Annotated in this window: 55 protein-coding genes (1 of these 55 running past the window's edge); 33 read left to right on the forward strand and 22 right to left on the reverse strand. The window is 33.3% G+C overall.

Annotation, left to right across the window (positions count from 1 at the left end):
• Positions 1-1,080 precede the first annotated feature (1,080 nt).
• From ACN5J3_RS10200 to ACN5J3_RS10260, 13 genes are all read right to left on the reverse strand, one after another.
• The gene (locus ACN5J3_RS10200; protein ID WP_418511675.1) at positions 1,081-4,251 is read right to left on the reverse strand and encodes a M1 family aminopeptidase; all 3,171 of its coding nucleotides are present in this window, start codon (positions 4,249-4,251) and stop codon (positions 1,081-1,083) included.
• Entirely contained in the window at positions 4,248-5,120 is an 873-nt protein-coding gene (locus tag ACN5J3_RS10205; protein WP_418511676.1) for an ABC transporter ATP-binding protein, read from the reverse strand. The genes ACN5J3_RS10200 and ACN5J3_RS10205 overlap by 4 nt, the downstream gene beginning before the upstream one ends.
• A gap of 21 nt (positions 5,121-5,141) precedes the next feature.
• Positions 5,142-5,345: a helix-turn-helix domain-containing protein gene (locus tag ACN5J3_RS10210; protein WP_418509985.1), complete on the reverse strand. Its 204-nt coding sequence runs from the start codon at positions 5,343-5,345 to the stop codon at positions 5,142-5,144.
• 3 nt (positions 5,346-5,348) lie between these two features.
• Entirely contained in the window at positions 5,349-5,858 is a 510-nt protein-coding gene (locus tag ACN5J3_RS10215; RefSeq protein ID WP_418511677.1) for a DUF2975 domain-containing protein, read from the reverse strand.
• Between the two features lie 111 nt (positions 5,859-5,969).
• Positions 5,970-6,488, reverse strand: coding sequence for an N-acetyltransferase family protein (locus tag ACN5J3_RS10220; RefSeq protein WP_418511678.1), 519 nt, complete (start codon positions 6,486-6,488; stop codon positions 5,970-5,972).
• A 9-nt stretch (positions 6,489-6,497) separates the two neighbouring features.
• Positions 6,498-6,827: a DMT family transporter gene (locus tag ACN5J3_RS10225; RefSeq protein WP_417291686.1), complete on the reverse strand. Its 330-nt coding sequence runs from the start codon at positions 6,825-6,827 to the stop codon at positions 6,498-6,500.
• A 72-nt stretch (positions 6,828-6,899) separates the two neighbouring features.
• Positions 6,900-7,463 (reverse strand): Crp/Fnr family transcriptional regulator, encoded by a 564-nt coding sequence (locus ACN5J3_RS10230; protein WP_418511679.1) that lies wholly within the window; start codon positions 7,461-7,463, stop codon positions 6,900-6,902.
• 242 nt (positions 7,464-7,705) lie between these two features.
• On the reverse strand, positions 7,706-8,827 hold the full coding sequence (locus tag ACN5J3_RS10235; RefSeq protein WP_418511680.1) for a T9SS type A sorting domain-containing protein: 1,122 nt from the start codon (positions 8,825-8,827) through the stop codon (positions 7,706-7,708).
• A 228-nt stretch (positions 8,828-9,055) separates the two neighbouring features.
• Positions 9,056-9,571, reverse strand: coding sequence for a hypothetical protein (locus ACN5J3_RS10240; RefSeq protein WP_418511681.1), 516 nt, complete (start codon positions 9,569-9,571; stop codon positions 9,056-9,058).
• 97 nt (positions 9,572-9,668) lie between these two features.
• The gene (locus tag ACN5J3_RS10245; RefSeq protein ID WP_417291690.1) at positions 9,669-10,187 is read right to left on the reverse strand and encodes a hypothetical protein; all 519 of its coding nucleotides are present in this window, start codon (positions 10,185-10,187) and stop codon (positions 9,669-9,671) included.
• A gap of 188 nt (positions 10,188-10,375) precedes the next feature.
• Positions 10,376-11,170 (reverse strand): cation transporter, encoded by a 795-nt coding sequence (locus tag ACN5J3_RS10250; RefSeq protein WP_418511682.1) that lies wholly within the window; start codon positions 11,168-11,170, stop codon positions 10,376-10,378.
• 1,373 nt (positions 11,171-12,543) lie between these two features.
• Positions 12,544-13,206 carry a T9SS type A sorting domain-containing protein gene (locus ACN5J3_RS10255; protein WP_418511683.1) on the reverse strand — a complete coding sequence of 221 codons (663 nt, stop codon included), beginning with the start codon at positions 13,204-13,206 and terminating at the stop codon, positions 12,544-12,546.
• Between the two features lie 199 nt (positions 13,207-13,405).
• Entirely contained in the window at positions 13,406-14,044 is a 639-nt protein-coding gene (locus ACN5J3_RS10260; protein WP_418511684.1) for an outer membrane beta-barrel protein, read from the reverse strand.
• Between the two features lie 213 nt (positions 14,045-14,257).
• Here ACN5J3_RS10260 and ACN5J3_RS10265 point away from each other — a divergent pair, with 213 nt between their 5' ends.
• The 3 genes from ACN5J3_RS10265 to ACN5J3_RS10275 are packed head-to-tail and all read left to right on the forward strand — an operon-like array spanning position 14,258 to position 17,644.
• Positions 14,258-15,625: an alanine/glycine:cation symporter family protein gene (locus ACN5J3_RS10265; protein ID WP_418511685.1), complete on the forward strand. Its 1,368-nt coding sequence runs from the start codon at positions 14,258-14,260 to the stop codon at positions 15,623-15,625.
• Positions 15,626-15,675: 50 nt separating this feature from the next.
• Entirely contained in the window at positions 15,676-15,930 is a 255-nt protein-coding gene (locus ACN5J3_RS10270) for a DUF4212 domain-containing protein (RefSeq protein WP_417291176.1), read from the forward strand.
• Positions 15,920-17,644 carry a sodium:solute symporter family protein gene (locus tag ACN5J3_RS10275; protein WP_131507386.1) on the forward strand — a complete coding sequence of 575 codons (1,725 nt, stop codon included), beginning with the start codon at positions 15,920-15,922 and terminating at the stop codon, positions 17,642-17,644. The genes ACN5J3_RS10270 and ACN5J3_RS10275 overlap by 11 nt, the downstream gene beginning before the upstream one ends.
• A 2-nt stretch (positions 17,645-17,646) precedes the next feature.
• Here the strand turns inward: ACN5J3_RS10275 and ACN5J3_RS10280 are convergent, their stop codons facing one another.
• Entirely contained in the window at positions 17,647-18,564 is a 918-nt protein-coding gene (locus ACN5J3_RS10280) for an AraC family transcriptional regulator (RefSeq protein WP_129760709.1), read from the reverse strand.
• A gap of 228 nt (positions 18,565-18,792) precedes the next feature.
• Here ACN5J3_RS10280 and ACN5J3_RS10285 point away from each other — a divergent pair, with 228 nt between their 5' ends.
• The 6 genes from ACN5J3_RS10285 to ACN5J3_RS10310 all read left to right on the forward strand — a co-directional run bounded on the left by ACN5J3_RS10285 (position 18,793) and on the right by ACN5J3_RS10310 (position 25,708).
• Entirely contained in the window at positions 18,793-20,292 is a 1,500-nt protein-coding gene (locus ACN5J3_RS10285; protein WP_418511686.1) for an aldehyde dehydrogenase family protein, read from the forward strand.
• 69 nt (positions 20,293-20,361) lie between these two features.
• Positions 20,362-20,727 carry a DUF779 domain-containing protein gene (locus ACN5J3_RS10290; RefSeq protein ID WP_418511687.1) on the forward strand — a complete coding sequence of 122 codons (366 nt, stop codon included), beginning with the start codon at positions 20,362-20,364 and terminating at the stop codon, positions 20,725-20,727.
• Positions 20,728-20,729: 2 nt separating this feature from the next.
• Entirely contained in the window at positions 20,730-22,637 is a 1,908-nt protein-coding gene (gene acs / locus ACN5J3_RS10295; RefSeq protein ID WP_418511688.1) for an acetate--CoA ligase, read from the forward strand.
• A gap of 54 nt (positions 22,638-22,691) precedes the next feature.
• Positions 22,692-24,410, forward strand: coding sequence for a serine hydrolase (locus ACN5J3_RS10300; protein ID WP_418511689.1), 1,719 nt, complete (start codon positions 22,692-22,694; stop codon positions 24,408-24,410).
• A 30-nt stretch (positions 24,411-24,440) separates the two neighbouring features.
• Positions 24,441-25,049 (forward strand): Crp/Fnr family transcriptional regulator, encoded by a 609-nt coding sequence (locus tag ACN5J3_RS10305; RefSeq protein ID WP_418511690.1) that lies wholly within the window; start codon positions 24,441-24,443, stop codon positions 25,047-25,049.
• 98 nt (positions 25,050-25,147) lie between these two features.
• Entirely contained in the window at positions 25,148-25,708 is a 561-nt protein-coding gene (locus ACN5J3_RS10310) for a YceI family protein (RefSeq protein WP_418511691.1), read from the forward strand.
• A 45-nt stretch (positions 25,709-25,753) separates the two neighbouring features.
• Here the strand turns inward: ACN5J3_RS10310 and ACN5J3_RS10315 are convergent, their stop codons facing one another.
• A complete protein-coding gene (locus tag ACN5J3_RS10315) occupies positions 25,754-27,106 on the reverse strand; it encodes a DEAD/DEAH box helicase (RefSeq protein ID WP_418511692.1) in 1,353 nt (450 codons plus the stop codon).
• A gap of 39 nt (positions 27,107-27,145) precedes the next feature.
• Complete coding sequence (locus tag ACN5J3_RS10320; RefSeq protein ID WP_418511693.1) at positions 27,146-28,033, reverse strand: aldose 1-epimerase family protein; 888 nt, start codon at positions 28,031-28,033, stop codon at positions 27,146-27,148.
• Between the two features lie 79 nt (positions 28,034-28,112).
• On the opposite strand from ACN5J3_RS10320, the gene pabB reads away from it, so the two are divergent.
• The 8 genes from pabB to ACN5J3_RS10360 all read left to right on the forward strand — a co-directional run bounded on the left by pabB (position 28,113) and on the right by ACN5J3_RS10360 (position 39,011).
• Positions 28,113-29,411 (forward strand): aminodeoxychorismate synthase component I, encoded by a 1,299-nt coding sequence (gene pabB / locus ACN5J3_RS10325; protein WP_418511694.1) that lies wholly within the window; start codon positions 28,113-28,115, stop codon positions 29,409-29,411.
• A gap of 14 nt (positions 29,412-29,425) precedes the next feature.
• On the forward strand, positions 29,426-30,733 hold the full coding sequence (tilS, locus tag ACN5J3_RS10330) for a tRNA lysidine(34) synthetase TilS (protein WP_418511695.1): 1,308 nt from the start codon (positions 29,426-29,428) through the stop codon (positions 30,731-30,733).
• Complete coding sequence (locus ACN5J3_RS10335; protein WP_418511696.1) at positions 30,730-32,730, forward strand: protein-disulfide reductase DsbD family protein; 2,001 nt, start codon at positions 30,730-30,732, stop codon at positions 32,728-32,730. Before tilS ends, ACN5J3_RS10335 begins: the two co-directional genes overlap by 4 nt.
• An 82-nt stretch (positions 32,731-32,812) precedes the next feature.
• Entirely contained in the window at positions 32,813-34,432 is a 1,620-nt protein-coding gene (gene ade / locus ACN5J3_RS10340; protein WP_418511697.1) for an adenine deaminase, read from the forward strand.
• Position 34,433: 1 nt separating this feature from the next.
• Positions 34,434-35,393, forward strand: a complete 960-nt coding sequence (locus ACN5J3_RS10345; protein WP_418511698.1) for a YheT family hydrolase — start codon at positions 34,434-34,436, stop codon at positions 35,391-35,393.
• A gap of 39 nt (positions 35,394-35,432) precedes the next feature.
• Complete coding sequence (locus ACN5J3_RS10350; protein WP_418511699.1) at positions 35,433-36,971, forward strand: YifB family Mg chelatase-like AAA ATPase; 1,539 nt, start codon at positions 35,433-35,435, stop codon at positions 36,969-36,971.
• A 49-nt stretch (positions 36,972-37,020) separates the two neighbouring features.
• The gene (locus tag ACN5J3_RS10355) at positions 37,021-37,515 is read left to right on the forward strand and encodes a hypothetical protein (protein WP_418510062.1); all 495 of its coding nucleotides are present in this window, start codon (positions 37,021-37,023) and stop codon (positions 37,513-37,515) included.
• A gap of 683 nt (positions 37,516-38,198) precedes the next feature.
• On the forward strand, positions 38,199-39,011 hold the full coding sequence (locus tag ACN5J3_RS10360) for a sensor histidine kinase (protein WP_418511701.1): 813 nt from the start codon (positions 38,199-38,201) through the stop codon (positions 39,009-39,011).
• 2 nt (positions 39,012-39,013) lie between these two features.
• On the opposite strand, the gene ACN5J3_RS10365 is transcribed toward ACN5J3_RS10360, so the two are convergent.
• Both ACN5J3_RS10365 and panB read right to left on the reverse strand, forming a co-directional pair.
• The gene (locus ACN5J3_RS10365) at positions 39,014-39,706 is read right to left on the reverse strand and encodes an RluA family pseudouridine synthase (protein WP_418511702.1); all 693 of its coding nucleotides are present in this window, start codon (positions 39,704-39,706) and stop codon (positions 39,014-39,016) included.
• A 79-nt stretch (positions 39,707-39,785) separates the two neighbouring features.
• A complete protein-coding gene (panB, locus tag ACN5J3_RS10370) occupies positions 39,786-40,604 on the reverse strand; it encodes a 3-methyl-2-oxobutanoate hydroxymethyltransferase (protein ID WP_344730915.1) in 819 nt (272 codons plus the stop codon).
• 123 nt (positions 40,605-40,727) lie between these two features.
• Here panB and ACN5J3_RS10375 point away from each other — a divergent pair, with 123 nt between their 5' ends.
• Complete coding sequence (locus ACN5J3_RS10375) at positions 40,728-41,192, forward strand: nuclear transport factor 2 family protein (RefSeq protein WP_418511703.1); 465 nt, start codon at positions 40,728-40,730, stop codon at positions 41,190-41,192.
• A 2-nt stretch (positions 41,193-41,194) separates the two neighbouring features.
• Here the strand turns inward: ACN5J3_RS10375 and ACN5J3_RS10380 are convergent, their stop codons facing one another.
• Both ACN5J3_RS10380 and ACN5J3_RS10385 read right to left on the reverse strand, forming a co-directional pair.
• On the reverse strand, positions 41,195-42,619 hold the full coding sequence (locus tag ACN5J3_RS10380) for an L-serine ammonia-lyase (RefSeq protein WP_418511704.1): 1,425 nt from the start codon (positions 42,617-42,619) through the stop codon (positions 41,195-41,197).
• A 98-nt stretch (positions 42,620-42,717) separates the two neighbouring features.
• Complete coding sequence (locus ACN5J3_RS10385; RefSeq protein WP_418511705.1) at positions 42,718-43,236, reverse strand: collagen-like protein; 519 nt, start codon at positions 43,234-43,236, stop codon at positions 42,718-42,720.
• 200 nt (positions 43,237-43,436) lie between these two features.
• On the opposite strand from ACN5J3_RS10385, the gene dnaK reads away from it, so the two are divergent.
• The 13 genes from dnaK to ACN5J3_RS10450 all read left to right on the forward strand — a co-directional run bounded on the left by dnaK (position 43,437) and on the right by ACN5J3_RS10450 (position 55,596).
• Positions 43,437-45,344, forward strand: a complete 1,908-nt coding sequence (gene dnaK, locus ACN5J3_RS10390; RefSeq protein WP_129760260.1) for a molecular chaperone DnaK — start codon at positions 43,437-43,439, stop codon at positions 45,342-45,344.
• Between the two features lie 68 nt (positions 45,345-45,412).
• Positions 45,413-46,408 carry an LLM class flavin-dependent oxidoreductase gene (locus tag ACN5J3_RS10395; protein ID WP_418511706.1) on the forward strand — a complete coding sequence of 332 codons (996 nt, stop codon included), beginning with the start codon at positions 45,413-45,415 and terminating at the stop codon, positions 46,406-46,408.
• A gap of 124 nt (positions 46,409-46,532) precedes the next feature.
• Entirely contained in the window at positions 46,533-47,759 is a 1,227-nt protein-coding gene (locus ACN5J3_RS10400) for a class I SAM-dependent rRNA methyltransferase (RefSeq protein ID WP_418511708.1), read from the forward strand.
• A 209-nt stretch (positions 47,760-47,968) separates the two neighbouring features.
• Positions 47,969-48,445 carry an Hsp20/alpha crystallin family protein gene (locus ACN5J3_RS10405; RefSeq protein ID WP_418511710.1) on the forward strand — a complete coding sequence of 159 codons (477 nt, stop codon included), beginning with the start codon at positions 47,969-47,971 and terminating at the stop codon, positions 48,443-48,445.
• Between the two features lie 102 nt (positions 48,446-48,547).
• Complete coding sequence (locus ACN5J3_RS10410; RefSeq protein WP_417291152.1) at positions 48,548-49,030, forward strand: hypothetical protein; 483 nt, start codon at positions 48,548-48,550, stop codon at positions 49,028-49,030.
• Between the two features lie 110 nt (positions 49,031-49,140).
• Positions 49,141-50,085 (forward strand): NAD(P)H-dependent flavin oxidoreductase, encoded by a 945-nt coding sequence (locus ACN5J3_RS10415; RefSeq protein ID WP_418511711.1) that lies wholly within the window; start codon positions 49,141-49,143, stop codon positions 50,083-50,085.
• A gap of 5 nt (positions 50,086-50,090) precedes the next feature.
• Positions 50,091-50,720 carry a YiiX/YebB-like N1pC/P60 family cysteine hydrolase gene (locus ACN5J3_RS10420; RefSeq protein WP_418511712.1) on the forward strand — a complete coding sequence of 210 codons (630 nt, stop codon included), beginning with the start codon at positions 50,091-50,093 and terminating at the stop codon, positions 50,718-50,720.
• Positions 50,721-50,746: 26 nt separating this feature from the next.
• Positions 50,747-51,202: a GNAT family N-acetyltransferase gene (locus ACN5J3_RS10425; RefSeq protein WP_262733388.1), complete on the forward strand. Its 456-nt coding sequence runs from the start codon at positions 50,747-50,749 to the stop codon at positions 51,200-51,202.
• Between the two features lie 279 nt (positions 51,203-51,481).
• A complete protein-coding gene (locus ACN5J3_RS10430; protein WP_418511713.1) occupies positions 51,482-52,372 on the forward strand; it encodes a pirin family protein in 891 nt (296 codons plus the stop codon).
• Positions 52,373-52,501: 129 nt separating this feature from the next.
• A complete protein-coding gene (locus tag ACN5J3_RS10435; RefSeq protein ID WP_418511714.1) occupies positions 52,502-53,368 on the forward strand; it encodes a helix-turn-helix domain-containing protein in 867 nt (288 codons plus the stop codon).
• A gap of 89 nt (positions 53,369-53,457) precedes the next feature.
• Positions 53,458-54,477 carry an alpha/beta hydrolase family protein gene (locus ACN5J3_RS10440; protein ID WP_131506570.1) on the forward strand — a complete coding sequence of 340 codons (1,020 nt, stop codon included), beginning with the start codon at positions 53,458-53,460 and terminating at the stop codon, positions 54,475-54,477.
• A gap of 201 nt (positions 54,478-54,678) precedes the next feature.
• Entirely contained in the window at positions 54,679-55,101 is a 423-nt protein-coding gene (locus ACN5J3_RS10445; protein ID WP_418511715.1) for an META domain-containing protein, read from the forward strand.
• A 15-nt stretch (positions 55,102-55,116) separates the two neighbouring features.
• Positions 55,117-55,596, forward strand: coding sequence for a hypothetical protein (locus ACN5J3_RS10450; RefSeq protein ID WP_418511716.1), 480 nt, complete (start codon positions 55,117-55,119; stop codon positions 55,594-55,596).
• A 5-nt stretch (positions 55,597-55,601) separates the two neighbouring features.
• Here ACN5J3_RS10450 and ACN5J3_RS10455 read toward each other — a convergent pair whose 3' ends face one another.
• Positions 55,602-56,177, reverse strand: a complete 576-nt coding sequence (locus ACN5J3_RS10455) for a GNAT family N-acetyltransferase (protein ID WP_418511717.1) — start codon at positions 56,175-56,177, stop codon at positions 55,602-55,604.
• On the reverse strand, positions 56,174-56,809 hold the full coding sequence (locus ACN5J3_RS10460) for an alpha/beta hydrolase (protein WP_418511718.1): 636 nt from the start codon (positions 56,807-56,809) through the stop codon (positions 56,174-56,176). The genes ACN5J3_RS10455 and ACN5J3_RS10460 overlap by 4 nt, the downstream gene beginning before the upstream one ends.
• A gap of 89 nt (positions 56,810-56,898) precedes the next feature.
• On the opposite strand from ACN5J3_RS10460, the gene ACN5J3_RS10465 reads away from it, so the two are divergent.
• Complete coding sequence (locus ACN5J3_RS10465; protein WP_418511719.1) at positions 56,899-57,336, forward strand: SRPBCC domain-containing protein; 438 nt, start codon at positions 56,899-56,901, stop codon at positions 57,334-57,336.
• Between the two features lie 12 nt (positions 57,337-57,348).
• A protein-coding gene (locus ACN5J3_RS10470; RefSeq protein ID WP_418511720.1) for a PaaI family thioesterase crosses the window boundary here: on the forward strand, positions 57,349-57,671 show its 5' portion. Its footprint extends 106 nt past the window's final position; the window shows 323 of its 429 coding nt (coding positions 1-323); it begins with the start codon at positions 57,349-57,351; its stop codon lies off the right edge, out of view.

Here is a 57,671-nt window from a genome sequence, read left to right on the forward strand (position 1 = left end):
AGCATAACACACAAAAGCTTCGAAATTCAGGGTGCCGAGCGATAAAAAATGATTCAATAAATCATTTTAGCGAAGGACCCAGCCTGCAAGCTGGCTCACCCGCGAAGTTTTGGTTGTGGTTCGCTGAATAGCGAAATGCCTACCGACAGTAAAAGGACTTTTTGATTCGTTTTTGGTCCCTCAAAAATGAACAGACAAACAAACACCAAACACAGCCTATGCATAACTCAATACTCAATACTCACAACTCACTACTAACTCCCCACAACAAACCCAATTCCTGCACAGCAGGAAAGCCACTGTCGTAAGCATAACACACAAAAGCTTCGAGATTCAGGGTGCCGAGCAATAAAAAATGATTCAATATATCATTTTAGCGAAGGAGCCAGCCTACAAGCTGGCGTACCCGCGAAGTTTTGGGTGTGGTTCGCTGAAAAGCGAAATGCCTACCGACAGTAAAAGGACTTTTTGGTTCGTTTTTGGTCCCTCAAAAATGAATAGATAAATAAACACCAAACACAGCCTATGCATAACTCATTACTCACTGCTCAATACTAAATGCTAACTCCCCACAACAAACCCAATTCCTGCACAGCAGGAACAAAACGACCTACTAGTTCTTACCAAAAAAAAATAGACCAAAAAGCATCCGTTAAAAAGCTTCTGCCTGTCCGAATTCAGCGTAGCTGAAAAGATCAGAAGGTTTACGCTGCGTTGGTCAATTTAGGAAAGAACTAGTCAGTCTAGCGTTTTTTTGTTTCTTTTTTGGGCAATGCAAAAAAGAATAAAAATCACCACCTATCATACAAAACATACAGCACAAAGCATTAATCAATCAACCTCTCACTACTAACAACTCAATACACATATACAGTTATTGACCATGTTCTTTTAGTTATTGACCATGTTCTTTCAGTTATTGACCATGTTCTTTTAGTTATTGGCCATGTTCTTTTAGTTATTGACCATGTTCTTTTAGTTATTGACCATGTTCTTTTAGTTATTGACCATGTTCCTAGAGTTATTGACCATGCATTATCAATTGTCCATTAGCAATCCTCTAGTATCAACTGTTAGTTATCAATATGCAAACATAACTTTAATTTTGTCCTTAAGTTTATCATCGCTGACCTTCAAAATCGTTTCTAGTAAATCAGTTGAAGTAGGCTTTGCATTAGGATACGCGTGTTGATCTAAAAATATACGTAAAGCCATGTTCAATCGTTCTTCGCCCAGTAACTCACTCAACTCAACAAAAACAATAGCACCTTTAGAATAGGAAATAAACGCATTGTTTTTTGTAGCTTTCAATAACGATAAGTCATCAGTAAACCCCTTTTCAGCTTCATATATTTGTTTATGTATGGCCACACGTTCTAGCATTTTTGCCTTGCCGTACATGTTTTTATATAGCATCATTTCGGTATACATAGCCAAGCTTTCAGTCAGCATGGCATAACCTTCACGGTAATCAGGATCAATCTGGTTGGTTCCCCACCAAAAATGCGCTACTTCATGCCCAGCCAATTCATTAATAACATCTTGATTATGGTTGCCCGCTAGGTTGGCATGAAACGTCATATGTTCTGTCATAAATATAACACCAGGATAAGCGGTGCCTGCAAAACCTTGTGTAAACGATGACACTTCGGCAAATTGAATAGACGAAAACGGATAAGGTCCAAAATATTTAGTACAATAATCTAATGACAGCTTTGTGTTCTCAATAAGGTGATCTACATTGTTTTCATGCAAAGGATGATATAAAACCTCAATAGAAACATCCTTATGTTGTGCTTTTTTAACCTCATAAGCAGCTGATGAAACCGCAAATCTAAAAGGAATGGCGTCTGCTTTATACTTATAGTAATTTCTATTAGCGTCTTGCCACTGCGATTTTAACGCGCCCGTGCCAACAGCAATTTGATTATTATCGGTTGAAATTTGCATGTCCAAAGAAATAAAGTCGTCTATATGAGTCTTTACTGCATCAAATGGTTTCATAGCTGTGGCTTTGCCCAAAGCATGTTGTTTTCTAATAGTCTTGTCTGAAATTTCCTGACTAGCATCATACCCAAATTGAGGATAATAACGACTTATTCGCATAAAAGAGCCATCTTTTACAATCGCATTAAAAGGATTATGACCATTTACAGCCTCCCATTTGTAAGCCAAATGAAAGGTGAGTTTTGCCGAGTCTTGGGCTTGTAATGCCTGTTTTAATGGTATTTCTGAAATAGCCTTGTCTAGCGTTATGGTATCATTTTTATAGCTAAATAAAAGCGCTTGTATCTCAAAGTCTTCAGGCACGCTTATTAGTATAGAATCTATAGCGTGTTCGTGCTGGTTTACCAACCAATATGTGCCTTTTATCTGGTAAGCTTGGTCTTCAGGAAACAAATCTATTTCTGTATTAACCTTTTTTATGGTTGGCTGCGGAAGGTTTTGGTATGCTCTATAATGCTTTTCGTAAGCAACGCGCGCTAATATGTCAGCGTCTTTATCTTTGGAAACATAACCATCTAAAAACGAATAGCCGCTCACCATACCTATACATATGCAACTAACCATAGCAATAATCAAGCGGTGTCTTTTGGCTTTAGTTTTTATCAAACCGTATAAAGCACATACAAGTCCTACAAGAGCAAACCCAAAAATCAGTCTGTAAATAAACGGCATTACATAAGCACCGTAACCTATAAAATCGCTATAAGCACCTTTGTAACCAGATAAAAAACGAAACAACGGATTCGTAATCATGTTTTTTGAAATAGGCGTCACAAATAATAAGAACAACAAGATAGATATACCCAGTGCCACCGATTTACTCTTACTTATGTTATTAATAAAAAGAAGTAGTAACGCAAAGAGTGTAAGTGGCAACGTATTAAATACAAACACACCAAAATATGCTTGCCAATCAATAAAAGGATATTTAAATATGAGCTGAAAGATAATCGCTTCCAAGAGCATTAAACCCGTAAGAAACATGATTAAAAGCACCATGCTTATAGCGTGTCCTAATAGGCGCTCTTTGGCATAATAAGTCGTATTTTGAATGATTGAAAATCCACTAGCATTGGCACGCCAAAACACATCGTTTGTAAAATAAACCACAACAAGTGCACCTATAAAATAAAATGTTTCGTTAATGGTTTTAGCCAGTAAACCAGAGCTAGCATACTGTTGCGGCAACCTAATGCCCATATCTATATCGCCATACATTTCTACACCTACATAAAATAACAGTAAAGCAGAAACCGAAATAAGCGGAATACTTTTAAACAAATAAATAAAATCGATTTTCACAAAAGAGCGCAGCGCATGTTGTTTTGTTTTTGAAGTAAACAACGTATTTACTTTCGCAAACGGAACATCTAGTAGCTTGGTTTTTTTAGGCGTTCTTTCAGCCTGTTTTTTTGTTGACTTTTGTTTGAAAACTGGCAGAAATGAGAACGCATTTATGCCTAATTTCATAATGAATAAAGACAGTAGCACAACACCTAAACGGTTTATAAATAGTATGTTACTAAACGATACGATGTTGTGATTTCTTTCAAAAACACTAAAGTCCTTGGCATCATAAAAATAAGCCGACAATCCAAAAATATCAGTTATAGCAGATACTTTTTGAGCAAATAAAGACTGCGGTAACGATTGTGCCATAAACGGCGCGTTTGAAAACATGAGCACAATCATATAGGTGATGTACAACATCAATCCTGCAATAGCGACCAATAGTTTATTCTGAAATTTTTTAGCAAAGAAAAACAGGATGCTGCATACCAATAAGCTATTTACCACGCCAAAAATCAAATAAGGATATACATAATGCCACAGATGAAAATCTGCAAGCATTTCAGAATCTGTTTGCACATGCAACCCAATAACATACCCAAGCATTACAATAAAAAAACTGAATGCAGTAAGTAAAAAGAAGGATAAAAAGCGTGCTAATGCAAAGTCGCGTTTTTTTATAGGTGTGGTAAAAACAATTAAATCAAAGTTAGCGTCACGTTCCTTAAACAAGCCAGAAAAGGCTAGTAGTGTAGCTGTCAAAATAATAAGTAAGCTCAACAAACCAGTCATAAACCCAACAGCATAGGGCGCATTGGCAGCAATGCCATCGCCTACATTAATATGAAACTTATAGCCTGTAAAAAAACCAAGCACCAAATACGCCAACAAAGCAAATTGCGTTGCTATGTGTTTTAGCGCGCTATATATATCGTTTAGTAAAACCGTTTTCATGTTGTGCTGTTTAAATATGTGAAATAAGCGTGCTCTAAATTTGGAGTTACAGCTTTAAACCCAGTTGGGCAAACATCGGCATACACGGTTACATGCATAACTTTTTCAATAAATTGCTTACTGATGATGTTGTGGTTTGGCTCAAGATGTAATAATTCGTTTTTGGTTGTTGCTTTTTGCCATATTTTCCCTTGTAAGGCTTCAATAAATTCATTTGGGCTACCTTTTGCCACAATAGCGCCTTGTTTTATAATCGCCATATCCGAACATAGATTTCGTACATCTTCTACCAAATGCGTCGATAATAAAATGATAATATCTTCGCCTATTTCGCTCAATAGTGCATTAAATCTATTACGTTCTTCAGGATCTAAACCTGCTGTAGGTTCGTCTACAATCACAATTTTAGGATCTCCCAATAACGCTTGAGCTACGCCAAAACGTTGTTTCATACCACCAGAAAATGTATGTACTTCTTTATTTTTGGCATCAACTAAATTCACTTTATCCAGAAGATTCATAATTTGATCGTGGCGCTCGTTCTTGTGATGAATACCTTTTAGTTTAGCCAAATGTTGTAGTAAATTGTAAGCCGAAACTTTAGGATAAACACCAAAATACTGTGGTAAAAACCCTAACTGTTTTTGTATTTCTAATGGGTTTTTTACAATATCTGTATCGTTAAAACTAATGTGTCCTTCGGTTGGTTTTTGTAAGCCTACAATGGTTTTCATAAGCGAAGATTTCCCTGCGCCATTAGGCCCAAGTAAGCCAAAAACACCGTTTGTTATGTTTAAATTTATGGCATAAAGTGCCTGGTGTCCGTTGTTATACACAAGAGACACATTGTTGATATTCAATGTATTCATAAGATAATATTTAAGGGAGTGCTAGTCTACATAGTCTATAATGTCTCCAGGTTTACAGTCTAAGGCTTTGCATATTTTTTCTAAAGTTTCAAAGCGAATGCCTTTGGCTTTTCCATTTTTTAGTATCGATAAATTTGCAGGTGTAATGCCAATTTCTTTAACCAATTCTTTACTCTTCATTTTTCGTTTGGCAAGCATGACGTCTATATTTATTACAATGGGCATAGTTTAAATGTATAAGTCTTGTTCGTTTTGTAAATGCAATCCTTGGTTAAATATTTCTGACATAAAAAACACAAAAACACCTAAAACAAGATGCAGGATAATTAATAGAAACATTTCGTGTTCTATGGGCATAAAAAACGATGTGAATATGGTGAGTACAGTTGGTAGAAATATATTGACAAGATAAAACCGTCGTAAATGCACAATATTTTCGGCGGTAAATAATTTGTCTTGGTAAAATACCTTAAAGACATTAGATAGTAGCCAAAAAAACAAACCATACCCTAAAACAGGAATTAAAAACGAAAAGATTAAATACGTTGTGTTGCTGTCTAAAATTAAAAAAGACGCTTCTGTAAAAGGGTAGGTGATAATTGTTTGCTTATCTTTTATAAGCAAATGGGTGTTTGTTACCCAGCTGAATAACCCATAAACACCAGTAATTAAATACAAACCGCCCAATATCCTTGAGATGTAGTATAAAACTTTGGAAATAATAATTGATTTTCGCATAAAATAAAAAGTAATTTATTACTGCAAATATATAAAAATATATCGTTTTACAATAATAAATTACTTTTTAAGATAATTTTTTTGTTTTAGTATGTGTTAGTAATAACTGTTTTAATTCAGTTGTAATTGCATCATAATGTCGGTTTGTTCGTCATTACCAAGTTTAAAAACATGCTTATCAAATGCTTTAAAACCATTTTTCTCATAAAACCTGATGGCTCTTGGGTTTTCTTCCCAAACGCCCAACCACACATAGTCTACATTCTTTTCTTTAGCTATTGCTATAGCTTTGTTATAAAGTATTTGACCAACTTTTTTTCCGTGAAATGCTTTTAATACGTAAATGCGTTCAATTTCTAGTGCGTTATGGTCTTTTATTTCGGTTTGCGATTGCCCAACGTTCACTTTTAAATATCCGATTGTTTCTCCGTCAAGTTCTGCAAAGTAAAATTCAGCGTTTGGGTCACTCAATTCTGTTGTTAGTTTTTCAGTTGAAAATCCGTTTTCTAAATATGCCTTCATATTTTCTTCGCTATTTCCTGAAGAAAACGTTTCAGCAAAAGTTAGCTTTCCAATGCTTTGCAATTCATTTAAGTCGTTGACTGTTATTTTTCTGATAGCTATTTCCATGCTTTATAATTAATGAGTTGATACGGCTTTTAATCCAATGATAGAAGCGATTAGTGTAGTGAGAAATAGTATTCGCAAAAATGTTGCAGGTTCTTTAAACACAAAGATACCTACCAGAACCGTACCAACGGCTCCAATGCCTGTCCAAATAGCATAAGCTGTTCCAATAGGTAAAGTTTGGGTTGCTTTAACTAAAAGCCCCATACTAATGGCAAGTGTGATTAAAAAACCAGCATACCATAAATACATCTCGTTTCCAGATGCTTGTTTTGCTTTTCCCAAACAAAATGCAAAGGCTACTTCAAATAAACCAGCAATAATTAAAATGATCCAATTCATAAACTTCTATATTTTGGACAAAGGTCTTAATAAGGTTTGAAGAAAAATTTAACAAATGATAAAAAACGAAACTTACATAATATTAGCACGTATTCTGCTTAAACTTACTTGTGTTATCCCTAAATAGGAAGCGATGAGCCCAAGCGAAACGCGTTGTATTAAAGTGGGATGTTTTTTTAAGAGTTCTATGTAACGTTCGGTTGCGGTTCCTAGTTGATTTGATATAAAACGTTGTTCGGCTTTTATAAGTTCTTGTTCAGCAAACTTTCTGCCCCAATTTGCAATGTCAATATCTGTTGCGAATAAATTTTGAAGGCTTGCTGTACTAATTTTGTAGAGTTCGCAGTCTTCTAATAACTCAATATTTTCGTAGCCTTTTTTATTGAGAATATAACTTTTTAGTGAAATAATGGTATCGCCTTCTTCGCCAAAAGCAATGGTAACTTCGCTGTCATCAAAATTTGAAAACGTACGCGCTATTCCCTTTTTTATAAAAAAGATATCCTTCTCAACCTTATCCGAGCGGATTATAAGGTGGTTTTTAGGAAAGCTCACTTCCTCAAAACACTCAATAAATTTGTGTTTGGATGATGCGTCAATTGGATGGGTTTTATCAAGAATTTGATCAATGTTCATCAAGGTTTACACTTTTATAGTTTTTGGTTGCATTACGGGAAATCAACGAACCCTAAAGTTCCGGAATTGCTCCTAAACCGAAAGATAGCAAATTGAAATGACAACAGCGCAGCAAACTAACGCAGACTAGCAACCTCATTAAAGATTAGCATGGCTAAACTTAAAAAAAGCTTGCCCAGAACCTACTCAAAAATGAATAGAATCTGGGCAAACAATTACTTATAGGTTATGTTGGTAAATGTTTATTTTTTTATAAATTTTAAACTATTTCCGTTTTCAAATATTAAGAAATATATACCATTTGATATATCTTGAATGCTAATCTTATCATTTTCTTGAATAGTACCGCTTTTAAGTTTTGCTCCAAGCGTGTTATAAATTGCATATGCTTTTTTGCCTCCATTAATTCCTGAAACTTGAATGAAGTTAGAAGAAGGATTTGGAAAAACTGCTATTTCATTCTGATTAGATTCAGTATTATTAATTGACAGTGTAGAGTCAAGTTTAAAAATATCAATATCTTTAGGGTAGTTGCCAGGATAGGTTTGAATTGTAGTCTTATTAGAACCGTTTAAATTATACCTATCAAGTAAGCCTCCATTAGTAGAAAGCAGATACATATAATCGTTTTCTACATCCAATTCTATATCAATGTATAATAAAGAAGAACCTGCAGTATATGTTGTTAAAACGGTTTTGGTATTTCCTGTTAAATCCGTTGTAAAAATTTCTGCTGCTGTATTATCTCTGCTTATGTGATAAATTTTATTATTAGCAATATCTATCTTAAAATCACTAGGAAATTGTGTGCCTCCAACATAGTTATATATGGTTGTACTGTTATTACCATTTAAGTCATATCTTGTTAAATTGTCACCATTCATATCTAAAGCATACAAATGACTGTTTACTAGGTCTAATTCTATTGCATTTAAGAAATTAGTAGCACTTGGTGTGTATGTAATTAAGCTATTTTTGTTTGTGCCATCTAGGTCAGTCGTAAAAATTTCACCATTCATGGCATGGTAAATTTTCCCGTTTATTAAATCTAACTCAATATCTCTTGGATTAGTTGGGTACGTGTATATTAATGTGTTGTTAGCACCATTTAAATCGTATTGTATCAAGTTTTTTCCATTTTGGTCAAGCACATACATTTTATTGTTATTTGCATCAATTTCAATATCATTTGCTAATGACGATGAGCTAGGTGTATATGAAGCCAATAGGTTTTTTGAAGTGCCATCTAAATTTGTAGTAAATGCGCCTTCGCCAGAATCTATATGGTATATTAAATCAGTTTGCGCATTAATTGCATTTATAATTAAGGTAAATAAAATAAGTAAAGTGTAAGTTTGTTTCATGGTAATAAATATTTTTTATTATGTTGGTTAATAATAGTTTAGGGAGTGTTTTTTTTAATTTCGGAACCAAATGTAGCAAATAAAAACGAATATAAACTAGCACAAATCGCAAACTATGTGTTAAATAATTTTCACAAGTTTTAGTAGAATGTAGTTAAAGAATAGGAGAGAGCTAGCTGCCTGTTTACTCCTTAAGGAATACTTATAGTTGTTGTTGTACGAAGTATTTTAAGTCCACACAGCGTATTCAATCGAAGTAATTAATTTTGTCTTTTGGTCAAATTCAATTATTATCGGACAGCAATCATCGTTATTGTGTGTAAACATTATAGATAAACCTCCATCTGTCTGTTTATTAAATAAGATATTATTTCCGAGTTTTTCAATCGAATCTCCAACATTCAAGTCAATATTTTTGATACAAATATTATTTGTTTTCAGGTAATAAATACTTGGTTTAGTATAATTCAAATCAAATTCACCAAACGATATTTTTAGTCCATTTTTATAATTAAATTCCCTTGTTTCTTCTCCAATTTCTTTATTAGCAATATTGACTTTTCCTTTCCCAAACAACGTTTCCATTTCCGCTATGTCACCATAGGTCATTTTAATTTTTTCGAACAATACATTTTCAATTTTAATACTCATAAAATCGTCAGTATTCAGCTCGTTTATTTTAGGTTGAGCAATTCCAACACTTAAAAAAAGTAAAAGAAGTATTATTGTTAAATTATATTTCATTTTTTAGTTTTTCAATATTGATAACAACGTTAGTGATTTTTCAGAAGTAGGCGAGAACAAGCAATTACTTATAGCCATTGTTGTGGTTAGTTTTTTATTAATTTATCAATTCAATTACAAAGTCAATTCCGAAAATCATTATAGAGATTCCAATTATTGAAAAGGCGAAATCAGTTCCTCTTAATTTTCGGTTTTCAACTATTTCTCCAGCTCTAAAATTCAATGATGTAATTACTAACTCTTGTTTGTAAATCAGCCAATACAAATACCTTAATAAGGAAAGGATAATAATTAAAATCGGAAGCATCATCAGATATTCCAAATATGAACTTCCGATTGTACTTATAAAATCTGAATTTTGTTTATATTTCAGATAAATTCCAATTTGGAATAATGCAATTAAAGTCCAAATGGCTATAACTTTTACATTTCTTAATCTTTTATAGTAAAGTCCGTAAAGTAAAAAAGGGAAACCAAATCCGAAAGCCAATACACTTTCATTAATTGTCTTTTGAGGGAAAATATTTTGATAATAGAAAATGAAAATCAGAAGTCCGATTATTAAATATAATCCGAGAACTATATAGTCTATTTTCTTTAAATCAGTTCTTTCCATTCTGTTTTGTCAAATTAACCACAACGGTTCGGCTATGAGTAGTTGCGTGGTTTAGCGATTAACTTTGTAAGTACACACCAAACTGAAAATCCGCAAGGATTTTGCTTCGCCAGTTCGCTTCGCTCGTGTCAGAAGTAGGCGAGAACAAGCAATTACTTATAGCCATTGTTGTGGTTAGTGTTTTTTATTTATTTACTCAATTTTAATATTCTAAATGCTCCTTGAATTACCAATACAAAAACGATTGTTCCGATAATCAAATCAGGTTTGCTTGAACTCAACCAATTTACTAAAACTCCAGCGATTATAACTCCCAAATTGATAATCACATCGTTCGAGGTAAAAATCATACTTGCTTTCATATGAGCTTCTTCCTTGCTCTTTGACTTTTGCAAAATATAAAGACAAATTCCGTTTGCAATAAGTGCGAAAATCGAAACAATAATCATTGTCGAAAAGTTGGGTAGTTTCTCGTCTCCGAAAAATCTCCTTAAAACTTCTACAAATCCAATAATTGCAAGTGTTATTTGAAAATATCCAGCAAGTTTGGCAATCCGTTTTTTCTTTATTACTGTTCCGCCAACCGCAAACAAACTAATTCCATAAACAAAACTATCTGCAAGCATATCTAAACTGTCTGCGACCAAACCCATTGACTTTGAGATTATTCCTGTTGTCATTTCGATTAGGAAAAATGCGAAATTTATTCCGAGGACAGTCCAAAGTAATTTTTTTTGATTTGCATTTTCATTAAATTCCGTTTGGTCAGTTTGTACAGTCGAGATTTTCTTTCCGCCTAAATTCAGTTCGATAACTGACTTTTCAATTTGGTCAGTTTCTCCGCTGTGAAAAACGGTCAGTTTTCGGTTCGGAATGTCAAAGTCCAAATTCGCAATACTTGAAATTCCGTCCAATTTCATTCGGATTAAATTTTCCTCTGAAGGACAGTCCATTTTAGTAATCTCAAATATTGTTTTATTCATTTAGTTTCTCGGTTTTTTTACATTAACCACAACGTATGGATAAACACACTAGTGTGTTTATTTTTATTATATATACACCTACAAATCTAACAGATTTTTTATAAAATAAAACCACTTTTTGTCATATAAACATAAATTTACACCTCCGTACCTCACACAAAAACAAACAATTAAAAACAAAACAGTAAAGTAGGAGCGCGCAATCAATCTCCCATTCAAAATCACTACCACCACAAACCCAATTCCTGCACCGCAGGAAAACCGCTGTCGTAAGCATAACACACAAAAGCTTCGAAATTCAGGGTGCCGAGCCATAAAAAATGATTCAATAAATCATTTTAGCGAAGGAGCCAGCCTGCAAGCTGGCGCACCCGCGAAGTTTTGGGTGTGGTTCGCTGAATAGCGAAATGCCTACCGACAGTAAAAGGACTTTTTGGTTCGTTTTTGGTCCCTCAAAAATGAATAGACAAACAACCACCAAACACAGCCTATACACAACTCATTACTCATTGCTCAATACTCAATACTCAATACTCAATACTCAATACTAAATGCTAACTCCCTACCACAAACCCAATTCCTGCGCTGCAGGAAAACCGCTGTCGTAAGCATAACACTCAAAAGCTTCGAGATTCAGGGTGCCGAGCCATAAAAAATGATTCAATGTATCATTTTAGCGAAGGAGCCAGCCTGTAAGTTTGCGTACCCGCGAAGTTTTGAGTGTGGTTCGCTGAAAAGCGAAATGCCTACCGACAGTAAAAGTACTTTTTGGTTCGTTTTTGGTCCCTCAAAAATGAATAGACAAACAACCACCAAACACAGCCTATACACAACTCACAACTCACTACTCAATACTCACTACTCACTACTCAATACTCAATACTCAATACTCAATACTCATATACAGTTATTGACCATGTTCTTTTAGTTATTGACTATGTTCTTTTAGTTATTGACCATGTTCTTTTAGTTATTGACCATGTTCTTTCAGTTATTGACCATGTTCTTTCAGTTATTGACCATGTTCTTTTAGTTATTGACCATGTTCTTTTAGTTATTGACTATGTTCTTTTAGTTATTGACCATGTTCTTTTAGTTATTGAGCATGTTCTTTTAGTTATTGACCATGTTCTTTTAGTTATTGAGCATGTTCTTTCAGTTATTGACCATGTTCTTTTAGTTATTGAGCATGTTTTTTTAGTTATTGACCATGTTCTTTCAGTTATTGGCCATGTTCTTTTAGTTATTTATCATGTTCTTTCAATTATCAAACCTCTATGGTTAATAAACAATAGTATATAACAAAAAAAGCTACAAAGTATAAACCCTGTAGCCTTGATAAGTAAAGCATTACTGCTTGCAACTTAAAGCAGTTACTCCTTTATAAACTTAAATGTAGTGTTGTTATCAAGTTTTAATAAGTAAATACCATTATTCAAGTTTTGAATATTAAGCTTGTCATTATTAGCAATAACGCCGCTTTTAAGCTTAACACCAATAACGCTATATATGCTATAATTGGTTGGTTTTAATAACCCAGATATTTCTATATGCGTATGAGATGGGTTAGGGAATAAGCGTATTGTACCTTGCTTTTCAAAAGGTAGTGTGTTTAATGTATTTCCTGATAACGTTATAATACTATCAGGACAAACACCTTCATCACCTACCCATGTACCTGTACTTAAATCTGGAGGAAATGGCGCTGTAGCAGTAGTATTGTAGTATAATACATAATCATAGTTAGGTGCGTTCATTGGGCCATCATTGTCTAATTTAATTTCCCATCTGCTTAAAGCAATGTTCCAAATTATTTGAACCTCACATACACCAGCAGGACAACTTTGTGAAAAATCACTAGGAGTACTCTCAAAAGTTTGTCTTATTACACCACCATCATCAGTAGTACCTGTGATGTTTAACACGTAATCTTGCGGTCCTAAAGCGTTTGAAGTACAACCTCTAAAGGTTATTTGACCATAATTTACACTGTACATTAATACAGCAATAAGTAATAATAGGTAATGTTTTTTCATAAATAAGTAGTTTTAGGTTAGGGCTTTACTCATAAAAGTAAAGGCCGAAATTACAGTTTTATATTTTAAAACAAAATCTTTTTTTTCATATTTTATATTAATAAAATAGAAGCCGTAATCCTATCATTATATTTATGATTATAAAAAAAAAAGAGAGGCTTCAGCGAAGCCTCTCTTTTGAGTTCTTTTTCCTCTAGATTTAAAGGTAAATAGAAACTCCAAAAATAATATTTGATGTATTAAAGTCAAATCTAAAACCATTTCTTTTAGAGTAATAACCATCGCTTTGTTCACCTTCAGAGTAGTTGTAACCCAAAGCACCTATCGTAGTTTCTAAAGCAATTTTATCAGAAATAAAATAAGTGAAACCTGGTCTTATACCTGCAAAAACTGATTCGCTATCAGAAGATGTATTCATAAAAGTCTCATCATAATCACTTTTTTGTTTAGAAAAACGCGCTTCACCTTGTACTAAAAAAGCCATTTTCTCTCCTACAGGAAAGAATTTTCTAACATACGGAAACACATGATATGAGTTTGTGTTTACTGTAGTTTGTTGGTTTGTATTACTTGTGGTATCTTGTTTGTAATGACCATAACCAATACCTAATCCTAAAATAAGGTTATCATTAATGGCATAACCAATTTTAGGAGCAAAACTAAAGCCAAATTCATCTTGCTCTACGTTGTTATTGTTGCTTTCAGTATTTGAAAAATGTAACGATATGTCACCACTTACATTCCAAGTGCCTTTATCAATTGTAAGTTTTTCTGAATTTTCTTGTGCATGAGTAATAATACTCGTTAAAACAAATGCTAATAATAATAGTTTTTTCATTTTAAAATAATTTTAAGGTTAGCCTCTTATTTGACAAAATTTATGCCCCTAATTACAGTATAGGAGTTAAAAAATGTTAATGTTTTAACCTGAAAAATAATAGGGTTTATAATCAGGTGTTTAGCTAAAAATAATATTTGAAATACACCTATTTATGTATGACACGGTTTAAGTAATATTTCTTTATTACATTTATAATTCTTAAAAAAACACATGGAAAAACTTAATCAACTCATATCAGATTTTGCCTCAATGGCTTGGGGATTACCATTGCTTATCATTTTAGTAGGTGGTGGTTTGTACTTGTTAGTACTGTCAAGATTTTTACCATTTCGGTTTTTTGGGCATGCCATTCAAGTGTTGCGTGGTAAGTATGACAATCTTGATGACCCTGGAGAAATAAGTCATTTTCAAGCTTTAACAACAGCACTCTCATCTACCATTGGTATGGGTAATATTGCCGGTGTTGCTGTTGCTATATCTATTGGCGGACCAGGAGCTGTTTTCTGGATGTGGGTAAGTGCTATTATAGGTATGAATACCAAGTTTTTTACTTCGGCTTTAGCTATCATGTTTCGTGGTAAAGATAGTAGTGGTGCTTTGCAAGGTGGTCCTATGTACTTTATAGTAGAAGGATTAGGCAAGTCTTGGAAACCTCTAGCAATGTTTTTTAGTTTTTGTGGTTTGGTTGGAGCCTTTCCGGTGTTTAATGTTAATCAATTAACACAGGCTTTAAATGATATTTTACTAGAGCCAAATGGGGTTGAGACAGGTATGGTATCAAACTTAATTATTGGGTTTAGTTTAGTGATTATTACAAGCATTGTTATTTTGGGTGGTTTAAACCGAATTAGTAAAACTGCTTCACGTTTAGTTCCTAGTATGGTTTTGTTATACTTCGTATTAGTGTTTATTATTTTAGCAGTAAACATTCAAGAGGTTCCTAAATATTTTGCACTTATTTTTACAGATGCCTTTGCTGCAAATAACTATTCAGGAGATGCATTTCTTGGTGGTATGGTCGGCGGATTAATATTATTAGGGATTCGTCGCGGCGCGTTTTCAAACGAAGCTGGTATTGGTACTGCACCTATGGCGCATGGTGCAGCAAAAACAGCCGAGCCTGTTCGTGAAGGTTTGGTAGCCATGTTAGGACCTTTTATTGATACTATAGTTATTTGCACATTAACGGCTCTAGCTATTTTGGTTACAGGTGTTTGGCAAACCACAGATGCCAATGGTGTGTCTCTTACAGCATCAGCTTTTAGTAATGCTATGCCGGGAATAGGTAAATACTTATTGCTAATTTGTATTATGGTGTTTAGTATCTCATCATTATTCTCATATTCTTACTACGGTACAAAGTGTATGGCTTTTTTATTTGGAGCTAAAAATAAAAAGTATTACAACTACTTATATATAGTTAGTATCATACTAGGTGCTACAACTTCCTTAAGCATGATGATTAATTTAATAGATGGTTTTTTTGCTTTAATGGCAATACCAACTATGGTTGCAACCATTGCTCTTGCTCCAAAAGTTTTAAAAGAAATTAAACATTATAAAAACAGAATTGAATAATGTAATAGATAATTGTCTATATTAGAGTGGATTATTTAAAATAGTTTGATATGAGCAAAAGCAAGGAAAAAGCCTATTGGAAAGAGAATATTAGGTATTTACTTTTATTATTAAGCATATGGTTTCTGGTGTCTTATGGCGCAGGAATTTTATTTAAGGATGAATTAGATACCATACAATTAGGAGGCTTTAAACTTGGATTTTGGTTTGCTCAACAAGGATCTATGTACGTGTTTGTTGTCCTTATTTTCGTTTATGTTAGATTAATGAATAAACTAGACAAAAAGTACGGATATGATGCATAATTTCTTTTTAAATGTAGATGTTCAAACATGGACCTACATACTCGTTGGTATTACATTTTCTTTATACATAGGTATTGCTATTTGGTCTAGAGCAGGTTCTACAAAAGACTTTTATGTTGCTGGTGGTGGTGTTTCTCCATTGGCAAACGGAATGGCAACAGCAGCCGATTGGATGAGTGCCGCATCATTTATTTCTATGGCAGGAATTATCTCTTTCAGTGGTTATGATGGTTCTGTGTATTTAATGGGTTGGACTGGCGGCTATGTGTTATTAGCCCTTTTATTAGCACCTTATCTGCGTAAGTTTGGCAAGTTTACAGTGCCTGATTTTATAGGTGATAGATATTATTCTAAAACCGCGCGTATTGTTGCTGTATTTTGTGCTTTGCTTGTGTCTTTTACTTATGTGGCAGGACAAATGCGTGGCGTTGGTGTTGTGTTTTCTCGTTTTCTCGAAGTTGATATTGATACAGGTGTTATTATTGGGATGCTTATTGTTTTGTTTTATGCTGTTTTAGGTGGAATGAAAGGCATTACTTATACACAAGTAGCACAATACTGTGTACTTATTTTTGCATTTATGGTTCCTGCTATTTTTATTTCTATTCAAATGACAGGAAACCCGATTCCGCAACTAGGTTTTGGGGATACTTTAAGTGATGGTTCAGGAACTTATCTATTAGATAAATTAGATGGGTTAAGCACAGAACTCGGTTTTTCTGAATATACCAATGGCTCAAAATCTATGATTGATGTCTTTGCAATTACCTTGGCATTAATGGTAGGTACTGCAGGTTTACCTCATGTAATTGTTAGGTTTTTTACGGTAAAGCGAGTTAAAGATGCTCGTAAATCGGCAGGTATTGCGTTGCTGCTTATTGTTATTTTATATACAACAGCACCTGCTGTTTCTGTTTTTGCAAGAACAAACTTAATTGAAACAGTTTCCAATCAACCGTATGCAACGGTTCCTGAATGGTTTAAAAAATGGGAAGCTACAGGACTTATTGCATTTACTGATAAAAATAACGACGGACTAATTCAATATGTAGCTGACGAATCTATAAACGAATTAACCGTTGATAGAGATATCATGGTGTTAGCAAACCCTGAAATAGCAAAACTGCCTAACTGGGTGATAGCATTAGTTGCTGCTGGCGGACTAGCTGCAGCACTATCAACAGCAGCAGGTTTATTGTTAGTTATTTCAGCTTCTGTTTCTCATGATTTAGTTAAAAAGATTATCAAGCCTAATATTTCTGAAAAAGGCGAACTCATTGCTGCGCGTTTATCAGCTGTTGGTGCTGTTTGTGTTGCAGGCTATTTTGGGATTAATCCACCTGGTTTTGTAGCAGCTGTTGTAGCGCTTGCATTTGGGTTGGCAGCGGCATCCTTTTTTCCGGCTATTATTTTAGGAATCTTTTACAAACGAATGAATAAAGAAGGAGCTATTGCAGGTATGATTGTTGGTATTACAGCTATGTTGTTGTACATGATTAAGTACAAACTAGGTTGGTTTGACGATGTAGTTCCTGATAAAAGCGAATGGTGGTTTGGTATTTCTCCTGAAGGGTTTGGAGCAGTGGCTATGGTACTTAATTTTGTAGTGTCTATAGTTGTTATGAAATTTACAAAAGCACCACCAGCTGAAGTTCAAGAAATTGTAGAAAACATAAGAATACCAAGTGGAGCAGGCGAAGCTGTTCAGCATTAAAACTATTTACTGATAGAGTTTTTAAACTGCTGTGGAGTCATTAATTCCATTTTTTTAAACTGCCTGTTAAAGTAGCTGGTGTTATTAAACCCAGACTTAAACGCGATTTCAGACATGCGTAAATCTTTGGTTTCCTTGATAAGCTTTTTAGAAAATTTAATTTTTTCAGAATTGATATAATCTATAGGTGAGACACCAAGTGTGTTTTTAAACTTCTTATGAAAATGTGACGCGCTCATACATGCTTTTTCTGCAAGTAAATCTACGGTAATGTCTTTATTGGTAAGGTTTTGTTTAATGTATTTAATAACAAAACCTATACGCGTGTCGTTAAAAATACCATCAGTGTCATTCAATAAAAAAGCTTTTGCTTTGGTTTGTAAAAGCCTTACAATAAGCTCTTGAATCATTAAATCCAATAAAACATCTTTTGACGAAGTAGTGTTAGTAAAAGTATGTACCAAACGCTCAACTAAATGGTTAACATCTACATTATTTATAAGATGCGAGGCGTTATCATCTAATTTCCAATTGTTGTTTTCGCTTTCAATAGTTACATGATGATTAAACTTTTCAACGACTTCATCAATTTTATCGCTATCTATTCCAAGCGCAAGACATTGCGTTGGGTCATTGGCTTTTGCCAACGGAAAATCAATAATCATTTCTTTATTAGTTGGCATCACAACAGATTCGCCTGGAAAAAAATCAAAAGACGGTAAACCATCAATATGCATTATCTTTTTTCCGGTAAGCATACTCGCTATAACTGGAAAATTGAAAGTTAATGATACCTTTTCGGCATATTCATGGGTTTCATAAATATTCAATTCGGCATAATCTGCATTGTAGGTAGTACGATTCTCTACCAAAGTGGTGAGCTTTCTATGGCTTTTATGATGTCTTAATAAATGATTCATACTCAATATTACAAAAATTGAACAAGTCTATTTTAGTGTTGATAGATATGTTCAACAATTTAATAAATATGTTCAATAAAATCAGAATATCATAAAATAACTTTATAAAAATTATCAATAATATAAACATTTATGCTTTAAATTGTTTAAATGTTAAAATTTTTAACAATTCATCATGATTGATAATTATCTGATTTTAAGCGAAATAATAATCTAAACTAAAAAAGTATGAGTTATTCAAAACCAAAGTTTAAAGAATCCTATGGAAATTTTATAAACGGAAAGTTTATAGAACCATTGGATGGTCAATATTTTGAAAACCGATCACCAATAGATAATAGTGTGATTGCGAAATATCCAAGATCTCAAAAAGAAGACGTAGAATTAGCATTAGATGCAGCAAATGCAGCAAAAGAAAGTTGGGGAAACACATCTGCAACAGAGCGTGCAACCTTATTAAATAAAGTAGCAGATATTATTGAAGCAAATTTGGAAGAGTTTGCATTGGTTGAAACCTGCGATAACGGGAAAGCTATTAGAGAAACCCTTAATGCCGATGTACCTTTATCTGCAGACCATTGGCGTTATTTTGCAGCGTGTATTCGTTCTGAAGAAGGTAGCGCAACCGAACTAGATGCCAATACCTTATCTATGAATATTAAAGAGCCACTTGGTGTTGTGGGACAAATTATTCCATGGAACTTCCCATTATTAATGTTATCATGGAAACTACCTCCTGCATTAGCAACAGGTAACTGTGTGGTATTAAAACCAGCTGAACAAACACCATCATCAGCTACGTTATTAATGGAAAAAATAGCCGACGTGTTTCCTCCAGGTGTAGTAAACGTAGTACATGGTTTCGGACCTGAAGCAGGAAAACCTTTAGCATCAAGTTCTAAAGTAGATAAAGTAGCTTTTACAGGCGAAACAACCACAGGACAATTGATTATGCAATATGCGTCTAAAAACCTAAACCCAGTAACTATGGAGTTAGGTGGTAAGTCACCAAACATTTTCTTTAATAGTGTTATGGATGCTGATGATGCTTATTTAGACAAAGCTATAGAAGGTGCTGTATTATTTGCTTTTAACCAAGGCGAAGTTTGTACATGTCCATCGCGTTTATTAGTACAAGAAGATATTTACGATAAGTTTATGGAGCGTGTTATTGCACGTACAAATGCTATTGTTCAAGACAATCCGTATGATGTAAATACCATGATAGGAGCACAGGCTTCAAACGATCAGTATGAAAAAATTCAGTCTTATTTAGAGATAGGAAAAGAAGAAGGCGCTAAAGTATTATGTGGTGGAGAAGCTAATAAGTTGGATGGCGAACTTGCAAATGGGTTTTATATCAAGCCAACCATTTTAGAAGGTCATAACAAAATGCGCGTATTCCAAGAAGAAATTTTCGGACCTGTAGTGTGTGTGACTAAATTTAAAGATGAAGCTGAAGCTTTAGAGATTGCTAACGATACACTTTACGGTTTAGGCGCTGGTGTTTGGACACGTGATGCGCACCAATTATATCAAATACCACGAGCTATAAAAGCAGGTCGTGTTTGGGTAAACTGTTACCATTCTTATCCAGCACATGCGCCATTTGGAGGCTATAAAAAATCTGGTTTTGGTAGAGAAAACCATCAAATGATGATGAGCTACTACCGTCAAACTAAAAACATGCTAATCTCTTATGATAAGAATAAGTTAGGTTTCTTTTAATAGTTAAAATATAATAGCAGATAAAGGCTGGGTTTAATTAATTCAGCCTTTTTTATTAAATTTATAGTAATGCAACGATTAGATATAACAGAACAAGCAAAAACAATAGTTAGGCAGCTAAAAGAAAAACATGGCGATTTGATTTTTCATCAAAGTGGCGGATGTTGTGATGGCTCTGCACCAATGATTTTTGAAAAAGATGATATGTATTTAGATGAAAGTGATATTCATCTTGGAGATATTGAAGGCGTTCCTTTTTACATGAATCAAGACCAATTTGAATATTGGAAACACACACACTTAACGATAGATATTACCGAAGGTAGAGGTGCAAGCTTCTCTTTAGAAATCCCTTTAGGACTCCGGTTTATAATAAAGTCTAGATTACTAACACAAGAAGAAGAAAACTATTTTAATAAAACGAAAACAGAATAATAATGAGTAACTATCATATCAAGCATTTAGAAGAATATTATCAGGTTTATAGAAAATCAATACGAGAACCAGAAAACTTTTGGGAAGAAATAGCAGGAGAACATTTTCTTTGGAGAAAAAAATGGGATAATGTTTTAAGTTGGGATTTTAAAAAACCAGAAGTAAAGTGGTTTGAAGGTGCCAAGCTTAATATTACTGAAAACTGTTTAGATAGACATCTAGCTACTAGAGGCGAAAAAACCGCTATATTATTTGAGCCTAATAATCCAGACGAACCAGCAGAGCATATTACATATTGGCAGTTGTATAAGCGCGTAAACAAGTTTGCAAACGTTCTTAAAAGTCAAGGAATAGAAAAAGGAGATCGTGTTTGTATTTACTTACCAATGATTCCTGAATTAGCAGTAGCTGTTTTAGCGTGTGCACGTATAGGTGCTATCCATTCTGTTGTTTTTGCAGGGTTTTCTTCAACGGCATTAGCAACGAGAATTAATGATTCTAGTTGTAAAATGGTTATTACAAGTGATGGATCTTACCGTGGTGCAAAAACAATAGATTTAAAAGGTATTGTAGACGAAGCATTAGAGCAATGTGATTCAGTTAAAACAGTATTAGTTGCAAAGCGAATAAACTCTGAAATATCAATGAAATCAGGAAGAGATCATTGGTTACAGCCATTATTAGACGAAGCTTCAGATGAAGGAAAGGCAGAAGTCATGAATGCTGAAGATCCTTTATTTATACTTTATACATCTGGTTCAACCGGTAAACCTAAAGGTATGGTACATACAACCGGAGGTTATATGGTTTATTCGGCTTATACATTTAAGAATACATTTCAATACCGTGATGGTGATGTTTATTGGTGTACAGCTGATATAGGTTGGATAACAGGACATAGTTATATTGTTTACGGACCATTAGCAAATGGAGCTACAACCGTTATGTTTGAAGGTGTTCCAAGTTATCCTGATTTTGGACGTTTTTGGGAAATTATTCAAAAGCATAAAATAACTCAATTTTATACAGCGCCAACTGCAATAAGGGCTTTAGCTAAACATGGTGCTGAACTAATAGAGTCCTTTGATTTATCATCATTAAAAGTTTTAGGTAGTGTTGGAGAACCAATTAATGAAGAAGCATGGCATTGGTATAATGATAACGTAGGTAAACGAAAAAGTCCAATAGTAGATACATGGTGGCAAACAGAAACTGGAGGTATTATGATAACACCAATTCCGTATGTAACACCAACAAAACCAACATATGCAACCTTACCATTTATAGGAATTCAACCAGCGTTAATGGATGAAAAAGGAGAAGAACTAAAAGGAAATCAAGTAGAAGGTAGGCTTTGCATAAAATTCCCATGGCCTGGAATGGCAAGAACTATTTGGGGTAATCATGACCGATATAGAGACACTTATTTTTCTGCTTACGAAGACAAATATTTTACAGGAGATGGCGCTTTACGTGATGAAGTAGGTTATTATCGTATAACAGGAAGAGTAGATGATGTGATCATTGTTTCTGGGCATAATTTAGGAACAGCACCAATAGAAGATGCTATTAACGAACATCCTGCGGTTGCTGAAAGTGCTATTGTAGGATTTCCTCATGATGTTAAAGGAAATGCACTTTATGGTTATATTACATTAAAAGATGAAGGTGAAAGCCGTGACCAAAATAACTTACGTAAAGAAATAAATCATCTTATTTCAGAACGTATAGGACCAATAGCGAAACTAGATAAAATTCAATTTACAACAGGTTTACCTAAAACGCGAAGTGGAAAAATAATGCGTCGTATTTTAAGAAAAATAGCTGAAAAAAACACAGATAGTTTAGGTGATACAAGTACATTGTTAAACCCTGATTGTGTTCAGGAAATTATTGATAATGCGCTTTAAATGTAACATAATTCATTTTTGGGCGCCTAATAATTGGATTTCATAAATAAACACATGAAAAAAATCACATTATTGTTTGTTGCGCTTTTAGCATGCTTACAAGTAGTTTCACAATCCGAAAAAATTTCTGAAGAAGTAAAAACACATGCCCAAGCTCTTGTTGATACAGAGCACAATGTAGGTATTGTTATAGCATTTATTAATGGAGATACTGTAGATTTTTTCAGTGTTGGTACAACTGATTTGCAGAATAATATACCTGTAAATGAACAATCTGTTTTTGAAATTGGTTCCATATCAAAAGTCTTTACAACTACTTTGCTAGCCAATGAGATTGTAAATGGAACTATGAAACTAACAGATCCTATTTCTAAATATTTACCAAAAGAAGTTTCAGTACCTTCTAGAAACGGAAGAGAAATCACCTTGTTAGATTTAGCAACTCATACATCTGGATTACCAAGAATACCAAATAATTTCGAACCTAAAAACCCGAACAATCCCTATTTAGATTATACGCAAGAATTAATGTATGCCTTTTTATCAAGCTATGAATTGCCTAGAGATATTGGTTCAGAATATGAATATTCTAATTATGGTATGGGATTATTAGGGCATATTTTAGAACTACATACAGGTAAAAGCTATGAGGGTTTAATAATAGAAAAAATTGCGTTACCATGCGAAATGCCTAATACAAGGTTGGTTTTTAATGATTATATGAAAAGCCACCTAGCAAAACCGCACGCACAAGGTGTTGAAGTGTCTAATTGGGATTTAACAAGTTTGGCTGGAGCTGGAGGAATTCGTGCTACTACTAAAGATATGGTACAGTTTATAAAGGCTAATATGGGTGTTTTTAAACCATCTATCTATGATGCAATGACATTTAGTCAAAAGGTTGCCTATGAAAATAACAGAATGAAAATGGGGTTAGGCTGGAACTTTGCCCAAAACGGAAAAGATACAGTTGTTTGGCACAATGGTGCTACGGCTGGTTACAGATCATTTACTGGGTTCATAAAAGGAACCCAAAAGGGCGTTGTTGTTTTAGGAAATTCAGATGGAGATATTGGGCGTTTAGGTATGAAGTTATTAGGCGATCCAAGACCTTTTTCAGCACCTAAAGTCTCAATTCAAACAGTTATAAATAAAGAGATTGAAACCAACGGAATCCAATCTGCGATAAAACTTTATAAAAAACTAAATGCTGAATCTTCAAATGATTACACCTTTAGTGAAGATGCGTTAAATACATTAGGCTATAAATATGCAGCCGAAAATAAAGATGAAATTGCATTAGAACTTTTTAAGCTTAATGTAGAAAGTTATCCAAATACTTCAAATCCATATGATTCTTTAGGAGAAATGTATTTAAAGCTAGAAGACACAACCAATGCTATAAGCAATTATACAAAGTCACTACAACTAAATCCTGCTAATGACAACGCACAAAGTGTGCTTACACAATTAGGTGTAGATACATCAAAACTTAAAGTTGATGTTGACATTCCAGAGGCAACATTAGAGTCTTATTGCGGTAAATATGAATTACAACCTGGGTTTGTAATAACGATAACCCGAAAGGACAAGCAGCTTTTTGCACAAGCAACCGGACAACCGCAGTTTGAATTGTTTGCTTCAGATATAAATAAGTTTTACCTAAAAGTAGTAGAGGCTCAAGTGACTTTTAATACTAATGATAATGATGAAATTGGGAGTTTAACCTTACATCAAAACGGACAAAATATGCCTGCAAAAAGAATAAAATAGACAAAAATAACAACGGTTATTTTATTATTTTTGGCATACAATTACCAAAAACAACAAATCATTCAACCGCTATTAAATTATATTGAGCAATATATTGAATTGACTTCAGAGGAAATCAATATACTATCTGCTAACGTAACCGAAAGGAAATACCTAAAAGGTCAATACATTCTTCAACAAGGTGATGTTTGTAAACACAGCAGCTTTATTTTAAAAGGATGTACTAAAATGTTTTATGTTGACGAAACAGGCAATGAGCACATTATAATGTTAGGTGTAGAAGATTGGTGGGTTTCTGATATTGGTAGTTTTGTAAATCAAACACCAGCCGAGTTTAATATACAATGCTTGGAGGATACAACATTAGCACAGTTTCATCACGCTACTATAGAAGATGTTTTTAAGCGTGTACCAAAGTTAGAGCGGTTTTTTAGAAAAGTTACTGAACGCGGTTTGTCAGCAGCTTTAAATCGTATAATTAGAAACTTTAGTATGACAGCCAAAGAGCGTTATATTTTCTTTAAAGAAACTTATCCCAAGATAGAACAGCGTATTCCACAGTATTTGGTAGCATCTTATTTAGGTATAACCAAAGAGTTTTTAAGTAAAATAAAGAAGCAACTTTCCCAAGAAAGTTAAACTAGTTTAATATCATTTTATAAACTACTTCATTTTTATTCATCTAGTGTCTTAACATCTTTGCATTGTAATTAGTTATAACTATAAACAATATAAAAATGAAAAGAATAACATTAGCAATCATTGCATTTGCAACATTCACAACAACTATGAACGCACAAGAAAAAAATGTAAGTACAACAGAAAGTAAGATTAACTGGAAAGGCTATAAAGTAGGAGGTTCTCACGAAGGAACAATAGCTCTTAAATCGGGAATATTAACGTTTGATAATGACGTATTAACAGGAGGAACTTTTACAATTGATATGACATCTATTAATACAACAGATTTAACAGGAGAATATAAAGACAAATTAGATGGTCACTTAAAATCTGATGATTTCTTTGGTGTAGCAACATATCCTTCTGCAAAAATTGTTTTTACTAGTGTAAAACCTACAGACAAAACCACTTATAAAGTTACAGGAGATTTAACAATAAAAGGTAATACAAACCCTGTTACTTTTGATTTATCTTTAGAAGGAGATAATGCAAAGGCAACGTTAAAAATAGACCGTAGTAAGTATAATGTAAGATATGGTTCTAAAAGCTTTTTTGATAATCTAAAAGACAACGTTATTTATGACGAGTTTGATATTATAGCAGATTTAAAACTTTAAGAAAAACTTTAAGATTTTAAGCCATCTTGATCAAGATGGCTTTTTTTATTTTCTTTTTTTACGTCTATTAAAATTTTTGTCGCCTCTTGTTTTAGGCTTTTTATATTTTTTAGCGATTTCTCTTCTATAAGAACCACCTAGGTTTTCTTTTTTGTTTTTTTCTTTTTTCTCGTGAAAGGCTGGTCCAGGAGCATCCTCGTCACGACGTTTTAAAGGATTATTGCGTTCCTTTATTACTGGACGTTCTTCTTCAATAAGTTCAGTTGAAATAGCCACATCATCAGGAATTGAAGCTTCGGTAATCTGCATTTGCATTAAATCTTCAATACATTTCAAAGCATCTTGCTCTTTTTCTGTACTGAAAATAAGAGCGTGTCCTTCACGTTCAGCACGTCCTGTTCTTCCTATACGGTGCATATAGTTTTCAGGAAAGTTTGGTGTATCAAAGTTTATAACATGAGAGACGTTATCAATATCTAAACCACGAGCCATAACGTCGGTTGCAATAAGAATACGGTTTTCACCAGCTCTAAACTGCTCAATACTTCGTAATCTGTAATTTTGGGTTTTATTAGAATGTATTACACAAACTTCATCATAAAACGTACTATTTAAGGCGTCATAAAGTCTATCAGCCATTTTTTTAAAAGCCACAAAAATTAATACTTTATTATAGGTGTCTTTATCTTCTAATAAATGTGTTGCTAAATTAAGCTTGGTGTAATAATTAGGTACTTGATATTTTACTTGCGATATGTTTTCTAAAGGCGTACCTGACACAGCAATAGAAACACGTTCTGGAGCTATAAAAAAGTCGGTAATTAAAGCATCAACATCTTCGGTCATGGTTGCAGAAAACATAATGTTTTGTCTGCGTTCAGGAAGAATATCAAATAAATTAAGTAATTGATGTCTAAACCCTAAATCTAGCATCACATCAACTTCATCTATAACTGTTTTTTGAATAGATTTTAATTGTAAAGCTCTACTTAATGCTAAATCATATAAACGTCCAGGTGTAGCTACAATTATATCAAGACCTTCTGCAACAGCACGTTTTTGAGTGTTGATGTTTGTACCTCCATAAACCCCTAAAACACGCACATTGATGTACTTTGCTAGTTTTTCTATTTCTTCAACAACCTGTACAACAAGTTCTCTTGTAGGCACTAGTACAAGAACTCTTGGGTTTAATTGTTCAGAATACTTTAAATGACGTAAAATAGGTAGCATATAGGCAAAGGTTTTTCCCGTACCTGTTTGTGCTATACCAACCAAATCCTTTCCAGAAGCAACCTTATTAAAGGCTTGTTCTTGAATTGGTGTTGGAGTTACAAAACCTAAGTCATCTAAAGCATTGTAAAGCGGTGTGTTTAAATTTAAATCTTGAAAAGTCACAATGTGTATTTTGATGCAAAGCTACTACTATTATTCTATTTATTCTAAATGCTTTTTGCTAATCTCTATGCCATATGAAGCCTGAAACTCATTGTTAGGCGCAAGTTTTATGATGCCTTCTTTCTCTGTAATGTTTTGATTACTATCTATGTTATCAGCAATACCAAGCCATGGTTCTATACAAATGTAATTTGCTTGAGGTTTTGCCCAAAGGCCTAAATAAGGAAAATCTTGAAAAGTCACTGTTAGTATTGGTCCTTTGTTTTTACTTGTAAGGGTAACACTTTTTGATGCTAAATCTTTAAAAATTAACGCATCATTATTAAACATTTGTTTATGCAGCTGTAGCGTTTTTGAGTTTTGTAAAATTGCTTGTGTTTCTAGGTTTAATAATCCAGAGTTATCTAATAAATGCGTTTTTGATGTTTCAGAATGCTCAAATTCTAAAATATAATCTTCATACGTTTCTCCGTCAAAAACAGGACATTTAAACGCAGGATGTTCACCAAGTGAAAAATACATGGTTTTCGTATCTACGTTTTTAACTTTGTGAGTAATTAAAATATGATGTTCTTTAAGCTGATATGTGGTGTAAAACTCAAATTTAAACGGATATATTTGATACAATTCATCGTTTGACTCAAGTTTAAAAGTAAGACTATCAGCGCCTTGTTTATAGAGTTTAATGTCTTTGTTACGTCTATAAAAGCCATGTCTAGGCAACTTGTAGGCTTTGTTATTAAAATAATAAGTGTCTTGTTTTAAACCGCCAACAATAGGAAACAAGATAGGAGCAAAGCCACTCCAAATGTCAGGGTTGCCGTCCCACATAAATTGCGTGTTATGCTTAACTGAAGTTATACTTTGTAGTTCAGATCCAGTAGGATTTATAGTAATTTGAAGTAATGAGTTTTCTAATGTATACATAGAAGCGCTATTTAAAGACCTTTACAAAAATTGCAATATTTTATGGATTCTAATTAACTTTACCATCTAATTTTTTTGATTGAGAGCAATACAGCAACATACGTTTTCTAATATAGAAATTTTTAAAGAAAAACTTTTAGCTTGGAGCACACAGTTTCATGAAGTTATTTGGTTAGATTCTAATAATTATACAGAGAAGCACTCTAGTTTTGATGCCGTTTTGGCCGTTGATGCTTTAACAAGTATTCAAACAGATTTTAAAGACGCTTTTAATAAACTAAAAGAATATCAAACAGCAACAAGTGATTGGTTGTTTGGTTATCTAACCTACGATTTAAAAAATGATGTAGAGCAGCTAGAGTCTCAAAATTTTGATGGTTTAGCGTTTCCGGATTTATACTTTTTTCAACCTAAAAAACTGTTTTTTATTAATGGCAATGAGGTAACTATAAGTTACTTAAATATGGTTGATGATGAGTTTGAAGAAGATTTGGAAGCCATAAACCAGCAAAGTGTTAGTGAGGCAGATACAAGTGTGTCAGAGGCTCCAGTAAAAATTAAATTACGAACACATAAAGATGCTTATTTAGAAAAAGTAGAAGCTGTTTTGGCACATATTCATCGTGGAGATATTTACGAAGCCAATTTTTGTCAAGAGTTTTATGCTGAAAACACGCAAATAAATCCATTGGCAACCTATCAAAAACTTGATGCCATTTCAAAACCTCCTTTTGCTACCTTTCTAAAACTTCAGGATACATACTTGTTGTCAGCATCACCAGAACGCTATCTAAAAAAAGTAGGAACAACTGTAATTTCTCAGCCTATAAAAGGAACTGCAAAACGCTCTGAAAATAACATAGAAGATCATGAACTAAAAACCCGTTTAGCAAGCGATGAAAAGGAACGTAGTGAGAATATCATGATTGTAGATTTGGTTCGTAATGACTTGTCAAAAACAGCCACAAAAGGCTCTGTAAATGTAGAAGAGCTTTGTAAGGTTTACACATTTCCGCAAGTGCATCAAATGATTTCTACGGTAACATCAAAAGTAAAACAAGATACACATCCAATAGATATTATTGCATCAACATTTCCTATGGGAAGCATGACAGGCGCACCAAAAGTTTCAGCAATGAAAATTATTGAAAAGTTAGAAGACGCTAAACGAGGTTTGTATTCTGGAGCTGTTGGCTATTTTTCTCCCGAAGGAGATTTTGATTTTAACGTCATTATAAGAAGCATTTTATACAATCATAGCAATAAGTATGTGTCTTACTCTGTTGGAGGAGCAATCACAGCAAAGAGTGACCCAATGAAAGAATATGAAGAATGTTTGGTAAAAGCTAAAGCGATGCGTCAGGTTTTAGAGAATTAACCTTATTTTTGAACATGCTCAAAGCCTTTAAAACACATATAAATAACAATCTTCCTTTTTTAAATAAAAGCAAACTTCTTATTACCGTTTCTGGAGGAATAGATAGTGTTGTGCTAACACATTTATGCCATAACTTACAGCTTGATGTGAGTTTAGCACATTGTAATTTTCATTTACGAGAAGAGGAAAGTGATGCTGATGAGACTTTTGTTATGCAACTAGCAGATAATTTACAACTAGAAGCATTTGTAGAGCATTTTAATACGAATGTCTATGCTAAAACCCAAAAGCTTTCAACACAAATGGCAGCAAGAGAATTGCGTTACGCTTGGTTTCATGAATTAGCAGTTCAGTTAGATTTTGATTATATTTTAACAGCACATCATGCCGATGATAATTTAGAAACCTTTTTAATTAACCTTACACGCGGAACCGGATTAGAAGGCTTAACAGGAATTCCAGAAATAAATGAAAATATTGTTCGTCCGTTATTACCGTTTTCTAGAACAGAAATAGAGGCGTATGCTCAAGAAAATAAAATTACTTGGCGTGATGATAGTAGCAATGCATCAACCAAATATTTGCGTAATAAATTACGTCATGATGTAATTCCTACGTTAAAAACAATCAATCCGCAGTTATTAGAAAATTTTAGTAAAACTCAACAGCATTTATCAGCATCAAAAACCATTATTCATGATGCTTTAAAGCAGGTTTATAAACATGTTGTTACTGAAAAAGAAGGCATGTTGATGTTTGATATTTCAGCATTAAAAAAATTATCTAATCCTAAAGCGTACTTATATGAGTTGCTTAATGACTACGGATTTACAGCTTGGGATGATATTACGAACTTACTAGATGCACAATCTGGAAAATCAGTTAGTTCGCAAACACATGTTTTACTTAAAGACCGAGATTTTTTAATACTTTCTGAAAATCTTAATTCAGAATCAACACCAATTTTGGTAAACCATTTAGAGCCTGTTAAAATTACTTCAGGTGTTTTATCATTTCAAGAGGTTAATGATTTTGTAGATAACGATTTAAATAATATTTACGTTGATAAAGATTTGTTAAAATTCCCATTAACTGTAAGAACGTGGAAAAAAGGCGACTATTTTTGTCCTTTTGGTATGAAAGGCTCAAAAAAAATTAGCAAATATTTTAAAGACGAAAAACTGTCACTTTTTGCTAAAGAGCAAGTCAGACTTTTGTGTTCAGAAGAACAAATTGTTTGGGTAATTGGCTACAGAATGGATAGCCGATTTAAGATTACCAACAGCACAACAAATATTTTAAAAATAACACTAACTAAATGAAACTCAAACTAACATTATTTCTAACGGTATTCATACTTGCATTTGTATCTCATGCACAAATGTTAAATCCTGTAACATGGACAACCAAGGTAGAAAAACTATCAGACACAGAATATAATCTTGTTTTTGAAGCCGATATAGAAACACATTGGCATTTATACTCACAACATTTACCTGATGTAGGCGATAAAATAACACCAAACCCAACAGAGTTTCTTTTTGATTCTATTGATACAGTTGATAATATTAAACTTATAGGCGATGTTAAGGAGAGTCCATACATCACATCTTATGATAAAGTTTTTGAAGTAGATTTAAATTACTTTGATGAAGAAGCTACATTTATTCAAAAAGTAGAACTTTTAAATCCAGAACTGAAAACTATTTCTGTAGAAATTTTGTATCAAGCATGTGATGATGCACGTTGTATTTATCCACAAAAAGTTGTTGAGTTTAATTTTGAAAACACCCAAGAAGCAACAACTTCTTTAGAGAATGCTTCAGACGAAAAAACACAATCTACGACTGTTTCTGAAGACAATACAAATGAAACAAATTCTAAAAGTTTGTTGTCTATCTTTTTTACATCATTCTTTTTAGGGTTTTTGGTATTGCTAACACCTTGTGTATTCCCAATGATTCCTATGACGGTTAGTTTCTTTACAAAACAAAGTAAAACTAGAGCTTCAGGAATAAAAAATGCCTTATTATATGGCTTTTTCATTATTGTAATATACACCCTTTTAGGAACCGCTATTTCAGCTATTTTTGGTAGTAATGCCATGTATGAGTTTTCTACAGGTGTTGTTTTTAATGCGATTATGTTTGTTGCCTTATTAATATTTGCATTTTCTTTTATGGGAGCTTTTGAAATAATGTTACCAAACTCTTGGGTAAACAAGGTTGATAGTGGCGCAAATAAAGGTGGTATCATCGGAATTTTCTTTATGGCATTAGCGTTAGCAGTTGTTTCTTTTTCATGTACATTTCCTATAGCAGGAACCGCATTGCTTGATGCTGCGACTAAAGGCGGTATTGCTCCTATAATTAGTATGTTAGGGTTCTCGTCAGCAATTGCGTTACCATTTGCATTGTTTGCATTTTTCCCAAGTTGGTTAAACTCATTACCTAAATCTGGAGGTTGGTTAAATACCGTGAAAGTAGTTTTAGGATTTTTAGAATTGGCGTTTGCATTCAAGTTTTTATCAATGATAGACTTGGTATTAGAATGGCATTTCCTAGAGCGTGAAGTATTTTTAGCTATTTGGATTGCTATTTTTGGAACTTTAGGATTATATCTTTTAGGAAAAATAAAGCTTCCTCACGACTCACCTTTAATGCATATTTCTGTAGGAAGACTTTGTATGGCTTTAATTACATTAGCTTTTACAGTTTACATGATTCCAGGACTTTGGGGAGCGCCATTAAAGCTTATTAGCGGATTTCCGCCGCCAATGAGTACAAACAGTGAATCACCTTATGGTGTTGGTTATACAAAAAAACAAGTGAGTGCTTCCGGAGGAACTGTTAAAAAAGATTTACCAGAGAATGCACATTATGGTCCACATGATTTAATTGCATTTCATGATTATGATGAAGGTTTAGCGTATGCTAAAAAAGTAAATAAGCCAATTATGCTTGATTTTACAGGGATAACTTGTGTAAACTGTCGTAAAATGGAAGAACAAGTTTGGATTGAAGAACGAATTTTTCAACAGTTAAATGAAGAAGTTGTACTTATATCTTTGTATGTTGATGATAGAAAAAAACTTCCTGAAAGTGAGCAATATGAATCTGAAATCACAGGGAATACTATAAAAACATATGGTCATAAATGGCTAGAATATCAGCAGTTAAATTATAATACAAATGCCCAGCCGCTTTATGTTATTCAAAATACTGAAGGCGAAGATATCAGCGAGCCAGTTGGTTATACCCCAGATGTTAATGAATATCACGATTGGTTAGAAAAAGGTATTCAAACTTTCAAAAAATAACAGACTTTTTGTTTACTTAAAAAGCGAGATTAGTTCTCGCTTTTTTTTTATGTATTTATTGTAGCTTTACACAAATGATATTATGAAAATTCAAGGCCATATTGTAGATGTTGTAAATAAACAAATTTTTAAAGGAGAGATAACCTTTAAGGATGGAAAAATAGCAGCTATTAATAAAAAAGAACACAATGTAAATCAATATATTATTCCGGGTTTTGTTGATGCACATATACATATAGAAAGTTCTATGTTAGTCCCAAGTGAGTTTGCTAGACTAGCTGTTTGTCATGGTACGGTTGCTACAGTTTCAGATCCGCATGAGATAGCTAATGTACTTGGTGTAGAAGGTGTTGAGTTTATGATTGAAAATGGCAAGCAAACGCCGTTTAAGTTTAATTTTGGAGCGCCTTCATGTGTGCCAGCAACGCAATTTGAATCAGCAGGAGCAGTTATTGATTCAGAAGGTATAAAGCAATTATTAGCAAATCCAGATATTACATATTTAGCAGAAATGATGAATTATCCAGGTGTTATTCATAATGACCCTGAAGTGATAAAAAAGATAGCTTGGGCAAAACATTACAATAAGCCTGTAGATGGTCATGCACCAGGACTTCGAGGCGATGATTTATCTACCTATATTCAAGCGGGAATTTTTACGGATCATGAGTGTTTTACATATAACGAAGGATTAGAAAAGCTACAAAAAGGCATGAAAGTACTTATCAGAGAAGGTAGTGCAGCCAAAAATTTTGAAGCTTTAATTGATTTGTTACCAGAGCATTTTGAAAATATGATGTTTTGTAGTGATGATAAACATCCTGATGATTTACTAATTGATCATATTAATAAACTTTGTGCACGAGCTATAGCTAAAGGAATTGATATATTTAAAGTTTTGCAAGTTGCCTGTGTAAATCCAGTTAGGCATTACAATTTAGATGTTGGTTTACTTCAATTGGGCGATGCAGCTGATTGTGTTATAGTAGAAGATTTGAAAAACTTCAAAGCTTTACAAACATACATTAACGGTGAGTTGGTTTATGATCATGGCGAATCAAAAATTCAGCAAACACCTTTCAGAATTCTTAATAACTTTAATACAGATAAAAAATCGTTATCAGATTTTAAAGTTGCTTCAAATACATCTAAAATACGTGTTATAGAAGCATTAGAAGGACAATTGGTAACCAACGAGTTAATTGAAGATGCCTTAATAGAAGAAGATAATATCATTTCTAATGTTGAAAAGGATATTTTAAAAATGACTGTTGTCAATAGATATAATAACGATAAGCCAGCGATGGCTTTTATAAAGAATTTTGGTTTAAAAAAAGGTGCTATAGCGAGTTCAGTAGGCCATGATTCTCACAATATAATTGCAGTGGGAGCAAATGATGATATGATTTGTAAAGCTGTAAATTTAATTATAGAAAATAGAGGCGGTATTTGTGCCGTTTCAGAGACGGAGTCACAAGTAGTGCCACTACCAGTAGCAGGAATTATGAGTGATCAAGATGGCAAAACTATTGGAAAACAATATGCTGAATTAGATAAGCTTGCCAAACAATTAGGTAGTACATTGCATGCACCATATATGACATTAAGTTTTATGGCTTTGTTGGTTATTCCATCCTTGAAATTGAGTGATAAAGGATTATTTAACGGTACAACATTTCAGTTTACAACATTAGAAGTATAATATGCCCGTACTAGAGTCTACTTATAAAACACCGTATTTTTTTAGAAATGGTTTTGTGTCAACTGTGTATTCTGGATTGATAAGAAACGTAAGCGGATTGATACAAGAACGTGAACGTATCACGCTACCTGATGGCGATTTTTTAGATTTAGATTGGAGTCATTCCAAAACAAAGACAAATAAGTTAATTATTCTATTACATGGGTTAGAAGGTAATGCACAACGCCCTTATATGACAGGAACAGCTAAACTTTTTAATCAAAACGGAATAGATGCTGTTTGTGTGAATTTTAGAGGTTGTAGCGGACAAGATAATTTAAGTTTTAGATCATATCATTCAGGAGCAACAGAGGATTTAGATGCTGTTATTCAACATGTTTTAAAAACAAAAGCTTACGATACCATTTTTTTGAAAGGGTTTAGTCTTGGAGGCAATCTTACATTAAAATATTTGGGCGAACGAGAAAATTTACCAATCCAAATAAAAGCAGCAGTTGCTGTATCTGTGCCTTGCGATTTATATAGTTCATGTAAAGAGCTTCATACGTTAAAAAACAAACCATATCATGATAAGTTTAAAACAGATTTAAAAAATAAATTACTAATAAAACAAAAAAATCATCCAGATAAGCTTTCGGTAAAAACAATAAAATCTATAAAAACTTTAAAAGACTTTGATGATATTTACACCTCTAAAGCTCATGGATTTAATGACGCTTTAGATTATTATAAGCAGAGTAGTAGTTTGCAATTTCTTCCTCATATCAAAATACCTACACTTATTATAAACGCACTTAATGACTCATTTTTAGCGCCAGAATGTTATCCTGTAAAAGAAGCAAAAAACAATGCTAATTTGTATTTAGAAATGCCTAAACATGGTGGTCATGTTGGTTTTCATTTATACAAAGGTGTTTATTATAATGAATCAAGAGCTTTAGCATTTATTCAAGATTTTTAATTTCACTTTTTTTACTATTTTTAAGCAAATCAATCACTTATGCTTAAAAAAGTTTTTGCCAGCGCTGTTTTTGGCGTTGAAGCCTCAACCGTTACTGTAGAAGTTAATGTAGATAAAGGTATCGGCTATCATCTTGTAGGCTTACCTGATAATGCTATAAAAGAAAGTAACTACCGTATTGCTGCTGCACTTCAAAATAATGGTTATAAAATACCAGGAAAGAAGCTTATAATAAATATGTCTCCTGCTGATTTACGAAAAGAAGGCAGCGCGTATGATTTAACGTTAGCTATTGGAATTCTTGCTGCTTCCAATCAAATTCAAGCAGATAATTTAGATCGCTATTTAATCATGGGTGAGTTATCTTTAGACGGCACATTACAGCCTATAAAAGGTGCTTTGCCTATAGCAGTTAAAGCAAGAGAAGAAGGTTTTAAAGGCTTTATACTACCCAAACAAAATGCCAAAGAAGCAGCTATTGTCAATAACCTTGAAGTTTATGGCGTAGAAACAATAGAACAGGTTATCAATTACTTTGATAAAAATGAACCATTAGAACAAACTATTATTAACACACGTCAAGAATTTGAAAAACAGTTAGATTTTCCAGAATTTGATTTTGCTGATGTAAAAGGTCAGGAAAGTATAAAACGATGTATGGAAATAGCGGCTGCTGGAGGACATAATATAATATTAATAGGCCCGCCGGGAGCAGGAAAAACAATGCTAGCAAAGCGCTTACCTAGTATTTTACCACCAATGACCTTAAGCGAGGCATTAGAAACAACAAAAATACATTCGGTTGTTGGTCGTGTAAAAGAACATACCGGATTAATGGCTCAACGCCCATTTAGAAGTCCGCATCATACTATTTCAAATGTAGCGCTTGTTGGCGGTGGTAGCTATCCGCAACCAGGTGAAATATCATTGTCACACAATGGTGTATTGTTTTTAGATGAATTACCAGAGTTTAAGCGAGAAGTTCTAGAAGTAATGAGGCAACCGTTAGAAGATCGTGAGGTAACTATTTCTAGAGCAAAATTTACAGTAACTTATCCGTCGTCATTTATGTTGGTAGCAAGTATGAATCCCAGTCCTAGTGGTTATTTTAACGATCCTGACGCGCCAGTAACATCAAGTCCTGCTGAAATGCAGCGTTATTTAAGTAAGGTTTCTGGGCCATTATTAGATAGAATAGATATTCATATAGAAGTAACGCCTGTACCTTTTGAAAAACTTTCTGATGATAGAAAAGGGGAATCTTCTGTAGATATTAGAAAGCGTGTAACTAAAGCAAGAACATATCAAACAACACGTTTTCAGTCGTATGAAAATATACACTACAACGCTCAAATGACCACAAAGCAAATAAGAAAATATTGTGCACTAGACGACGCATCAAAAGCTTTGTTAAAGAGTGCTATGGAGCGATTAAATTTATCTGCGCGTGCTTACGACAGAATTTTAAAAGTAGCAAGAACTATAGCAGATTTAGAAGGTTGTGATGATGTGCAAGGCAGCCATATTAGCGAAGCAATACAGTATAGAAGTTTAGATAGGGACGGTTGGTTAGGCTAATTTTTTTATTACCTTTAGCGGGTTATTAATCAACTTTTAATTAAAACTTATGAAAAATTTAGGAACACTTCTTTTGGGGATTATTTTGGGTGTTTTAGGGTATTACTTTTTTTGTGGTACTTGTTGTGGAGATGTTGGTTCTCCGCCACCTATTACAAAACCGCAAGGACTTATTACTTCAAGTCAAGCTCAAGTATTGTCATCAGCATATAATATGCGTTATGAACTGGTAAGCGACTCTGTTTTTGGAGGTCCAAATTTAGATAACCGCTCATCTTGGTACTCTGTTGATGATATTAAAAACTATTTAATATATGCTGATAGCCAGTCAACAGCTTTAGGGTATACTATGAATGGACTTCGTGTTTATTTAGGAGCTCAACAAGGAAGTAAAAAAATGCCAGGCTATACAACAATGTTTTTTGTACCAACTGGTGAGTCTACTTCATCGTCTACAAAAGGAGGGAAAAATGATATTCCAGGTGGTGATGGTCTGGATTATGGAGGAGAAGGCCATCCACCAAGTGCAACATACCCACAATAAATTATTATGGAGGAATTTTTAAAACAGAATTATTTTGTTTTAACCTATTCCGTAGAAGGTTTAGCAGCCGTAATAGGATTATTTTGCTTAAAAAAATATAAACATACGGCTGTTAAATATTTTATATGTTTCTTGGTTTATAGTTTTTGTATTGATCTTTTAGGCCGATACCCAACATATTTAAAGTCTTTTGGCTATTTTCAGTACATTGATGGTACCATTTTTGAAAAAAATTATTGGTGGTACGCATTGTTTGGAATCACGAGTATGTGCTTTTATTTTTATTATTTCTTTGCAATTTTGAATAATAAATTATTTAAAAAAGTATTTAGGTATGTTTCTATTTTTTTAATTGTATTATCAGTATTACATTTCATAATACATATAGATCAATTTTATAATAAAAACTCTTCCTTTATAAGAATAAATACATCAGTATTAATTATTTTCGGTGTTATTTTATATTTAGTTGAGGTTCTGCAAACAGAGAAAATACTCCTTTTTTTTAAATCTATTAATTTTTACATAAGCAGTGTATTGTTGATATGGTTATTAATTACTACACCACTTACATTTTATGAAATCTATTTTTCAACTGCCGATTGGAATTTTGTGTTCTTAAAAGGACATATTTACTTGTCAGCCAACATGTTTATGTATTTAATGTTTACTTTTGCTTTATTATGGTGCAATCCGGAGAACGATTAGTTAGTACAGCAGCAGAAAGATATCTATTAGTTTATATGATTGGCGTTTTGCTTATTGTATGTTCTCTTATTATTATAATCTTTATAGTTTTTCAAAAGCGAAAAAATAAATTATTATTAGATAAAATAAAGCAACAACAGGCTTTTGAAGAAGAACTTTCTAATACACAAATTGAGATTCAAGAGCAAACGCTCAAAAACATAGGGCAAGAACTACATGATAATATTGGTCAATTATTATCTGTTGCAAATATGCAGTTAAGCATTATGAGTATGCAGATTAATCAAGATATAAAAGACCAATTTACTGAAACAAAAAATGTGGTAAAAGATAGCTTGAGCGAGGTGAGAGCACTTTCAAAATCATTAAACAGTGACGTGATTGTTAATAGAGGTTTTCAACAATCTGTACAAAATGAAGTTGATCGTTTAAATAAATTAAACCTTTTAAAAACAGAGCTTCAAGTGTTAGGAGATAAAACCTTGTTTCCTAAAAATAAAGATAGTATCATCTTATTTAGAATTATACAAGAGTTTATTTCAAATACTATAAAATACGCAAAAGCAGGAACGCTAACTCTTGTTTTAAACTACAATAAAGATAGTTTACTTATTAAAGCTGTTGATGATGGCGTTGGTTTTGATATAAAAGCAGCTAAACTAGGTTCTGGATTAATTAATATGAAAAATAGGGCGAATTTAATAAACGCTACATTTCAAATTGATTCTGAAATAAATAAAGGAACAAAGCTAACGGTAAATTATCCTTATAAAAATTCAAGTATCTAGCTTTATAAACAAGCATCCCATACAGGATCATTTGGTAAAGGAGCAATCACCTTAATGGCTTCATTTTTAACAGGGTGAGTGAATTCTAATTGTCTTGCATGTAGACTGATACTACCATCTTTGTTGCTTCGGTCAAAACCATATTTTAAATCACCTTTAATAGGACAATCTATGCTAGATAGTTGCACACGTATTTGGTGATGTCTTCCTGTTTCAAGTGAAATTTCTAATAAATAATAATTATCTAAAGCTTTGAGTGTTTTATAGTGTAGAATAGCTTTTTTACTATCAGAAGTTTCTTTTATATAAGCTGTAGATTTATTGTTTTTAGGGTTCTTTTTTAACCAATGTATTAGCGTGTCGTTTGCTTTTTTTGGTTTGTTTTTTACAAGTGCCCAATAGGTTTTTGTCGCCTTTTTTTCAGAAAATAATTTGTTTAGTCTAGGCAGTGCTTTGCTTGTTTTTGCAAACATAACAATACCTGTTGTAGGTCTGTCAAGTCTATGCACAACACCTAGATATACATTTCCGGGTTTATTGTATTTTTCTTTAATATAACTTTTTACAACTTCAGATAGGGGCTTGTCTCCAGTTTTATCACCTTGAACAATATCACCAGCACGTTTATTAACAATAATGATATGATTGTCTTCGTATAAAACTTGAAGATTATCTTTGTTAGAGCGTAGTTTCATTGTTTTTTTTAAGGGATTAAACTTTTTTAGAATGTCTTTTGATTCTAATTAGATAATCAAAAAAATATGAAATAATAATTTAATATTGTTCTGAATCACTAGGGAAATCAACAGCTTTAACATCATCAACGTATTGCGTGATAGCTGTAGTCATATCATCATATAAGTTCATGTAACGACGTAAAAATCTAGGTTGAAACTCATAAGTCATTCCTAGCATATCATGAACAACTAAAACTTGACCGTCAACACCATTTCCAGCTCCAATGCCTATAACGGGAATACTCACGCTTTCTGCAACTTCTTTTGCTAATTTTGCAGGTATTTTTTCTAATACAATAGCAAAACATCCAGCTTTTTCAAGCATTAAAGCATCTTCTTTTAATTTTTTAGCTTCGGCTTCCTCTTTAGCTCTTACTGTGTAAGTTCCGAATTTATATATTGATTGCGGTGTTAAACCTAAATGTCCCATAACAGGAATTCCTGCATTCAGTATACGCTTTATAGATTCTTTAATCTCTTTACCTCCTTCTAATTTTACGGCATGACCTCCTGATTCTTTCATTATTCTAATAGCAGATCGCAACGCTTCTTTAGGATCACTTTGGTAACTACCAAAAGGTAAATCAACTACAACTAAAGCTCTATTTATAGCTCTAATAACTGAAGATGCATGATAAATCATTTGATCTAAAGTAATAGGTAATGTTGTTTCATGACCAGCCATAACATTACTAGCAGAATCACCAACCAAAATAACATCAACGCCAGCGCCATCAACAATCTTTGCCATGGTATAATCATAAGCTGTAAGCATAGATATTTTCTCGCCTTTAGACTTCATGTCAACTAATGTCTTGACTGTGATTCTTTTATATTCTTTTTTTGCTACTGACATATTGTGTGTTTAAAAATTGGACTGTAAAATTAAGAAATTCAACGCGTATAATGTTAAACTTTTCCTTATTTCAACTGAAAACAACTATTGATAATTTATTTTAGATCTTCAAAAATTAAGATTATGACAAGAATAATACGTTTTATTGCTTTTTTGATAGTGACAACGGCTATTGGACAAAACTCTGTAGATGTTGAAACACAGGTAAAAAATTCTATAGATACTTTTTTTGAAGGCTTTCATAAAGGTGATACACTACTTATGAAATCAGTATTAGCCAATAAGGTTATTACTCAAACTGTTACCAAAAACAAAGAAGGAAAAACATTGTTAGGTACAGAAAGTATGCAAGATTTTTTGAAAGTAATAGGAGCTAGACCAGCAAATCAAAAATGGAAAGAAAAGTTATTGGATTATAAAATTCAGGTAGACGGCAATATGGCACATGTTTGGACGCCTTACGAGTTTTGGTTTAACGACAGTTTTAGCCATTGCGGTGTTAATTCGTTTCAACTGTTTAATGATAACGGCACTTGGAAAATTAGTTATTTAATAGACACACGAAGACGAGCAGGTTGTCAAGATTAATTTTAACAATCTACTAAATTAACACCAACAGCTAAACCACCTTCACTGGTTTCTTTGTATTTAGAATTCATATCTTTTGCAGTTTCCCACATAGTATTTACCACTTTATCAAGCGGAACTTTTACATTATTTGGGTCAGTGTCTAAAGCTAATTCAGCTGCATTAATAGCTTTTATAGCTCCCATAGAATTACGTTCTATACAAGGCACTTGTACCAAACCTCCAATTGGGTCACAAGTTAGCCCTAAATGATGTTCCATAGCGATTTCGGCAGCAACTAGAACTTGTTCAGGAGTTCCTCCAAGTAATTCACACAAAGCTCCAGCAGCCATTGCTGATGATACTCCAATTTCAGCTTGACAACCGCCCATAGCCGCACTAATAGTAGCCCCTTTTTTAAAGATACTGCCAATTTCTCCAGCAACCATTAAAAAACGTTTTACATGTTCAAAATCAGCTTCATGGTTTTCAATAACCATATAGTACATTAATACCGAAGGTATCACACCAGCGCTACCATTAGTTGGAGCTGTAACAACACGACCTAATGAGGCATTTACCTCATTTACAGCAAGAGCAAAACAGCTTACCCATTTTAATATTTGTCTAAACTTTACTTCTGTTTTTCTAATAACTTGCAGCCACTCTTGAGGTGTTTCATAGGGTAAATCACCTTTAAGTTTTTGGTGCATATCATAAGCGCGCCTGCGCACGTTTAAACCACCAGGCAAATTTCCTTCGGTGTGACAGCCTACATACATGCATTCTAGCATGGTATTCCAAATTCTTTCTAACTCAAAGTTTATAGAGTTTTCTTCTCTAATAGATTTTTCGTTTTCCCAAACAACACCAGATATTGGTAATTGTAGTTGGTTGCAGAAATCTAAAAGTTGAACACCATTTTCAATAGGATAAGGAAATGTACAATAAAAGATAATTTTATTGGCTTTAGCAACTTTTCGTTCTTCTTGTACAACAAATCCGCCTCCAATGGAGTAGTATGTAGACTTGTAGTTTCTGCCATTTATGGTTGCTGTAAATGTTAAAGCATTGGCATGAAAAGGCAAAAACTTCTTATTGAAAGTTATATTTGTTTTTGTATCAAACGCTATAGGCTTTTCGTTATTAAATAAAAGCGTGTTTGTGTTTTTAATAGCTGCAATAATGACATCAATAGTATCAACAGGAATACGTTCAGGATCAGCACCGCTTAACCCTAGCATAACAGCATAATCTGTAGCATGACCTTTTCCTGTTAAGGATAAAGAACCATACAAGTCAACAGATATTTTTTCAACTTTATCAAATCTGTTTTTATCTTTTAATTCTTTAATCCAACGTTCAGCAGCGCGCCAAGGTCCTAATGTATGAGAACTAGAAGGCCCAACGCCTATTTTTAACATATCAAAAACGGAAATACACTCCATGTACGAAAACGTTTTAGGGTTTGCCGCAAATATACATTTTGTTCTTGAAGAATAGCAATAAAAAAGAGGTTTCTACCTTATGTTATAACACTGTCTTTTTAGAGTTTTACAAACTCTTTGATGTCATAAGTGTTTATTACAGAATTCAAATTGGATGTGTTTGTTTTACTTAAAGCATCAGCAGGTAAAATAACAATTCTAAAAACTTGATTTTGTGTGTAAGATGCCGCTAATGTAGAAAGATCAAAGTTACCATCAATTAGTAATTGTACATCTGCGTATGTGTGGTTAAATATATATTGAATTGTATCTGTATCACTTATAAAAAAGTTTTGAGGAAGTGGAGACCAAGTTTCAGTAGGTTGTCCATCAATATCAACAATACCTTCTAGTCTATAAACTAAAACTACATCACTATCTAATATATCATAAGGTAGTGGTACAATGGCTTCTTGTAAACCAGTATCATTAAAATATTCAAAATCAATATTATCAACCTCATAAGATAATGCAGCATATTCGTCACCATTAATTCCAGGAAGTCCTTGTGGGCCTTGATCTCCTTCACAAGCAGTTAAGGTTACAGTCAGGCATAGTATTGCGATAAGTTTTTTCATGTGTAATCTGTTTTTTTAATTTTTTATAAAGTTACAAATCACTTGTAATCTAAACAGTATTATTGGGTTTTTATTATGAAATCTGACATCGTGTCATATTTTTTGTCATGGCACAATCATTGACTTATACAAACCGAATTAAAAATTGAACACAACGTTTCCGTGAAAGCGGAAATCTTAAAAACAAATAAAAACAAATTATGAGTAAAATTATTGGAATCGATTTAGGTACAACAAACTCTTGTGTTTCTGTAATGGAAGGTAATGAGCCAGTTGTAATTCCTAACGCAGAAGGTAAGCGTACAACACCATCTGTAATCGCTTTCGTAGAAGGTGGTGAAATTAAAGTTGGTGACCCAGCAAAACGTCAAGCAGTAACAAACCCAACAAAAACGGTTTATTCTATCAAACGTTTTATGGGTAACAAATATTCTGAATCAAAAAATGAAGCAGAACGCGTACCTTATAAAGTAGTAAAAGGTGATAACGATACACCAAGAGTTGATATTGATGGTCGTTTATATACACCTCAAGAATTATCAGCAATGATTCTTCAAAAAATGAAGAAAACTGCTGAAGATTATTTAGGTCAAGATGTAAGTGAAGCTGTAATTACAGTTCCTGCTTACTTTAATGACTCACAACGTCAAGCAACAAAAGAAGCTGGTGAAATCGCAGGACTAAAAGTTCGTAGAATTATAAACGAACCAACTGCAGCAGCTTTAGCTTACGGATTAGATAAAAAAGGACAAGATCAAAAAATCGTAGTATTTGACTTTGGTGGTGGTACACATGACGTGTCTATTCTTGAACTAGGAGATGGCGTTTTTGAAGTATTATCAACAGATGGAGATACGCATTTAGGTGGTGATGATGTTGATGAGAAAATCATTAACTGGTTAGCAGATGAATTTAATGCTGAAGAAGGAATGGACTTACGTAAAGACCCAATGGCTTTACAACGTCTTAAAGAAGCTGCTGAAAAAGCAAAGATTGAATTATCATCTTCTGCACAAACAGAAATCAACTTACCTTACGTAACAGCTACAGCTAGTGGACCAAAGCACTTGGTACGTACATTAACACGTTCTAAATTTGAGCAATTAATTGACGATTTAGTAAAACGTACTATTGAGCCATGTGAGTCTGCATTAAAAGCAGCAGGTTTAAGTAAAAGTGATATTGACGAAGTTATTTTAGTTGGTGGTTCTACACGTATTCCTGCAGTACAAGAAGCTGTAGAAAAATTCTTTGGTAAAAAACCAAGTAAAGGTGTAAACCCAGACGAAGTTGTATCATTAGGAGCTGGAATCCAAGGTGGTGTATTAACAGGAGATGTAAAAGACGTACTTTTATTAGACGTAACACCATTATCTCTTGGTATTGAAACTATGGGTAACGTAATGACCAAGTTAATTGAAGCGAATACAACTATTCCAACAAAGAAAAGTCAAGTATTCTCAACAGCTGCAGATAATCAGCCATCAGTAGAAATTCACGTATTACAAGGTGAGCGTCCTATGGCAGCAGACAACAAAACAATTGGTCGTTTCCATTTAGATGGTATTCCACCAGCAAAACGTGGTACTCCACAAATTGAAGTAACGTTTGATATTGATGCTAATGGTATCATTAAAGTATCTGCGACTGATAAAGCAACTGGTAAATCTCAAGATATCAGAATTGAAGCGTCTTCAGGATTAACAGAAGATGAAATCCAAAAGATGAAGCAAGAAGCAGAAGCAAATGCTGAAGCTGATGCAAAAGCAAAAGAAACTGCTGATAAATTAAACAGTGCTGACGCTATGATTTTCCAAACTGAAAGTCAGCTAAAAGAATTTGGTGACAAATTATCTGATGATAAAAAGAAACCAATTGAAGAAGCACTTGAAGAATTGAAGAAAGCTTACGAAACAAAAGATATCGCAGTAATTGATCCAGCTTTAGAAAAAATAAACGAAGCTTGGAAAGTAGCTAGCGAAGAAATGTACAAAGCACAAGCTGAAGCACAACAAGGTGCAGCAGGAGCAGAGCAACCTCAAGGTGATGCAGGAGCATCTAACGAAGGTAGCGATGTAGAAGATGTAGATTTCGAAGAAGTGAAATAAGCATAACTATCATAACATTTGAAAAAGCGCAATCAGTCATGGTTGCGCTTTTTTATCCCCAAAAAAATATGAAAAGACAAATTCCTTATTCTATATTAGAATTGGCTACTGTAGCAGAAAATACTACTATTCAAGATACTTTTGCTAACAGTTTAGATTTAGCACAACAAGCTGAAAAAATGGGATATCATCGTTTTTGGCTTGCCGAACATCATAATATGAAAAGTATTGCAAGTTCAGCAACTTCAGTGTTAATTGGTCACATTGCTGGAGGTACAGAAAAAATACGTGTAGGTTCTGGTGGTATTATGTTGCCTAATCATTCGCCACTAATTGTTGCAGAGCAGTTTGGTACTTTAGGTAACTTATATCCTAATCGAATTGATTTAGGCTTAGGTCGTGCTCCAGGAACCGATCAGGAAACAGCTCAAGCTATCAGGTCTGATAGAATGACAGCTGTATATCAATTTCCTGATGAAGTGAGTCGAATTCAGAATTTTTTCACAAGTTCTTACAGAGGTAAAGTTCGTTCATATGTTTCGGAAGGTGTACATGTGCCGTTATATATATTGGGTTCTAGTACAGATAGTGCTTATGTTGCTGCAAAAAAAGGACTGCCTTATGTGTTTGCTAGTCACTTTGCACCAGCACAGTTAAAAGAAGCTCTAAACATTTATCGTCAAAACTTTAAGCCTTCTGCATATTTAAAAACACCCTATACTATGGCAGGAATTGGTGTAATTGCAGCCGAAACTAATGAGATGGCAGATACGTTATCGTCATCAATGTATCAAATGATTTTGGGTGTACTTACAGGAAATATCGATTATGTAAAAGCTCCAAGTGTTATAACGCCAGAAATGCGAGATGTTATTAACCATCCTAAAGTACAGCAAATGACACATTATAGCTTTATAGGAGATAAGGCTACAGTAAAATCTAAAACAAAGCAATTTTTAGAAGAAACCAAAGTAGATGAGTTAATTGCTGTTTCGCATATTTACGACCATCAAGATAGGGTTGCGTCATATCGTATTTTTTCTGAAATCATGCAGGAGTTATAAGGTTTTTATTTTCTGGGTTTATCTAGTGAATTTTACGAAACTCAACACATATTATGTAAAAAACAATCATCTGCTTGATTGTTTTTTTTATTTTCAAACACTTACTTTTATATAAAAATTATATATGCCATTTTCACCAAAAATTCAATCAACGTATCAACCTAAACGATTAGCTGTAAAACTCACTGCAAAAGGCGAGCAGTTTGTTTTAAACGCGCATCCTTGGGTGTTTTCTAACAGTATTGTTAAGATAAATGACGATGCAAAAACTGGTGATTTGGCAATTATTTTCAATAAGAATAAAAATAAAGTTATTGGTTTAGGCTTGTACGATGCGTCATCACCAATTCGTATTAAAATGCTACATAGTGGCATGGAAAAAGCTGAAATTAATACAGCTTTTTTTAAGCAAAAGATTGATACCGCTTTTGAAAAACGATTAGATTTATTACAAACCACAACCAATAGCTACCGCTTATTGTTTGGCGAAAATGATGGATTTCCTGGGTTAATTGCAGATGTGTATGACAAAGTTTTGGTCGTTAAATTATATTCTGAAATCTGGCTACCTTACATAGAAACTATTATTCCTAGTTTACAGCAAATTTCTAATGCAGAAACTGTAGTTGTTAGATTAAGCAGAAGTCTGGAAAATTCATCTAATCACCAATTAAAAGATGGCGATGTAGTTTTTGGAACGTTAGAAAATGAAGTTGTTCAGTTTGTAGAGCATGGCGTAAATTTTTCGGCAAACGTTATTAAAGGTCATAAAACTGGTTATTTTTTAGATCATCGCGATAACCGAAAACGCGTAGGAGAGTTAAGTCAAAGGAAAACAGTGTTAGACGTATTTTCGTATGCTGGCGGATTTTCGATACATGCTTTGGCTAATGATGCTACAGAAGTAACAAGTTTAGATATTAGTGAGCAAGCCCTAGAAATTGCTATTGAAAACGGGAAGCTAAACACCTATTCAGGGATTCATAAAACCATTGCAGGCGATGCTTTTGACGAAATGCAAAAACTGATTAATGTAGGTAAAACCTTTGATGTAGTAGTGATAGATCCTCCAAGTTTTGCCAAACAAGCATCAGAAATAGCATTAGCCAAGAAAAAGTATGCGCAATTAGCTGTGTTGGGAGAACAGTTAACTGCTAAAAAAGGTATGTTAGTATTGGCTTCTTGTTCGTCAAGAGTTCAGTATCAAGCCTTTTTTGATATTAATTCGCAAGCTTTAAAACAAGCAGGCAGACCATTTCAATTACAGTTAAAAACTCAACACGATAGCGATCATCCAATTGGGTTTCCAGAAGGTGCTTACTTAAAATGTGGTTACTATAAGCTTGGGTAGTTCATTATAGACTAACTAATTATTAGCATGTTTAAAATGTCAAATTGACAATGTTTTTGTGTGTAAAGTTTTTTAAATCAGTTGGTTTAGCAAATGAAATGTTAAAATAAATGACAAATATTCATTTTGGTATTTTTTTTGAAATATAGCATCATGAAATCAGATTAGATTTCAAATTTGAAATAATGTTTAACTTAAATTTTTTAATTATGAGCAATTTAGTAACTGGTCCAAAAAATGGAAGTTTAGCAACTACAAATTCAAATTTAAACTTCCCAACATGGTCTAATTGGTTAGATGATTTATTTAATAGAGAATTACCTTCGGTTTTCACTTCCAACTTTAATACTGGAATTACCTTACCAAAGGTAAATATTAGAGAAACAGCAGACGCTTATTATGTTGAAATGGCTGTTCCTGGACTTAAAAAATCAGATTTCCAAATAGATTTAGACAATCAAGTTTTATCAATATCTACTGAAGTAAAGCAAGAAAATGAACAAAAAGAAGCGAATTACACGCGTAGAGAGTTTGGTTACTCATCATTTAAACGCACCTTCACATTACCTGAAACAGTAGATGAGGATAAAATCCAAGCAAGTTACACAGAAGGTATTTTAAATATTCATTTACCTAAAAAAGAAGAAGCCAAACAAAAACCGGCTAGGACTATTAAAATATCTTAAGTGTTTTTTCTAGAGTTTTAATACTATATTCAAGAAGAGGTTCATAGACAATCTCTTCTTGAATTTAATACAGTTTTGTTTAACTTTTTTAGGCTTTTAGTTATGAAGAAGTATATGTTTTTACTTGTGTTATTTTCATGGTGTGTAAGTTGTAATGGACAAAATTCAGAGGAGAAAAAAGAGTTAAGCAACTTAAAAGAGCATGTTAATAATGATAAACCAAAAGGCAGCTGGAAGGTAGATAAAGAGTTTGATGAACACGGAAACTTAATTAAGTATGATAGTATTTATTCATGGTCTTCTAGTAGCCATTCAAATAATTTGTCTTCTTTAGACAGAGATAGTATTATAGAATCTTTTAAATCAAAATTTCATTCTAGCTTTTCAAAATTTAATGATGATAATTTTGGTGCTATTTTTTCTCAAGATTCACTTTTTAACCAACGCTTTTTCAACGATACTTTTTTTGATAGTAATTTTGGAAAGGATTTAATGGAGTTAGATAAGTTAAGGGAACAGATGATAGCTAGACAAAAAGAATTTCTTAAAAATTACTATCCACAGATTATCAGTCCAGAAAAATAAGAACTTAACCAATAGGGTGTTTTTTTCTTTTGCTTGCTTTATAATTCACTTAAAATATTATGCATGCATAATAAAAATATAGTATATTTGTTAGACAAAATATACAAACAATGAGTACAAAGCTAACAGAGTTATTAGATATAAAACACCCTATTATTATGGCGCCAATGTTTTTGGTGTCTAATGTAGCAATGGTTAAAGAAGCTATGAAATGTGGTATTGCAGGTTGCATTCCAGCATTAAACTACAGAACTTTAGAGGAGTTACGAGCAGCAATTAAAGAATTAAAAGCAGCAAAAGTAGAAGGCGGTTCGTTTGGGTTTAATTTGATAGTGAATAAATCTAATCCGAAAGCTAAAGACCAACTGCGTGTATTGTGCGAAGAAGGTTGCGATTTTATCTTAACCTCATTAGGAAGTCCTGAAGAAACCATCAATCAAGCACATGCTGTAGGAATTAAAGTTTTTTGTGATATAACCGATTTAAAATTCGGTCAAAAAGTGGAAAGTTTAGGTGCTGATGCTGTTGTGGCTGTAAATAATCAAGCTGGTGGACATCGTGGAAATATAGACCCACAAGCACTTATAAAAACGTTAAACGATAATTTATCTATTCCTGTTATTTCAGCAGGTGGAGTAGGAACTAAAGCCGATGTTGATACCATGTTAGCTTATGGAGCTGCAGGTGTTTCAGTTGGTAGTCCGTTTATTGCTTCAGAAGAAGCAGGAGTTACTAATGAGTACAAACAAGCTTGTGTAGATTATGGTGCTGATGATATTGTTATGACCGAACGTATTTCAGGAACACCTTGTACAGTAATTAATACACCTTATGTAAAAAAAATAGGCACCAAATCACCTTGGTTAGAACGTATGCTTAACAAAAACCGAAAGCTTAAAAAATGGGTGAAAATGGTGCGTTTTTATATGGGTATGAAAGCCACTGAAAAAGCAGCACAACAGGCCACTTACAAAACGGTTTGGGTTGCAGGACCAAGTATAGAACATACCAACGCTATTTTACCTGTTAAAGACATTGTAAGTAAATTAATTTAGAAGTATTGAAACGGTTAAGCTTTCTAGTTCTCATTTTAAGTTTTGTTTTTGCGTGTAATGATTCAAACAAAATACAATCAGGAGATATTGTTTTTAGAAGCGCAACAAGCAGTTCGCTTTCTGAAGCAATTAATAATGTAACGCAAACTCAAAAAGCAACAAACTATAGCCACATTGGTGTTTGTGATGTGGTAGATGGTTCAATTTACATCTATCATTCCGATTTAGGTAAAGGTGTCGTTCACGAACCTCTTGAAGCCTTTATGAAAGCAACTGATACTGTAAAATATGTTGCTGATTTTTACAGAATTAAAAACATAACTTCAAATCAGGTTGAAAATGCGCTCAATCGTGCCAAAACATTTTTGGGTCAACCTTATAATACGACATATATTTTAGAAGACAACGGACTCTATTGTTCAGAATATATATACGAAGTGTTTAAAGAAGATACTATTTTTGAGCTAGAGCCTATGACTTTTAAAAACCCTGAAACCAAAGTATTTCACGAAGGTTGGATTAAGCATTATGAAGAATTAGGTATTGAAATTCCTGAAGGAAAACTAGGTTGTAATCCTAATGGAATGGCAAACAGTAAACATTTAGAGTTTGTAAAAAGTTTAACAACCAATTAATAACAAAAGTTTTGTAGCTTTAAAGTATGGAAATCACTCTAAAGCATACAGACGCTTCACATTCAGACTTTATAACATTAGTCAGTCATTTAGATGCCGATTTAAAAATTCGTGATGGCGACGACCACGAGTTTTACAATCAGTTTAATGGTATCGAAGCCTTAAAACATTGCATTGTAGCTTATCATGGTAATCATGCAGTAGGTTGTGGCGCCATAAAACCTTTAGATGATACCTCAATGGAAGTAAAACGAATGTTTGTATTTCCTGAACAACGCGGTAAAGGGATTGCTACTACAATTTTAAAAGCTCTAGAACAATGGACCAAAACGTTGGGTTATACTTCTTGCAAGCTAGAAACAGGAATTAAACAACCAGAGGCCATTGCACTCTACAAACACAACGGTTATAACATCATTTCTAATTACGGTCAATACGCAGGAGTAGAAAATAGCGTGTGTTTTGAGAAGAAGATTCTTTGATGAGAAAATTTTATTATACGTTATTAGGTATAAAAAAACTATATTAGGCTAATCATCCAAAAAAGTAAAATATCATGACCGATTCCCAAAAAATAAGCTTAAAAGATGCTATATCAATTGGAATAGGCGGAATGGTTGGCGGAGGCATATTTGCTGTGCTAGGATTAGCTGTGTCATTAGCAAAATAAGACATTCCAGCACCTTTTGAAGTTAGAAACCACACACAAATGTAAACCCAAAATTTAAGGGTTATGATAAATTTTAAACACAACAAAAAATATGTCTAATACCAAATTAATAATTGAAGAACGCGCAGCTAACATAGGCAATTTTATTGTTGGTAGATTGTTGCCCTTTCGTCAAAAACGAATGGTAGGACCATTCATTTTTATTGACCACATGGGACCAGCTTGTATGAGCGACCAAGATAATATGGATATTGCGATGCATCCGCATATTGGTTTGTCTACCTTAACCTTTTTGTTTGAAGGTGCTGTAATGCATCGTGATAGTTTAGGAACAGCTATGGAAATTACTCCTGGTGCTGTAAACTGGATGACCGCAGGAAAAGGCGTTGTACATACCGAGCGTACACCAGACCGTTTACGAGATTCTAAAAAAATGCTTCATGGACTACAAATTTGGGTGGCTTTACCAAAAGCCGATGAGCAATGCGAACCATCGTTTACACACGTTTCTGCAAACGACATTCCTAGTTGGACAGACAACAACGTACAATTTAAACTCATAGCAGGTAAAGCCTTTGGTAAGCAGTCGCCTGTGCCTGTGTATAGTCCGTTGTATTTTATCGAAATTAAAACAACCGAAACCAAAACCGTTTCTATTGGCGAACATTTATTTGGCGAAAGCGCGCTTTATATTCTAGAAGGTAGCATTACTAGCGATGGTCATACTTATGGACCTAAACAACTTTTGGTAGCTAAAGACGCGACACTTTGTGCTTTTGAAATTGAGGCCAATTCAACCGTGTATATTTTTGGTGGTGACGCTTTTCCAGAAGAACGTTTTATTGAGTGGAATTTTGTGGCTTCAGACAAAGCGCTTATTGAAAAAGCCAAACAAGATTGGAAGGACAACAAATTCCCTAGTGTACCAACCGAAACCGTTCGTATTCCTTTACCAGAGCCAAAACGCTTTGGAGGGAAATAATTTCTATTACCATTGATTTAAGTAATATTACTAAACCACAAAGGCACATATTACTTATCATAAAAAAATAAGTACCTTTAATTAATTGATGTTAATTCGTAAGCATTAACTTTTGCCTTAAAATATAGCATGCTATTGAAAGAAAAATATAACATACCAGATTTTGCTAAATATCTAAATATAGACAACTCTATAGATGAGGATATTTTAATAGTACTTTATGATGATAAAAGTAAAGTTCCACTTAAGTCCCAACCAGTAAAAATTGACTTTTACCTCTTGGCAATTAAACTGGATTTTGATAAAAACATGAACTATGGACAAACCGATTTTGATAATGCAGAGTCCCTACTTTATTTTGATGCACCAAACAATTCAATAGAATGGGATTTAGAAAAACCTATGACAGGTTATAACATCTTAATCAGTTCAAAGTATTTTGACAACTATGCAAAACGATATAGTTTTATGAATTATAACAGTCATGAAGCATTGTTTGTTAAAGACGAGGAAAAAGTAATTTTGTTAGACTTGTTTGAGAAAGCTTATGCAGAATACAGAACTACACAATTTTCAAAAGAAATTATAACATCCTATGCTAATTTAATATTAACCTACATTGAAAAATATTACAAAAGACAGTTTGATACCCGAAGATTACTTTATAATAATGTAGTTGAAGATTTTCGCGAAAATTTAGAGTCTTATTTTAGCGATACCACAGATATTAAAAAACTACCAACAGTAAGTTATTTTGCAAAAAAAGCAAACCTTTCTTCAAACTATTTTGGAGATGTTATAAAGCATTTTACAGGTGAATCTGCACAAAATTATATTCAACACTATATTTTACAAATTGCTAAAACAAAATTAAAACAATCTTCATTATCTGTTAGCGAAATAGCTTATAGCCTAGGCTTTGATTACCCAACATATTTCACCCGATTTTTTAAAAAAGAAGTAGGAGTTACACCAACTGTTTTTCGTAAACAGTAATTTGTTTCAGTCTTCAAGTAATCTGTTTAAGTATCTGGAGGGCATGTGGCTATATCTTTGTTGTATTGTTAATCTAAAAATATAGTACAATGGAAAATCAAGTAAATTTAGCAGGAAGCGAAAGAGCTTCTACACATACATCTAGAATGTCTAAAGAGCGAATGGAGAATGCTGTGAGACAGTTGAATGAAATTTCAGAAGCAGATTACGAAAAAGTATTAGGTTTAGCTAATGTTTGTAAACCTTTTAGAAGTGTTATTCATAAAACACCTGATGATTACGGAATGACAGATTGGGAAGACGTTTTTCTTCACGGTATTGATGGTGTGCCATTAGATGGTTGGTACATTCCGGCAAAAGGAGGTGAAAGTGACAAATTAGTAATCTTTAATCACGCGTTACCTATGTGTCGTTCTGGATTTCAAGGTCATTTTGGGTTACCTTTTAGCGGATATGATAATGTTGAAATTGATTTTGTAATACAAATGAAACATTTAACTGATGCTGGATATAATGTTTTAGCTTATGATATTAGAAACCACGGAAGAAGTGGTTCATCAAACAATGGAGTAAGTGGTATTGGTCAATTAGAATGGAGAGATTGTGCAGGTGTGAAGCAATATGTAGATAATCATCCTAGATTAAGCAAAATGAAAGTGGCTTTATATAGTCAATGTATGGGTGGAAATTCGCAATACGAAGCCATTAGTCGTCGTCCAGATTTGTTTGAAAATGTAAAATGTATGGTAAGTCCTATGGTTGTTTCTATGAGAGCCATTTATGAAGCATTTTCTGGATTGCAAGGTGTAAGTCAATATTTAGATTTAGTTGACTTTGAATTACTAAAAATGGGCGGATGGTTAATGGATGAAATGACACCACATACAGCAGCACCAAATGTAAAAATGCCAGTATTTATGATTCAAGTAAAAGACGATGCTTGGACTAAAAACCCTGAAGATGGCCAAAAAACATTTGATCTTTTAGGAAGTGAAGAAAAAGAACTTCATTGGATAGAGAATACACCTTTTAGATTTAAAGATGGTTATAACTATTTTGGTAGACATCCAGAGAAAGTTCTTGCTTTTTTAGATAAATACATGGGCTAAACAAATAGACAAAAAACCATTGTCTATAATGCAGATAAAAGCGATTTGAGGATTAACTCAAGTCGCTTTATTTGTTTTAATCATGTAGCATTTAAAGAGAAATTTTATAAACTCAATTTTTAGTTACTTTTAAAACCATTAAGTAAATAAGTTGCTACTCTAAAAAACACTAACTTGCAGTAACCAAAAAGTACTAAAATCATGAAAAAAATAGTCGTTTTATCATTGCTTGTAATAGCCGTTATTTCTTGTAATTCTTCAAAATCTTCAAGCGAAGATGTTTTGTATAACACACAATGGGAACTGGAGCATTTATCTGGTCCAAGAATTGCTTTTGAGGGTCTTTTTCCTGATAAGAAACCACAAATAACATTTAATAAAGACACAAAAAAAGTAACAGGAAATAGTGGGTGTAATGGATATTCGGCTAGTGTTACTATTGATGGTAATAGTATTTCTTTTGGTGAACCAGGACCAACTACAATGATGTTTTGTGGCGAAGGTGAAAACCATTTTAAAAATATTATTAAAAAAGTAAATGCTTATACAATTGATGAGGAAGGTAAATTACATTTGCTTTTAGACGATGTCACAATGATGCGATTTAAAAACGTAACGCCTTAACTTTTAATTAAAAGAATGATGAAAAATTTTTATTTCGCGATTTCTATAATTGTGTTAGTGACTGCTTGCAAAAATGATAAAAATAAGGCTAAAGAAACCTTGTATGACGTGGAAGAAGTTCTTGTTGAGCAAGAGGCTCCAGAACCTGAAGTTACACTAGGTTGTTATGTGTTTAGTAAGGGAGAAAATCATGTGACTTTTAATGTTACTTCTATTAAAAATGATAGTATAACAGCAACTTTAGATTATAATTATAAAGAGAAAGATGCAAATAGTGGTACATTTCAAGGAACTCTAAACGAAGATAAACTCATAGGAACATATACATTTACTTCAGAAGGTGTAGAAAGTAAGCGTGAAGTTGCATTTAAGGTTAATGATTCTATTTTAATTGAAGGCTATGGAGAATTAAACGACTCAGGAACAGCGTTTCAAGACAGAGCAACTATTAAATACACGTCTACAATGCCAATGGTAAGAACTACGTGTGAGTAACAACTTTAATTAAACTCTTTAAAAATGGTCTGCTTTATAGTTGGCCATTCGTCTTTTAAAATACCATAGCAGCAGGTATTACGTCGGAAGCCATCTTTTAAAACTACATCACGCCTAAGAATGCCTTCAAGTGTAGCACCAAGTTTTTCCACAGCTTTCCTAGAACGTATGTTGCGCTCATCTATTCTAAATTCTACTTTTTCAAATGCTAAAGTTTCAAAGGCATATTGCAGCATTAAAAACTTCATGTTGGTATTGAGTCCGCTACCTTGAAACTCGCGTCCTATCCAAGTCCAACCAATATGTAGTGTTTTATTGTCCCAGTTGATGCGACCAAAACGTGTGCTGCCAGCAAATTTCTGTTTTTGTTTATCGTAGATAATAAACGGAATAATAGTTTTATGGTAAAAGCCATCAACAGCAGTTTGCACATAGTTTTTCAGGCTTTCAGGAGAAGAAATATCGCTAGGCGAATAGGCAATTAAGTCTTTTTCATTAGCAACCTCTTGTAACTTTTTATAATTGCTTAAACCGAGTAAGGTTAAGCTAACACGATCGTTTTCTATTGGAGGAATATTCATGCTAATCTTTTTATTAAATCTACATTCACTACATGTTTGCCTTCAAAAGGATGAATGCTTACGGTATCACCAAAAAGGGACTTTGCATGTTCTATTTCATAAGCAATGCGTTCTTCGTTTAGATATTCGTCATCAGTGCCATAAATCATAGTTGTTTTACCTGTGTAGAAAATAAAATCGCTTGAGGTCAGCTCTTTAGGGATTCCACCAGAATGCAAAACAAGTTGTTGGCATTGTAGTTTGCGTTTTGCAACATAACGCATCGCTACGCTTACACCTTGCGAATAACCTAAAACAATAAGGTTTTTATCTAACGGAATATTTTCAGCCTCTAAAACCGCATCAAAATAACGCATAACATTTTCTGTTTCTTTTACGGTATTTTCTTTAGTTAACCAACTAGCACCAACGTGTCTAAATTTTGGAGGAATATAGTATTTACTTTGTGCTTGTGGCGCAATAATATAGTTTTCTTCTTTGTTTAAGCCCTCAAAATATCTTAAAAAGTACCTGCTTAAATAACCCATGCCGTGACATACAAACCAAACATTTTTAGTTGTGCTACTCAAATGGTTTAATGTGGCGTAAGAATTTGATGTTTTATAGGTGATTTCCTTTTCTGTTGAATTCATTTTTGTAAAGGGTTTTGTATTTTTACCTGAAAATCAAAATTAAGGTTTTTAAAGAACCTTCACGAGTAAAACCAATAAAAGATATTGTTGTGAAAACTACTGATGAAAATATTATTGTTTCTCAAATGTTTAGCGTTTCAAAAAGTGAACTTTGGAGCGTAATTACTTCACATGAGCATATGATACATTGGTTTTTTGAAGACATGCCAAGTTTTAAAGCAGAAATAGGTTTTAAAACAAAATTTAACGTAAAAGCACCAAGCCAAGATTTTATGCACTTATGGGAAATTACACAACTAATTCCTGAAAATGAAATTGTATACAATTGGCGCTATGAAGGTTTAAAAGGAAATGCATTTGTAACGTTTCAGTTAGAGTCAATAAAAAAGGAAACACAACTTATCGTTACCGTAAATACCGTTGAAGATTTTGATACAACAATACCTGAATTTAAAAGAGAAAGTTGCCAGCAAGGTTGGGAGTATTTTATACAACAACGCTTGGTAACGTACATTAACAATATTTAATAAAAAACACTTATGCCACTAACTAAAGAAGACGTTTTAGCACAAGCAAATGCTGCAAGTAAAAATACACTCATGGAGACATTACATATTGAAATGGTTGATTTTGGAAAAGACTTTTTAGTAGCCAGAATGCCAGTAAATTCAAGAGTTTATCAACCAGATGGTGTTTTGCATGGAGGAGCCACAGCAGCTTTAGCAGAAAGTGTAGGTAGTTTTGCATCTCATATTTTTTCAAATTTAGATGATGTATTTATTCGTGGTATAGAGATTACAGCCAATCATTTAAAAAGTGTAACAGAAGGTTTTGTTTATGCTAAAGCAACTTTTTTACATAA

Source organism: Corallibacter sp. (assembly GCF_048381695.1).
Taxonomy (GTDB): domain Bacteria; phylum Bacteroidota; class Bacteroidia; order Flavobacteriales; family Flavobacteriaceae; genus Corallibacter; species Corallibacter vietnamensis.

Excerpts from the sequence above, each read along its gene's own strand:
- ACN5J3_RS10235 (WP_418511680.1), bottom strand. The coding sequence starts at position 8,827 with ATGAAACAAACTTACACTTTACTTATTTTATTTACCTTAATTATAAAT.
- ACN5J3_RS10215 (WP_418511677.1), bottom strand. The coding sequence starts at position 5,858 with ATGCGAAAATCAATTATTATTTCCAAAGTTTTATACTACATCTCAAGG.
- ACN5J3_RS10265 (WP_418511685.1), top strand. The coding sequence starts at position 14,258 with ATGGAAAAACTTAATCAACTCATATCAGATTTTGCCTCAATGGCTTGG.
- ACN5J3_RS10310 (WP_418511691.1), top strand. The coding sequence starts at position 25,148 with ATGAAAAGAATAACATTAGCAATCATTGCATTTGCAACATTCACAACA.
- ACN5J3_RS10435 (WP_418511714.1), top strand. The coding sequence starts at position 52,502 with ATGCTATTGAAAGAAAAATATAACATACCAGATTTTGCTAAATATCTA.
- ACN5J3_RS10450 (WP_418511716.1), top strand. The coding sequence starts at position 55,117 with ATGATGAAAAATTTTTATTTCGCGATTTCTATAATTGTGTTAGTGACT.
- panB (WP_344730915.1), bottom strand. The coding sequence starts at position 40,604 with ATGTCAGTAGCAAAAAAAGAATATAAAAGAATCACAGTCAAGACATTA.
- ACN5J3_RS10240 (WP_418511681.1), bottom strand. The coding sequence starts at position 9,571 with ATGAAATATAATTTAACAATAATACTTCTTTTACTTTTTTTAAGTGTT.
- ACN5J3_RS10440 (WP_131506570.1), top strand. The coding sequence starts at position 53,458 with ATGGAAAATCAAGTAAATTTAGCAGGAAGCGAAAGAGCTTCTACACAT.
- ACN5J3_RS10260 (WP_418511684.1), bottom strand. The coding sequence starts at position 14,044 with ATGAAAAAACTATTATTATTAGCATTTGTTTTAACGAGTATTATTACT.
- ACN5J3_RS10385 (WP_418511705.1), bottom strand. The coding sequence starts at position 43,236 with ATGAAAAAACTTATCGCAATACTATGCCTGACTGTAACCTTAACTGCT.
- ACN5J3_RS10405 (WP_418511710.1), top strand. The coding sequence starts at position 47,969 with ATGAGCAATTTAGTAACTGGTCCAAAAAATGGAAGTTTAGCAACTACA.
- ACN5J3_RS10460 (WP_418511718.1), bottom strand. The coding sequence starts at position 56,809 with ATGAATTCAACAGAAAAGGAAATCACCTATAAAACATCAAATTCTTAC.
- ACN5J3_RS10285 (WP_418511686.1), top strand. The coding sequence starts at position 18,793 with ATGAGTTATTCAAAACCAAAGTTTAAAGAATCCTATGGAAATTTTATA.
- ACN5J3_RS10300 (WP_418511689.1), top strand. The coding sequence starts at position 22,692 with ATGAAAAAAATCACATTATTGTTTGTTGCGCTTTTAGCATGCTTACAA.
- ade (WP_418511697.1), top strand. The coding sequence starts at position 32,813 with ATGAAAATTCAAGGCCATATTGTAGATGTTGTAAATAAACAAATTTTT.
- ACN5J3_RS10220 (WP_418511678.1), bottom strand. The coding sequence starts at position 6,488 with ATGGAAATAGCTATCAGAAAAATAACAGTCAACGACTTAAATGAATTG.
- ACN5J3_RS10430 (WP_418511713.1), top strand. The coding sequence starts at position 51,482 with ATGTCTAATACCAAATTAATAATTGAAGAACGCGCAGCTAACATAGGC.
- ACN5J3_RS10250 (WP_418511682.1), bottom strand. The coding sequence starts at position 11,170 with ATGAATAAAACAATATTTGAGATTACTAAAATGGACTGTCCTTCAGAG.
- ACN5J3_RS10205 (WP_418511676.1), bottom strand. The coding sequence starts at position 5,120 with ATGAATACATTGAATATCAACAATGTGTCTCTTGTGTATAACAACGGA.
- ACN5J3_RS10445 (WP_418511715.1), top strand. The coding sequence starts at position 54,679 with ATGAAAAAAATAGTCGTTTTATCATTGCTTGTAATAGCCGTTATTTCT.
- ACN5J3_RS10200 (WP_418511675.1), bottom strand. The coding sequence starts at position 4,251 with ATGAAAACGGTTTTACTAAACGATATATATAGCGCGCTAAAACACATA.
- ACN5J3_RS10365 (WP_418511702.1), bottom strand. The coding sequence starts at position 39,706 with ATGAAACTACGCTCTAACAAAGATAATCTTCAAGTTTTATACGAAGAC.
- ACN5J3_RS10335 (WP_418511696.1), top strand. The coding sequence starts at position 30,730 with ATGAAACTCAAACTAACATTATTTCTAACGGTATTCATACTTGCATTT.
- ACN5J3_RS10280 (WP_129760709.1), bottom strand. The coding sequence starts at position 18,564 with ATGAATCATTTATTAAGACATCATAAAAGCCATAGAAAGCTCACCACT.
- ACN5J3_RS10425 (WP_262733388.1), top strand. The coding sequence starts at position 50,747 with ATGGAAATCACTCTAAAGCATACAGACGCTTCACATTCAGACTTTATA.
- ACN5J3_RS10230 (WP_418511679.1), bottom strand. The coding sequence starts at position 7,463 with ATGAACATTGATCAAATTCTTGATAAAACCCATCCAATTGACGCATCA.
- ACN5J3_RS10395 (WP_418511706.1), top strand. The coding sequence starts at position 45,413 with ATGAAAAGACAAATTCCTTATTCTATATTAGAATTGGCTACTGTAGCA.
- ACN5J3_RS10255 (WP_418511683.1), bottom strand. The coding sequence starts at position 13,206 with ATGAAAAAACATTACCTATTATTACTTATTGCTGTATTAATGTACAGT.
- ACN5J3_RS10290 (WP_418511687.1), top strand. The coding sequence starts at position 20,362 with ATGCAACGATTAGATATAACAGAACAAGCAAAAACAATAGTTAGGCAG.
- ACN5J3_RS10210 (WP_418509985.1), bottom strand. The coding sequence starts at position 5,345 with ATGCCCATTGTAATAAATATAGACGTCATGCTTGCCAAACGAAAAATG.
- ACN5J3_RS10360 (WP_418511701.1), top strand. The coding sequence starts at position 38,199 with ATGGTGCAATCCGGAGAACGATTAGTTAGTACAGCAGCAGAAAGATAT.
- ACN5J3_RS10350 (WP_418511699.1), top strand. The coding sequence starts at position 35,433 with ATGCTTAAAAAAGTTTTTGCCAGCGCTGTTTTTGGCGTTGAAGCCTCA.
- ACN5J3_RS10245 (WP_417291690.1), bottom strand. The coding sequence starts at position 10,187 with ATGGAAAGAACTGATTTAAAGAAAATAGACTATATAGTTCTCGGATTA.
- ACN5J3_RS10320 (WP_418511693.1), bottom strand. The coding sequence starts at position 28,033 with ATGTATACATTAGAAAACTCATTACTTCAAATTACTATAAATCCTACT.
- acs (WP_418511688.1), top strand. The coding sequence starts at position 20,730 with ATGAGTAACTATCATATCAAGCATTTAGAAGAATATTATCAGGTTTAT.
- ACN5J3_RS10275 (WP_131507386.1), top strand. The coding sequence starts at position 15,920 with ATGATGCATAATTTCTTTTTAAATGTAGATGTTCAAACATGGACCTAC.
- dnaK (WP_129760260.1), top strand. The coding sequence starts at position 43,437 with ATGAGTAAAATTATTGGAATCGATTTAGGTACAACAAACTCTTGTGTT.
- ACN5J3_RS10225 (WP_417291686.1), bottom strand. The coding sequence starts at position 6,827 with ATGAATTGGATCATTTTAATTATTGCTGGTTTATTTGAAGTAGCCTTT.
- ACN5J3_RS10355 (WP_418510062.1), top strand. The coding sequence starts at position 37,021 with ATGAAAAATTTAGGAACACTTCTTTTGGGGATTATTTTGGGTGTTTTA.
- ACN5J3_RS10380 (WP_418511704.1), bottom strand. The coding sequence starts at position 42,619 with ATGGAGTGTATTTCCGTTTTTGATATGTTAAAAATAGGCGTTGGGCCT.
- ACN5J3_RS10375 (WP_418511703.1), top strand. The coding sequence starts at position 40,728 with ATGACAAGAATAATACGTTTTATTGCTTTTTTGATAGTGACAACGGCT.
- ACN5J3_RS10270 (WP_417291176.1), top strand. The coding sequence starts at position 15,676 with ATGAGCAAAAGCAAGGAAAAAGCCTATTGGAAAGAGAATATTAGGTAT.
- ACN5J3_RS10455 (WP_418511717.1), bottom strand. The coding sequence starts at position 56,177 with ATGAATATTCCTCCAATAGAAAACGATCGTGTTAGCTTAACCTTACTC.
- ACN5J3_RS10345 (WP_418511698.1), top strand. The coding sequence starts at position 34,434 with ATGCCCGTACTAGAGTCTACTTATAAAACACCGTATTTTTTTAGAAAT.
- tilS (WP_418511695.1), top strand. The coding sequence starts at position 29,426 with ATGCTCAAAGCCTTTAAAACACATATAAATAACAATCTTCCTTTTTTA.
- ACN5J3_RS10415 (WP_418511711.1), top strand. The coding sequence starts at position 49,141 with ATGAGTACAAAGCTAACAGAGTTATTAGATATAAAACACCCTATTATT.
- ACN5J3_RS10400 (WP_418511708.1), top strand. The coding sequence starts at position 46,533 with ATGCCATTTTCACCAAAAATTCAATCAACGTATCAACCTAAACGATTA.
- ACN5J3_RS10410 (WP_417291152.1), top strand. The coding sequence starts at position 48,548 with ATGAAGAAGTATATGTTTTTACTTGTGTTATTTTCATGGTGTGTAAGT.